General features: G+C 57.0%; 39 protein-coding genes and 1 pseudogene (1 of these 40 running past the window's edge). 20 read left to right on the top strand and 20 right to left on the bottom strand.

Annotation, left to right across the window (positions count from 1 at the left end):
- The 7 genes and pseudogenes from ACR0LF_RS05575 to ACR0LF_RS05545 form a co-directional block, all read right to left on the bottom strand.
- Positions 1-101, bottom strand: the 5' end (the start) of a protein-coding gene (locus ACR0LF_RS05575; protein WP_480580076.1) for a phosphatidylserine decarboxylase. 598 nt of this gene lie to the left of the window's left edge; 101 of the gene's 699 nt are visible here — the first part of the coding sequence; the start codon lies at positions 99-101; its stop codon lies off the left edge, out of view.
- 528 nt (positions 102-629) lie between these two features.
- A pseudogene (locus ACR0LF_RS05570) lies at positions 630-1,412 on the bottom strand (ABC transporter substrate-binding protein).
- 56 nt (positions 1,413-1,468) lie between these two features.
- Entirely contained in the window at positions 1,469-1,843 is a 375-nt protein-coding gene (locus ACR0LF_RS05565) for a M20/M25/M40 family metallo-hydrolase (RefSeq protein WP_480627520.1), read from the bottom strand.
- Positions 1,819-2,364 (bottom strand): peptidase dimerization domain-containing protein, encoded by a 546-nt coding sequence (locus ACR0LF_RS05560; RefSeq protein ID WP_480580070.1) that lies wholly within the window; start codon positions 2,362-2,364, stop codon positions 1,819-1,821. The genes ACR0LF_RS05565 and ACR0LF_RS05560 overlap by 25 nt, the downstream gene beginning before the upstream one ends.
- 24 nt (positions 2,365-2,388) lie before the next feature.
- Positions 2,389-2,775: a hypothetical protein gene (locus tag ACR0LF_RS05555; RefSeq protein ID WP_480580067.1), complete on the bottom strand. Its 387-nt coding sequence runs from the start codon at positions 2,773-2,775 to the stop codon at positions 2,389-2,391.
- Complete coding sequence (locus ACR0LF_RS05550) at positions 2,772-2,918, bottom strand: hypothetical protein (protein ID WP_480580376.1); 147 nt, start codon at positions 2,916-2,918, stop codon at positions 2,772-2,774. Before ACR0LF_RS05550 ends, ACR0LF_RS05555 begins: the two co-directional genes overlap by 4 nt.
- A gap of 26 nt (positions 2,919-2,944) precedes the next feature.
- Entirely contained in the window at positions 2,945-3,664 is a 720-nt protein-coding gene (locus ACR0LF_RS05545; RefSeq protein WP_480856111.1) for a dimethylarginine dimethylaminohydrolase family protein, read from the bottom strand.
- Between the two features lie 217 nt (positions 3,665-3,881).
- Between ACR0LF_RS05545 and ACR0LF_RS05540 the strand changes: the two genes are divergently transcribed.
- Together ACR0LF_RS05540 and ACR0LF_RS05535 are read left to right on the top strand one after the other, a co-directional pair.
- Positions 3,882-4,409: a LysR family transcriptional regulator gene (locus ACR0LF_RS05540; protein ID WP_480856109.1), complete on the top strand. Its 528-nt coding sequence runs from the start codon at positions 3,882-3,884 to the stop codon at positions 4,407-4,409.
- The gene (locus ACR0LF_RS05535) at positions 4,322-4,684 is read left to right on the top strand and encodes a LysR substrate-binding domain-containing protein (protein WP_480580061.1); all 363 of its coding nucleotides are present in this window, start codon (positions 4,322-4,324) and stop codon (positions 4,682-4,684) included. Before ACR0LF_RS05540 ends, ACR0LF_RS05535 begins: the two co-directional genes overlap by 88 nt.
- 212 nt (positions 4,685-4,896) lie before the next feature.
- On the opposite strand, the gene ACR0LF_RS05530 is transcribed toward ACR0LF_RS05535, so the two are convergent.
- The 3 genes from ACR0LF_RS05530 to ACR0LF_RS05520 are packed head-to-tail and all read right to left on the bottom strand — an operon-like array spanning position 4,897 to position 8,324.
- A complete protein-coding gene (locus ACR0LF_RS05530) occupies positions 4,897-6,579 on the bottom strand; it encodes a Dyp-type peroxidase (RefSeq protein WP_480580058.1) in 1,683 nt (560 codons plus the stop codon).
- A 15-nt stretch (positions 6,580-6,594) separates the two neighbouring features.
- Positions 6,595-7,620, bottom strand: coding sequence for a hypothetical protein (locus ACR0LF_RS05525; protein WP_480580055.1), 1,026 nt, complete (start codon positions 7,618-7,620; stop codon positions 6,595-6,597).
- Positions 7,620-8,324 (bottom strand): hypothetical protein, encoded by a 705-nt coding sequence (locus ACR0LF_RS05520; protein ID WP_480580052.1) that lies wholly within the window; start codon positions 8,322-8,324, stop codon positions 7,620-7,622. The genes ACR0LF_RS05525 and ACR0LF_RS05520 overlap by 1 nt, the downstream gene beginning before the upstream one ends.
- Before the next feature lie 618 nt (positions 8,325-8,942).
- Between ACR0LF_RS05520 and ACR0LF_RS05515 the strand changes: the two genes are divergently transcribed.
- Positions 8,943-9,503 carry a hypothetical protein gene (locus ACR0LF_RS05515; RefSeq protein WP_480856105.1) on the top strand — a complete coding sequence of 187 codons (561 nt, stop codon included), beginning with the start codon at positions 8,943-8,945 and terminating at the stop codon, positions 9,501-9,503.
- Positions 9,504-10,603: 1,100 nt separating this feature from the next.
- Here ACR0LF_RS05515 and ACR0LF_RS05510 read toward each other — a convergent pair.
- Together ACR0LF_RS05510 and ACR0LF_RS05505 are read right to left on the bottom strand one after the other, a co-directional pair.
- Positions 10,604-11,098 carry a helix-turn-helix transcriptional regulator gene (locus ACR0LF_RS05510; RefSeq protein ID WP_480856103.1) on the bottom strand — a complete coding sequence of 165 codons (495 nt, stop codon included), beginning with the start codon at positions 11,096-11,098 and terminating at the stop codon, positions 10,604-10,606.
- Between the two features lie 334 nt (positions 11,099-11,432).
- Positions 11,433-12,458, bottom strand: a complete 1,026-nt coding sequence (locus ACR0LF_RS05505; RefSeq protein WP_480580042.1) for a LacI family DNA-binding transcriptional regulator — start codon at positions 12,456-12,458, stop codon at positions 11,433-11,435.
- A 185-nt stretch (positions 12,459-12,643) separates the two neighbouring features.
- Here ACR0LF_RS05505 and ACR0LF_RS05500 point away from each other — a divergent pair, with 185 nt between their 5' ends.
- The 12 genes from ACR0LF_RS05500 to ACR0LF_RS05445 all read left to right on the top strand — a co-directional run bounded on the left by ACR0LF_RS05500 (position 12,644) and on the right by ACR0LF_RS05445 (position 28,554).
- On the top strand, positions 12,644-13,372 hold the full coding sequence (locus tag ACR0LF_RS05500; protein WP_480580039.1) for an SDR family NAD(P)-dependent oxidoreductase: 729 nt from the start codon (positions 12,644-12,646) through the stop codon (positions 13,370-13,372).
- 11 nt (positions 13,373-13,383) lie between these two features.
- The gene (locus tag ACR0LF_RS05495; protein WP_480580036.1) at positions 13,384-14,538 is read left to right on the top strand and encodes a Gfo/Idh/MocA family protein; all 1,155 of its coding nucleotides are present in this window, start codon (positions 13,384-13,386) and stop codon (positions 14,536-14,538) included.
- A gap of 10 nt (positions 14,539-14,548) precedes the next feature.
- Entirely contained in the window at positions 14,549-15,463 is a 915-nt protein-coding gene (locus tag ACR0LF_RS05490; RefSeq protein WP_480580033.1) for a sugar phosphate isomerase/epimerase family protein, read from the top strand.
- A gap of 53 nt (positions 15,464-15,516) precedes the next feature.
- Entirely contained in the window at positions 15,517-16,545 is a 1,029-nt protein-coding gene (locus ACR0LF_RS05485) for an ABC transporter substrate-binding protein (RefSeq protein ID WP_480580031.1), read from the top strand.
- Between the two features lie 76 nt (positions 16,546-16,621).
- Positions 16,622-18,106 (top strand): sugar ABC transporter ATP-binding protein, encoded by a 1,485-nt coding sequence (locus ACR0LF_RS05480; protein ID WP_480580028.1) that lies wholly within the window; start codon positions 16,622-16,624, stop codon positions 18,104-18,106.
- 62 nt (positions 18,107-18,168) lie between these two features.
- Positions 18,169-19,041 (top strand): ABC transporter permease, encoded by an 873-nt coding sequence (locus ACR0LF_RS05475; protein WP_480580025.1) that lies wholly within the window; start codon positions 18,169-18,171, stop codon positions 19,039-19,041.
- A gap of 2 nt (positions 19,042-19,043) precedes the next feature.
- Complete coding sequence (locus ACR0LF_RS05470) at positions 19,044-20,045, top strand: ABC transporter permease (protein WP_480856097.1); 1,002 nt, start codon at positions 19,044-19,046, stop codon at positions 20,043-20,045.
- Between the two features lie 306 nt (positions 20,046-20,351).
- The gene (locus ACR0LF_RS05465; protein ID WP_480580020.1) at positions 20,352-22,748 is read left to right on the top strand and encodes a fatty acid cis/trans isomerase; all 2,397 of its coding nucleotides are present in this window, start codon (positions 20,352-20,354) and stop codon (positions 22,746-22,748) included.
- 557 nt (positions 22,749-23,305) lie between these two features.
- Positions 23,306-24,376, top strand: coding sequence for a hypothetical protein (locus ACR0LF_RS05460; protein ID WP_480580017.1), 1,071 nt, complete (start codon positions 23,306-23,308; stop codon positions 24,374-24,376).
- A gap of 279 nt (positions 24,377-24,655) precedes the next feature.
- Positions 24,656-26,578: a DUF3604 domain-containing protein gene (locus ACR0LF_RS05455; RefSeq protein WP_480580014.1), complete on the top strand. Its 1,923-nt coding sequence runs from the start codon at positions 24,656-24,658 to the stop codon at positions 26,576-26,578.
- A 159-nt stretch (positions 26,579-26,737) separates the two neighbouring features.
- Entirely contained in the window at positions 26,738-27,568 is an 831-nt protein-coding gene (locus tag ACR0LF_RS05450; RefSeq protein WP_480580011.1) for a peptidyl-prolyl cis-trans isomerase, read from the top strand.
- Complete coding sequence (locus tag ACR0LF_RS05445; protein WP_480856094.1) at positions 27,565-28,554, top strand: HupE/UreJ family protein; 990 nt, start codon at positions 27,565-27,567, stop codon at positions 28,552-28,554. The genes ACR0LF_RS05450 and ACR0LF_RS05445 overlap by 4 nt, the downstream gene beginning before the upstream one ends.
- Before the next feature lie 23 nt (positions 28,555-28,577).
- Here ACR0LF_RS05445 and ACR0LF_RS05440 read toward each other — a convergent pair whose 3' ends face one another.
- Positions 28,578-30,449 carry a DUF3604 domain-containing protein gene (locus ACR0LF_RS05440; protein WP_480580370.1) on the bottom strand — a complete coding sequence of 624 codons (1,872 nt, stop codon included), beginning with the start codon at positions 30,447-30,449 and terminating at the stop codon, positions 28,578-28,580.
- A 726-nt stretch (positions 30,450-31,175) separates the two neighbouring features.
- Between ACR0LF_RS05440 and ACR0LF_RS05435 the strand changes: the two genes are divergently transcribed.
- The 3 genes from ACR0LF_RS05435 (at position 31,176) to ACR0LF_RS05425 (ending at position 34,674) form a co-directional block, all read left to right on the top strand.
- Complete coding sequence (locus ACR0LF_RS05435) at positions 31,176-31,358, top strand: hypothetical protein (protein ID WP_480580002.1); 183 nt, start codon at positions 31,176-31,178, stop codon at positions 31,356-31,358.
- Between the two features lie 155 nt (positions 31,359-31,513).
- On the top strand, positions 31,514-33,115 hold the full coding sequence (locus ACR0LF_RS05430; protein ID WP_480579999.1) for an ABC transporter substrate-binding protein: 1,602 nt from the start codon (positions 31,514-31,516) through the stop codon (positions 33,113-33,115).
- Between the two features lie 83 nt (positions 33,116-33,198).
- Entirely contained in the window at positions 33,199-34,674 is a 1,476-nt protein-coding gene (locus ACR0LF_RS05425; RefSeq protein WP_480579995.1) for a M81 family metallopeptidase, read from the top strand.
- A gap of 111 nt (positions 34,675-34,785) precedes the next feature.
- Here the strand turns inward: ACR0LF_RS05425 and ACR0LF_RS05420 are convergent, their stop codons facing one another.
- The 6 genes from ACR0LF_RS05420 to ACR0LF_RS05395 form a co-directional block, all read right to left on the bottom strand.
- Positions 34,786-35,847 (bottom strand): ABC transporter ATP-binding protein, encoded by a 1,062-nt coding sequence (locus ACR0LF_RS05420; protein WP_480579992.1) that lies wholly within the window; start codon positions 35,845-35,847, stop codon positions 34,786-34,788.
- Positions 35,847-37,094, bottom strand: a complete 1,248-nt coding sequence (locus ACR0LF_RS05415) for an MGH1-like glycoside hydrolase domain-containing protein (RefSeq protein ID WP_480579989.1) — start codon at positions 37,092-37,094, stop codon at positions 35,847-35,849. The genes ACR0LF_RS05420 and ACR0LF_RS05415 overlap by 1 nt, the downstream gene beginning before the upstream one ends.
- 5 nt (positions 37,095-37,099) lie before the next feature.
- Entirely contained in the window at positions 37,100-38,308 is a 1,209-nt protein-coding gene (locus ACR0LF_RS05410; protein ID WP_480579986.1) for a carbohydrate ABC transporter permease, read from the bottom strand.
- The gene (locus ACR0LF_RS05405; RefSeq protein ID WP_480579983.1) at positions 38,308-39,540 is read right to left on the bottom strand and encodes a carbohydrate ABC transporter permease; all 1,233 of its coding nucleotides are present in this window, start codon (positions 39,538-39,540) and stop codon (positions 38,308-38,310) included. The genes ACR0LF_RS05410 and ACR0LF_RS05405 overlap by 1 nt, the downstream gene beginning before the upstream one ends.
- 65 nt (positions 39,541-39,605) lie before the next feature.
- Positions 39,606-40,961 carry an ABC transporter substrate-binding protein gene (locus ACR0LF_RS05400; protein ID WP_480579980.1) on the bottom strand — a complete coding sequence of 452 codons (1,356 nt, stop codon included), beginning with the start codon at positions 40,959-40,961 and terminating at the stop codon, positions 39,606-39,608.
- A complete protein-coding gene (locus ACR0LF_RS05395; RefSeq protein ID WP_480579977.1) occupies positions 40,958-42,118 on the bottom strand; it encodes a LacI family DNA-binding transcriptional regulator in 1,161 nt (386 codons plus the stop codon). Before ACR0LF_RS05395 ends, ACR0LF_RS05400 begins: the two co-directional genes overlap by 4 nt.
- A gap of 845 nt (positions 42,119-42,963) precedes the next feature.
- Here ACR0LF_RS05395 and ACR0LF_RS05390 point away from each other — a divergent pair.
- Both ACR0LF_RS05390 and ACR0LF_RS05385 read left to right on the top strand, forming a co-directional pair.
- On the top strand, positions 42,964-56,166 hold the full coding sequence (locus ACR0LF_RS05390; protein WP_480856087.1) for a hypothetical protein: 13,203 nt from the start codon (positions 42,964-42,966) through the stop codon (positions 56,164-56,166).
- Between the two features lie 18 nt (positions 56,167-56,184).
- On the top strand, positions 56,185-56,664 hold the full coding sequence (locus ACR0LF_RS05385; protein WP_480627524.1) for an invasion associated locus B family protein: 480 nt from the start codon (positions 56,185-56,187) through the stop codon (positions 56,662-56,664).
- Positions 56,665-56,833: 169 nt separating this feature from the next.
- On the opposite strand, the gene ACR0LF_RS05380 is transcribed toward ACR0LF_RS05385, so the two are convergent.
- Positions 56,834-57,565 (bottom strand): metallophosphoesterase family protein, encoded by a 732-nt coding sequence (locus ACR0LF_RS05380; protein WP_480579967.1) that lies wholly within the window; start codon positions 57,563-57,565, stop codon positions 56,834-56,836.
- Positions 57,566-57,671 lie beyond the last annotated feature (106 nt).

Here is a 57,671-nt window from a genome sequence, read left to right as displayed (position 1 = left end):
GATGACAGCAGGAAAAGGCCAACCGTCACTGCGGCAAAGATAGAAACGAACTTAATGCCCTCAGGATGCATGGGCTTTATGAATGTTCCAAGCATGTTCATTTCTTGTTTCCCCTACGGCAACCTGCGCATGTGTCATAAGCACCTCCGGGCTGAGTGCAAGTCGGTTTCACGGAAGGTTAAAAAAAGAAGAAGATTTCGCCACCAGCCTCCTCAACCCCTGCGATCTTAATCAAGTCGTTGTCGATACCAGGCATTCGCATTGTGGGTCTCGGCTAAAACGGCCCTTCTGCGGCACTCGGTGTCAGGACGTTCGATCCACCGTTACCTCACTGTAGAGACCGACGGCTTCAATTTTTGGGCGGTGTGGGAGCACATCAAGACTAATTCTAATGATTGTGCGAATTTGCCGATGAAAGCCCGTTTTTAACTTTGACACTAATCCGTTAGAGTCAGAGCCGCCAAATTTCATCACACGAGTTTGGCGGCTTTCATCTTACAGCTACGTTGCGCAGATTGTATTTTGTCGAACCAGGACAAGACCAGATCCGAGTTCGCCTCAACCCACTCGCGCGTATAGGCGTCAGAGTCGGCACCATCGACAGATAGCGCATAAACTATGGCGTTGACCTACTCTGTTGTGAGCTTGACCTTGGACAGCATCGCAGCGGCCAACGGCTGCGATTCTTCCAATTCAGTCGCATAGAAAACGTGCAGATTGGCCGCGTCCCACGCCGTAAGAGCCGAAGATTTTTCAAGCCAGTTCGGGTCATCCGTAGGCTGGAAAATCTCCCACTGAGCACCGTCATAAGCTGGCTCGGTCAGCGGAACCAGATCGTAGAGCGAGAACACATGGTGCGGCGTGTAGCAGTAGAAAACCACATTCCGCCCCTGGGCGATTGCGTTATCGACCTCGGCTAGTGCCAGCGTCTCGTCCATTTCCAACAGGGAAATCGACTCGGAGTAACCGTAGGATTTGGCCCGGATCTTTTCCACATTGGTTGCGGCCCAGCCGATCCCGCCAATCCACATCTCTCCCAGACCGTCGCCATCAGTGTCGAAATTCGCCGCCATTACCGGGTCCGTCAGATCGCTGAGCGCGGAAATCCCGGTTCGATCCTGCGCATCCTTGGTCACACAGATTCTTTGGTCAGACAAAACGGCATTGGGATTGAACTTCACACTGCCTTTTTCGGTCACGAAAGTGTCGTGCAGGTTTTGTTGGTTCGGCAACCAAACCTCAGGATGAACATGCATGGAACCTGAATCCATCGCCTAGAAGATTATGGGGTTAGAGCCGTTTTGCAGTTCGACTGTAAGGCCGAGGTTATCCTCAAGGGCGACTTTGAGGATATGAGCGGTTCCGCGGACAGATGCCCAGTTGGGGACCCCGATCACAACATCCTGCGCCATGGCCGTACTTCCAACCGACGCCGCAACGGTCGCCGAAGCCAGTAGTTTCCAGATTTTCATTCCGTGAACTCCTTTTCGTACAAGGGATTTTTGTGAACCGGGTCAGCACATTGGTCATCAAGAGATGCAACACTGGCTGCGCGTCGGGATAAGTCTAAAACTGCGTGCAACAATACGTTGGCCCCTGCAGTCAAATGATCGGGTTCAGCCCATTCAGCTTCGTTATGGCTGAGAACATCGCGACGCGGCACGAAAACCATCGCGGTCGGAACTTTGCGCGCGAGCTGGCAGGCATCGTGTCCTGCCCCCGAAACCATTTTTCGGTAAGGATAACCCAATTGGCGCGTTGCTTTGTCGATGGCCTCGACACAACCTGCGTCGAACTGGACAGGAGGGTTGTGCCAGATCATGTCCAGTTCGATCTGAGCCACCTTTTCCTTTGACACCACCTTTGAATGGCGGCGTCCATTTCGCTCAGAACACGGTCGTCAGGATGGCGAAAGTTGATTGAAAACTGAACCTCAGCAGAGATCGTGTTGCGGGCGTTGGGTGAGATATGCATCTCGCCCACGGTACCAACCCCGTTCGGACCATGCGCAAGCGCGATGTCCTGAACCGCAGTGATTATGCGCGCCGCTGCAACAACGGCATCGTTTCGACCGGACATCGGGGTAGATCCCGAATGCGCGTCGCGCCCTTTGACGGTCACATCATGCCAGCGTTGGCCCTGACCACCGGTTACAACACCTATGATCTCGTCAAATCGTTCCAGAACCGGACCCTGTTCGATGTGAATTTCCAGAAACGCGCCAATCTGTTGCGCCCCACAGGGCGCGTCGCCTTCATAGCCAATCCGCGCCAGTTCATTGTCCAGCCTAAGCCCGTCAGTGTCCGTGCGGCTCAGGGCAAACTCCAGGTCGAAAAGCCCGGCATAGACCCCTGAACACAACATCGCATGCGCGAACCGCGCGCCTTCCTAGTTGGTCCAGTTGACGATTTCTATCGGGGCCTCGGTTTCTATGTTGAAGTCGTTGAAGGTGCGGACGGTCTCCAGTCCTGCCAATACCCCAAAGACACCATCGAAGCGCCCGCCATGGGGTTGTGTGTCGAGATGGCTTCCGATCGCTATGGGCGGCAAGTCGGGATCGCGGCCAGGTCTGCGCGCAAACATATTGCCCAACCGATCGATATGAACGTCGCATCCGGCCTCGCGGCACATCTGACCAAAGGCGTCGCGCGCGAGCTGATCTTCGTCGGACAGAGCCAACCGCCTGCACCCGCCGCCCGGCAGCGCCCCGATCTGCGCCATGTCCATCAGGCTCTGCCACAGTCGGTTACCGTTGACGCGCAAATCCCGGGTCATGCGGCCTTACAATGGAGGGCCTGGCACAGGCAATGAACGCCGCCACCGCCCAATGTGAACATTGACATATCGGGGTCATAAACCTCGAACCCAAGAGCCCGCATTTTGGTGTTCAGGTCAGTAGCTCCGGCCATTGACAGCACCTTGCCGTCTCCCAGAGCCACCAGATTCACCCCGAGGTTTTTAGCTTCGCGGTATTCGACGTCGACAATTTCGATGCCCCAGCCTTGACGACATCCACCAGCCACGGTTCCATCGCGTCGATGCAGGCCATAGCGAGTTTCTCGCCCAAGGGCACAATCAGGCCATCCATATGTACAAACTCGCGGCTGATCGGGGCGACGACGGCTTCCCGGCCTTCGGCGCGCACGAACTCGGCCACTTGTTCCGAGCCCTCTTGCTCGGATCTTTCGCCACAATAGCCGATCAGAACGCGCCCTGGTTCGATGATGTTGAAATCACCGCCTTCAAAGTGCCCCGCTGTGGCGAATTTCCAGATCGGGATATCATTTTCCTGATAGAATTTGATTGCAGTGGCATAGTCCGCGCGCCGACATTTCAACTGCATATGACAGGTCAAAGCGCCCCAGGGCGTCATGGCAGAACTGTCGCGTGCGAAAAAGTTGCGATGCAAGACCGGGTCACTGTCCAGATAGTGACAGTTCACCCCGTTTTCTTCATAAATCGACACCATTTCAGCATGTTGTGACATCGCTTTTTGCAGATCGAAGACCAGACCGGTCTTGTGCGCATTGGCCAGCGTTCGTCCAATCAGAGGTCCGGCTTCGACCCATTTGAAGTATTCAGGACGGCCCAGCAAAACATCCGTCAGTTTTGCGTAATCATTGTTGATACCCCATTTTGCCACGCTTCCGCCGTGCAAAGCCATGTTGCCAATTCCAATATAAACACCCAATTTCGGGTCGAGCGTGGCATGGCTTCAACGTTTATAAATTACAAAGTATGAGATTTCATTTGCATAAAAATACAAGTATTGATCGCCTATGCTGCCGCCATCTTTTTCCAAAGCTGACATTCACCTGCTTCATGTTTTTGCGGTTGTCGTAGATGCTCGCGGTTTCTCGGCGGCGTAGGTGATATTGAACGTGTCCGCGTCGACAGTTTCGCGACAGATATCTGACCTTGAAACACGCTTGGGCATGCGTTTGTGCGAACGCGGGCGCAAAGGGTTTCGCCTGACGGACAAGGGGGAAATCGTCTACGCCGCCGCCCGCAAGTTGTTTGCGGCCTTGGGCGAGTTTGGGGAAACAGTAGAGGGGACGCAGGGAAAGTTGGTTGGCCGCTTGTCGATTGCTGCCATCGACAACTGGGTTTTCAATGACAACGCGCCGATTACATCCGCCCTGGCCGACTTTTCCCGGATAGCGCCGGATGTTGTGATCGATTTGCATTCCAATGCTCCTGGCGACATAGAAATTGGTGTGCAGGACGGGCAATTCGCTTTGGGTATTGGCGTGTTTCACAACCACAAACCCGGGTTGATTTATGAGCCGCTGAATACTGAGCAGATCGGTCTTTTTGCGGCTTGGGTCACCCCTTGTTTGATGCCCAAACAGACTCTGAGCTTGAACAGCTCCTGCCTCAGGCAAACTTTTGCAACCGTGCCAACCTAGACGAAGGAAGAGTTGCGCCGGTTTCGCGCGGTCTGCGTTCGACCGCTGTGGCTCACCAGATCGAAGGCGTTGCGATGTTGGTGCTGACAGGTAACTTTATCGGCTACCTGCCCGAAGGAATCGCCGATATCTGGGTTCGTCAGGGCAGGATGCAGGCTATTGGGAACGGCCGGTTCGATCAGCAGTCCCAGATCAAAGTGGTACGTAGGAGAGGTGAGGAACCAAAGCTGGTCAACAGGACATTCCTTGATCTCCTAGTGAAGGCCCGCAGATAGAACTTTGTTGCTTAACCGAGCAAAGTTGTACCAGTGGCCAGCTTGATCCGAATTGGTCCAGCAAGCGCGCAGAGTGCCAAAGACGTGGCGTTGAGAAATGGCGTATTGCAGATCAGCACCGATACCGCCGGACATAGGTGATCCAGGCCAGCCAAGCAGAAGGCAGGCGATGATCCTGCTGGTCTTGGCCGTGATCGTACGCGGCCAACGGGTCAGGTTGGATCAACGATGCCCATTGCCATCATCCGCAGCGCGGTCATGGAGGGCACGAAAAAATAGTCGCCACCGCGGCATTCCACAAACGTCTTTAGCTTGCTCATAACATACGGGGGCTTGCCGGATTTCGGGTCGGACGGGATTGTGTGGCGTTTGTGGTGGTCGTGATTGCCCAGAAGGGGGCAGGTATTGTTGCCCTCATGAAAATCGAGCCCGTATTGTATCCACTGCTGCTGCACGAATTCGAACTGCCGGAACAAACTCGCGCCCATGATGATCATGATCACGCCCTGTTCGGTGTTGTCATCCTTGTGTTCGAAGTCATGCGGCCCATAGGGTAGGCCGCGCCGCAGGATGCGGCGGCGTTTGTTGAGCGCGCTGGTGGCATCGGGGTTTTCGAAAGGTTTGCCGGTGGGATGATCAATGCCGCCCTTGTTCAATGGATCAAGATAGTCACGGGTGTTCATGCGGCGCATATGGGCACCGCCGGGGCATTTGAAGCCGGTCATGTCATCGCCATAGCGGAAATCCCGCGCCGCCGGTGAGGCGACATAGGCTAGATTTTTCTTATAACCCTCGATCGGATCGACGCCTTCGCCCCGAAAGCCCATCTTTTCACCGAAGGCGACCCATTCGTCATAGGTTGACACCTTGGAAAGCGGCACGCCATCGGACCAGCGTCCGCACATTTTGGCGCGCAGGGTTTCTTTGGCTTCTGCCATGGAGACGCCCATGACATTGGCATATTGCCCAGCCTCTTCAGTGACAACCGCATCGAATGAGCCGACATTTTCATGTAGTTTACGGAAGGCCAAAAAGGTGCCGTTCTGCATGAACTCGGGCGGCATTGCGGTAGGGGGAAGTTCCTGGCTTTCGTCTGGATGACCAAGGATGAACTCGCCTGTAGCCAGCGGTTCCCAACCGTTGCCCATAAGCTTGCCACGTCCGATGACGGCGGTCTTTTCAATATCAGCGGGCAGCTGGCCTTCGAAAACCGGATTGCCGATGCCGTCGGTGAAACCGAAATGTTCCTTGGGCGTCGGCAGGGTTGCACCGCCGATTTTTTCAAAAACGGCAGAGGCGTCCTGATAGGGTTGATCACCCTTGGCCCCGACACCGGTCAAGTGTTTAACGCCGCATTTTTCAGCGGCCTCTAGCAGCCAATCGGTGCGCTTATTCAGCTCAGGGTGTGGGGTGACAAGATCAGCTTCACTCTTGCTTCGCACGTTCAGTGTGACCAGCGCGTGCACGTCGTCGGCACCAAATCCCAGCGTGCCGGGGGCCCGGCTTTTCTTCCAAATCGGGTCCCAGTGCTTCAGCCAACTCTGGTCTCTGGCGTCCTCGACCTTGGTTTGATCGCGGTCGCCTAGGATAAAGGCGCGCTGGCGCATGCCCTCAATGAACTCGGCCGGCATGGCCTGCATGGTGCGCACGGGCAGTTGCAAGGCCAACATGCCGGGAAAAGTCAGGGCAATGTTGGTGGTGCAGGTCGGTTTCGGGTTGGTTTCATCCCAGCGCACGGCGGTTGTGACCTTTTGGCGAACCTCTTCAAGAAAGGCGCGCCCGGCCTTGGGATTGGGGAAATGAAAGAAAACATAGCGGGCAAAGGGAAAGGAATAGCGGCCATAGGCACGGGTGACGTTCCCCTGAATGTCATTGAGATTAAGGTCGCGTGTCATGTCGGGCTCATGTCTTTATGAAATCACATTGGCTGGATAGGCCGAGGAAATGACGCCCGGCTTTTGTGTTTTGGCCCCGGTGTTCAAAGGCTCGTGCTCTGCAATGAATTCGCCAAACGCGGCGTGCAGCTCAACATCGGATTTGCCCTGATCTTCGATGAAGAAGTCGGTGAACTTCTGTTGCACGTAGAGCGATTTCAGAACCGAAGGCAGATCGTCATACTTGGCAGGGGCGAGGGGCTTTTCGCCGTTGCGTATGGCGTAGCGGATGAAAAGAACCGCAAGAATAAGCGCCAGAGCAATGAAAAAGAGGCCAGTGCCCAGGCTGGAGAGGCCGGTGAAGGGTACGTTTGTCGCGCCGAAGAGCCAGAGCAAAATCGAAAGCAGGCCAATCGCCAGCGGAGCCACCGCCCCAATGATCAGTTTCGTAAGCGGCAGGTTGTGGAATTCAGGCAACTCCAGGTAATAGTCGTGGAATGGCATCGTGGTCTCGACATGGCACTTGTCGAGGTATTCGGCGAACTGCTCGGCCGAATTGACGTCTTCGAAACCGTAGCAGTTGGAATAGACCGCACACAGCTCTTCCTCCATCGTATCCCAGAGCTTGCGGGCGTATGAGGCGCGCACCTCGCGTTGTTGGTCGGCGTTCAGGTTCGAGGGCAAGGGGTCGCCGTCTTCCATGACCGCATCCACATCAGCGCAAAATACCAGGTAGGGCGTTCTTAGCCGATCTACATGCTGTGGGATTATTGGGGGCGGGCTGCGCCTGAGACGGGCGACCAGCGGGTTTTGCGTGTTGCGCCCGTTATAGACCACGTCATTCAAAACGAACATGCGTGCCAGGTGGTTGCGCGTATTGCGGGCGAAAGGGCTGTTGAACTTGGTGTGTTCAGTGGCCGGTGACTGATGCGCGGTCGGCATTTCGGCAAGTGCGATGCGCGCCCGTTGCTCGAATGAGGTTTGCGGGTCGTCCTTGGGCGCGCCGGGTTTGATCGGGGCGAGGGTGGTGAGGAAGATATGGCCGGAGTCGAGATCAGGCATCAGCTTGCTCCCTCTGGTTTTGCGGCGGTTTTTGCGGCGGCCCTCAAGGTGTCAAAGCCGGATTGTGCCTCGTTGACGTATTTCTCACGGTTGACGTCTGCGCGTTCGGTATCAAGGCTGGCCACTGGCCCGAAGCCCGGATCGCCAAGGCCCTTTTGCATGACATAGGTTGCCTCGCGATAGGCGTCGGCGAAGTCTTCGGGAGAGGATTTGCCGTGCATTTCCGCCAGATCGCGCACGCGGTCATAGATCAGCAGGCATGTCTTGATATCGCGTTGAGCGGAGCCAGGTGTAGCATTGTAGTAATAGTCGGTATCGATCTGGTTGTAGGTGATGTAGGTCTTGAAGGGCGTGATCGGGATCGATTTCGGGTACTTCACAGAAGAGAACCAGAACAGGTCGAGACCTGATGGGATACCGTCAGAAAAGGCATCAATATACTGATCCCATGTTCCGTTGAAGTTTGAACAGAACAGCACGTAATCGTCCTTCACCTGCTCTTCACCCTGACCGAGATCGGGCCAATCCTTTGGTTTTATGATCACCCAGCGGGCGAAGTGAATAAGTGACAGCCCCAACAGACCAAGCAGGTTCGATGGAACGCCGCGCGCGGCCATGAACAGCAGGCGATTGATCCAAGTTGTTTTTGGGTTGCTGGGCGTGACCACATTCATCGCATAGGCTTTGCCGGCAATATTCGACATGGCGGTCCCTTTGGTCAGAAAAAATTTTTAAAAAACATCGCATGCATGGTGCATCGCAAATGAAGGTTACCATTGCTGTAGAATGAGTCGAGGAAAAATATCGGTCGCCGAGATTGGCAAACGGGCTTTACGGTGCAACCCATGATCGCACGAAGCTTTGATTGGTAGGCAAAGGATGCCCTAACCCGTAACGCTAGGCTCAAACGCTACATCGTTTTTGAAGTAAACGTCGCAGAGTTTGTCAGGCGTTCAGTCCTAGCATCTGATGGAGAGGAATTAGGATGAAATGAACTGGTTCTGACGTCCTGATTTTGCAATGGATCTATGTCAGACCATCCACGCTCGCGATGCCACAGCCCCCAGACACAACGCGCCAAAGCAGCCATCATAAAAGATCGGCATAACGGTTATCATCGGATCAAGGGGGTGTATCCTTCCATTACAGAATTTTGGGCCAACCCGCTTTCATGTTGGGACCGCCTCAAATCAAACTGGAACCAAAAAGTTCCGTCGCAGTAGCCAGCCTGAATCATGTACCCCCCCCTCCCGATGTAATCCCCTTTTTCAACACAACTAAAAGTGTAAGCTCTTGCAATCCAAACAAGGTTGATCAACCTATTGGCAAATGACATAGGAAAGGTTCAACCAATTGTAAGTCAAGAGAAATCCATTAAAAAGTGCATCGGTCTTTTGGCCCTTGGCTTGCTCACCGCTTGTGCGCAACAACCCCTTCCGATCGACAAGAAACCCGCAGGCCACGCATTCCTGGCAAGCACGCCACATGATCGAATTGCCAAGGGCACGTCAGAGACTGTGATCCGGGCTTACCGCGGCGGCAAGGATGACAAAGGTAAAGCCGTTTCAACCGAAGTTGCCGGTGCCAAGTGCACATTGACCTCAGATCACATCACAGCCGAAGTTGTGACGCCGCAGACAGTCACGCTTCCAAAATACGATCAGGATGCAAAGTTTGACGACCGGGGTGTGCCGCCTTCGATCCTCGTTTCCTGTGTTGACGGGGACTCAAAAGGATCAGCTTTGCTGACAGCGAAGCTTGGGGAGATTGTCTCCGGTTCCGGCAACCTCTTGGTAGATCCCGTGCTCATCACCGGTTCAGCCATTGCAGCAAGCACTGCACATTGGCGTTATGCCGAAAATGTTGAAGTGGCGTTAAAGTAATGTGGCGTGTTTTGGCACCCGCGTTAGTGTTGGCGGCGTGTTCATCGCCGTCACTTCTACCGCTTGAAGAAACGGTCACCTCCACACGGATTTCAAATCATGGCAATGAGTTCAACATGACCACCCTGACCATCAGGAGCTATGCGCCCGATGCTGAGGGGAACCGATCAGAGGTCGGTGGCGCGGTTTGTTCGGCGCGGAATTCACATGTCGTGATAATGAGGGTCGTCACCCCTGGAACTGTCGCGATGCCATCTTACCTGCAGGCTGACCGGTTTTCGGACAAGGGCAAGCCCCGTAACTTAAACTGGAGCTGTACACTCGACGGTAAAGTCGTTCGGTTCACTACTGAACCCTCGTCGTCTGTCGGGGATACAGTGCGGTCTGGTTCGGCATACGTTGATCCCAACACCGGGGCAGTGACCCAGCCGCGCAGCGCAGTACTCACGAGCAGGCTGAGATCCACTTTGCCGTGGACCTATCCAAACGTCGACGTCGAATTCTGACGGCACGCGCAGAGGCCTTGAACCTGGAAAGCAGCAACATGCCTGCTGCTTTCCCTTCCAGGCTTGAGTCGATCCTTGCAGATCATGTGTGCGAACTTGATCCCGTCAGGCGTTGCCGCATCTGATCCTATTGGTAATCGAAAGATCTTTGTCCTGAACGCTGTCGAATGGAGTACTCCGGGCAGTGTCGATAACCTGAGCACTGCCCGAAGCGGCCGAAAAAGCGATTAATGATGCAGACCCAAGGAAAAGTGAGGGCGCGTTGCTTGCCACTTTTCCCTTCCGTTTGGTCACTTGTCCACCATGTGCAAAAACACGAACTCTTTACTCGATCTGCATCAGTTTTTGCCTCACCTGGCTGTCTTTTCCGTTCCCGGCGCGCCGGGTTGTTTACCCAGCGTCACCCACTCACTGCGCTGTGTATTGGCATACGCAGGGGCAGGTAGAAAGAGCGATGGAGGCGGAAATGTGGCTGATTTGGCGGTTTAGACCTTTGGTTTATGCCGAAAATATAAGGGTTTATCTAAACATGAGACTTGGAGCGCCCGGATGTGCATAGGCGCGCCGTGAGATCAGCGCGCCGCCTTTGTCAGGTCAGTGGCCAGCTACCGATCCTCCATCGGTCAGATCCTCAAGCAAGGCGCTGAGCAGCTGCGTTTTGCCTGCATAACCCGACTTCTTATAGATCGAGTTGGTCTGTGCCTTGATGGTTCCCTCTTTGGCACTGCGAATCTCGGCCATTTCCGCTGTGGAGCAGCCTTTGATCAGCAGCCGAGTGACGTCACGCTCGGCCTCCGAGAAAGACCATTTCTCGAAATAGGCACCCAAAAGGTCTTCGAACGCGCTTGAGGCGCGGGCCACCTTGTCTTCGAGGGTCTCCTGATAGCGGCGCATTTTCAGAACTTCGAATCCAAGGATCATGATGGCTCCGAACAAGGAGAGCATAATCAGCACTTCCCAAACGTGAATATCGTCCCATTCATCGATCCAGGCGACGCCCATGGCCTCACCAATGTCTTCGAACAGCATGACACAAGCGCAGAACAGGGAGGCGAAGAAAGAAAAGGTTAGGCGTTTCTTGGATGGCATTTTTAGTCCAGTGTTGTCTGAAAGGGTGGAGATATTGGCCCTTTCATATGACGCGGGTTTCTGCGTCAAGTGCCAAGGTTTTTTGCCTGATGAAGAGGTGTGTCCCTTGGCTCCACATGCATTGAATTTCAGCCAGAACATGACTTTATTAGCGAAAGCGAAGGCCGAGAGGAGGGCCGTCGGGCATCTGTCCTGGCAGACTGCAATACGCCGCCAGTCTTTCAAATTGCCAAAAGTGCTCTCGATCTTGGTGCGACGGTTGTTGCGCCGCTTGTCGGCCCGGACATTCTCGTGACCAAGTTAACAGGCCAGAATTTAAAGCAGATCGCCTGTTTCACGGACGGAGAGACGTGGTACTCGCACGCTCGACCAATTCCACGGGAACCGTTGTTTCAAGTTCGCCTGTGTCATGGTTTTGCGCAAGGCGGCCAAGTAGAAGTTTTGCTGCGCGTTGGCCCAGAAGATGCCTGTCCTGCCGTATCGTCGTCAGCGCCGGAACGTAGAACTCTGACATTTCGATATCGTCGAAGCCCACCACCGACATATCCTCAGGTACCCGTGTGCCGCCGGCCTGCAAGCCAGAAATCAATCCAAAGGCCACCATATCTGCCGAGCAAAAGATGGCCGTCGGTCGATCTGGCATGGCCAGAATACGCGCTGCGGCATCATAGCCGGATTCAAGGGAAAAATCGCCTCGAATAATCCATTCGGGCGGCGCAGGCAGGCCAAGCCGCTTTCGTTCCGCAACCACACCTTCACGCCGAGCAGTCGTAAGAACATTGCCCTCAGGACCGGTAATGTGGGCAATCTTCCGGTGGCCAAGCGCGTGAAGATGGCGGATTGCCAGGCGTGCGCCTTCGACATTGTCACTTTTGATTGCAGGGAAAGACTGGTCTTCTACCCACTCGCACAGGAAGACGATTTTTTCTCCGGCTCCGGCCTGAACGCATTCCTCTAGCACTGTTTCTGATAGCTGTCCGTCCAGTGAAATGGCCCCGTCAATTCGGCCATCCAGAAAATACCCGGCTAAAGTGGAATCGTGGATCGGGTTGCTTTCCGTATCAGTGATGAGAACCGCATAGCCGGTGTTTGAGAAGGCGTCACTGATACCTGCAAGGATGCCCGAATAGAACGGCTTACCAAGGTTCGGAACCAGCACCAACACCGCATTGGCGCGTTGCATCCGCAGGTTTCTGGCCGCTTGGTTGACTCTGTAGCCCGTACTTTGAATGGCCTGCAAAACCGCGTCTCTGGTGGATTTCTTGACCAGATCAGGGTTGGACAGAACCCGGCTGACCGTGGCGGCCGAAACCTTGGCGACGCGGGCGACATCCTGGATTGTAGCGGGTTTTTGAATCATGGGTCCTGGTGGCAACGTGAGATTTCAGTTGACTCGAATCTCTGACACTGACGATTATGTAATCGATTTCATTTCTTGAAAAGGGGAAATTTTTGGAAATGTAATCGATTGCAATGGCGTTTTTGGCGCAATCAGGAGAGTGCATTGATCGCTGCAGGAAACAACATGATGATCGGAGCGGCCCATTGACCAACGCTGTCGCGTTTGACTTCTCCGGTGCACGGGTCACCGTGATCGGCGCAAGCCGTGGCGGCATCGGTGCGGCCATCGCGCGCGCCTTCAAATCCGCCGGGGCCGAAGTCGAAATCACGGGTATTGAGGCAGAGTGTCTGCCAGAGGACGCAGCGCGCTTTCCCTACACGCAGCTTGACGTAACCGAAACCGAGGCCGTTCAGGAGTTTGGTCGGGAACGGGGTGAATTGGATGTTCTGGTCAACTGCGCAGCGATAACGAAGCGTGGTGAGGAATTGGAGCCGGGATTTTTCGGCCACGTTCTGGATGTGAATCTGGTCGGAACTATGCGGTGTGCGCAGGCATTGCATTCCGCTTTACGGTCCCGCCGGGGCCGGGTGATCAATATCGCGTCGATGTACGCCCGTTTCGGATCTCCACGAAATCCGGCGTATGGATCATCCAAGGCGGGCGTTGAACAATTGACCAAGTCTTTGGCGATTGAATGGGCCCCAGACGGCATCCGCGTCAACGCAATCGCTCCGGGTTTCATAAAGACCGAACAATCAGCAAGGGCCCGACAGGACCCCGATTTTGTAGGCGCCGTCGAGGCGCGAACACCAATGAAAAGGTGGGGAGTGCCCGAGGACATCGTCGGGGCCGCGCTGTTATTGGCTTCTGACGCGGCGGCGTTTGTAACCGGCATCTGTATGCCTGTGGACGGAGGGCATTCGGTTGTCTGAAGGAGGTGGCAATGGCTGACGTTTCACAGGTTCGCGCGGCGGTGATCGGAACCGGCTTTATCGGGACGGTTCACGTGCAGGCCCTCCGCCGGTTGGGCGTGCAGGTTGTTGGCGTGCTTGGATCATCAGCCGAACGGGGAACTGCACGAGCAGCTGAAATAGGGGTGGCACAGGCTTATCCGTCCCTTGAGGCCATGCTGGCAGACAGCAATGTGGACGTGGTCCATGTCACGTCACCCAACCACGCCCATTTTCCGCAGGTCATGGCAATCCTTAAAGCAGGAAAACATGTGATCTGCGAAAAACCACTGGCAATGACCAGCAGGCAATCGGCCGAGATGGTAGATATGGCGGTCGCGTCGAGCAAGGTATGCGCGGTTTGCTACAACATCCGCTTTTACCCCCTGAACCAGCAAGCTCACGGAATGGTCGACCAGGGGGAATTGGGTAAAATCCGTTTTGTGACCGGCCATTATCATCAGGACTGGCTGGCAAAACCCACGGATTGGAACTGGCGGCTGCAGGCCGACATGGGCGGTGCTTTACGCTCGGTCGGGGATATTGGCACCCACTGGGTCGATCTGACGAGCTTTATTACCGGGTTGAAAGCCAAATCCGTATTTGCCGATTTGACGACATTCCTGCCCGAGCGGCAGCGCCCGACTGGCCCGGCCGAGACATTCTCGAGCGCCGAAGGGGCGACGGAGGCTGTGACTGTCGATACTGACGATGCCGCGGCGATCTTGATCCGCTACGAGGGCGGCGCAAAGGGCGTGATGACTACGTCTCAGATCAACATCGGGAGCAAGAATTCACTGGTCTGGGACATAGCAGGCAGCACAGCAAGCGCGGCGTGGAACAGCGAAACACCGGATCATTTGTTCGTCGGGCACCGGGATGCCGCCAATCAGATATTGATGCGGGACTTCACGTTGATGAACGCAACCGGCACACGCGCCGCAACCTTGCCGCCCGGCCATGTCGAAGGGTTCGCGGACAGCTTTCTCAATTTCTTCCGCGCCGTCTACACCGATATCTGCGCGGGCGAACGTGGACCGAACAGCACTTGGGCGACGTTTGAAGACGGCCACTATGAAATGCGCTTTTGCGATGCCGTTGTGAAATCGACCCGCGAAAACCGCTGGGTCGACTTGGACGAGGTTTGAGAGGGACGACATGAAACTTGGACTGCTGACTGCGCCATTTGAAGATACAGAGCTGATGGACGTCGCTACGTGGGCGTCCGGTAACGGGTTTTCGGCGTTGGAGATCGCGTGTTGGCCGTCCTCCGGTGGTGAAAAACGGCGCTATGCAGGTACAAGCCACATCAACGTTGACGGGCTGTCAGCTTCGCAGGGCAAGGATATAGTGGACGAGCTGACCGGCAACGGCATCGAGATTTCCGGTCTTGGGTATTATCCCAACCCGCTGCATGCCGACGCTTCGCATCGGGAAGAGGTAATCGAACATCTGAAAAAGGTGATTACAGCCGCAGGCACCATGGGGCTTTCTGTCGTGAACACTTTCGTGGGCGGCGATAGGTCACTGAATGTGGACGAAAACTGGGCGCGGGCGCAGGACATCATCTCGCCCATCGTCGATCACGCTCTCGGGCAGGGTGTACGGCTATGCTTTGAAAACTGTCCGATGATCTTCAGCTATGATGAATGGCCGGGCGGTCATAACATCGCCTATTCGCCAAAGATATGGCGTAGGATTTTCGAAGAATGGGGCGACGATGTCGGTATGAATTTCGACCCGTCCCATCTGATCTGGCAGTTCATTGACCAGACACGGTTCATCAAGGAATTCGGATCGAATATCGCCCATGTTCACGCCAAGGATCTGATGGTGGATCACGATGGGCTCTACGAACACGGGATCATGTCCGCAGGCATGGGGTGGCAGGTGCCCCGGCTTTGCGGTCTAGGCGATGTGGATTGGTCGGATTTCTTCTCGGGCCTCTATCGCGCGGGGTACGACGGACCGATCATTATCGAGCATGAAGACAGGCTGTTTGAGGGAACGGACGAAAAGGTAAAACGCGGGTTTTTGCTGGCACGCGACGTGCTGCAACCGTTCATCAAATAGAAGGGCGAAAAGCCCCGGACATTTCAATGATTGTTCAAACGGGAGGTACTACAATGAAAAAGCTACTAACGGGTGCGGCGGCTATAGCTGTTGCGGCGGCGTTCTCGCCAGCGGCGTTTGCTGCTGATTATACGATTGGTGTGTCCAACACCGTGCAGGGCAATGGATGGCGTGAACAGATGATTTGCGCGATGCGGGCGCAAGCCTTGGTGGAAGAAGACGTGTCTAATCTGATCGTCGCCCACCGCAACACGGATTCCGCCGGGCAACTGGAAGACATCAACAACCTGATCGAAGCGGGCGTGGATGCGATTGTTCTGAACCCGTCAAACCCGGACGCATTGAATTCGGCGCTGGATGCCGCGATGGAGAAGGGCATTGTGGTGGTCGCTGTTGACGCGGGCGTCACAGCGGACGGAGCGTATATCCTGTCCAACAATCAGGAAGAATACGCCTATCTCGGCGCGAAATGGTTGTTCGAACAGTTGGGCGGTTCCGGCGATGTGGTCTATATGCGCGGTATTGCCGGGGTGTCGGCAGATACCGACCGGGATAACGGCTTCAAGCGCGCCTTGGCCGAATATGACGGCATCAACGTGGTGCACGAAGTGTTCACCGGCTGGCAGCAGGATCAGGGCAAGCAGCAGATGTTTGACTATTTGGCCACGGGCATTCCTTTCGATGGCGTTTGGACCAGCGGAATCGACAACGTCATCGTTGATGCATTTGTTGAATCCGGTGCCCCGCTTGTACCTATCGTAGGTGCGGATAATGCCGGGTTCGTGCAGTATCTGACCGAAGTCGACGGGCTACAGGGCGCAGCGGTGACCAACCCTGGTTCGGTTGGCGGAGCCGGGATTGCGCTGGCCGTCGATATTCTGAATGGCAACGCCCCTGGCGAAAAAACCGTTCTGGTTGACCCTGTATTGTGGGAAAACGCGACCGAAGAGGGCGTCGCGACCATCACTGCAGCGCAAAACCCGAACCTTGATCCGGAATGGCCGGTTTCCGTCACTGTTCCCGGCTGGACCGATTACTCAATGGATCAGATCATCGAGTGCAAAGGTCCGGGCGACAGCTGAGATCGACAAAGATCAACAGGTCCTCCCCGGCCATGATTGGGCGGGGGAAGGCTCCACCTTGGAAACGCAGGCATTCATGACCGAAACACATCTTCTCGACGCTTCAGGGATCGCCAAAAGCTTTGGTGCTGTCCGCGCCCTCACGGATGCCGGTCTCTGCGTTTCTCATCGAGAAATTGTGGCGTTGATGGGCGCAAACGGCGCGGGGAAATCCACCTTCGTGAAAATCATCACCGGTGCCTTACAGCCCGATAGCGGGCAAGTGCTGATCCGTGGTCGGCAGGCCAGCGTCGGCAGCCCATCTGAGGCCCGCAAATCAGGGCTGGTGCCTGTCTATCAGGAACCTTCGCTTATTCCCGATCTGGACGTGGCCGACAATCTGCGCCTGACGGATACCCCGGCGCAGTCGTTCCGGCATTGGGTCAACGAGCTGGGGATTGAGGACCTGAACCTTTCCGACATGATCGGAGATTTGCCTTTGGCCACCCTGCGCATTCTGGATCTGGCGCGCGCGCTGGCCTCAAAACCCGACGTCCTTTTGCTGGATGAAATGACGGCTGCATTGCCGACAAACCTTGTCGAGCGGGTGCTAAAGGTCGTGCGCGAGCAGGCGAATGAAGGCATGGGCGTCATCTATGTGTCTCATCGGTTCAGTGAAATCTCCGAACTATGCGACCGGGCCTCGGTTCTGCGGGATGGGATGACTGTTGGTGATCTGGCAATTGAACCCGGTGTGGAAGAGCGCGCGGTGGAGCTTATGCTGGGTCAGAAACTGGACCTGGGCCGCCGCCTGGTTCAAGACAAACGCAGGATTGAACGGGATAACCCGCGCCTGCATGTCAAGGACTTGGCGATTGCACCAAAGGTTTCGAACGTGTCGTTTGAACTTTTTCCAGGGGAAGTTCTGGGCGTCGTGGCGCTCGAGGGGCAGGGACAGGACGAAGTGTTCGATTGTCTGGCTGGTTTCATTCCAGCTTCAGGCGGTTCGATTGAGGTAAACGGAAACAGAACCGCCTTCGGGCACCCTGCGGATGCGATCGCGGCTGGCCTGACCTTTGTCCCCGGTGATCGGGCCGACGCGTTGCTTGCCCAGAGATCGGTCAGAGAGAACATTGCACTGCCGTTTTCGGCCCGCGTACGCGAATGGGGCAACCTGAAGCTTAGGTACGAGCGTGAGCGTGTGGATTACGCAATCGATAAATTGCAGATCGACACGCGGGCACAGGGCGAAGTCCAGCGCCTGTCCGGTGGTAATCAGCAGAAAGTAACGATAGGCAGATGGCTTGCTACAGGCGTCGAAACGCTTTTGCTTTTTGACCCCACGCGTGGGATCGACGTGCGAACAAAGCGTCAGATTTACCCGCTTGTTCGTGATCTGGCCGAAAACGGGGCATCAGTTCTGTTCTATACATCCGAATTGGAGGAGATACCGCTGGCCTGTGATCGCGTTCTGGTCATCTTCAATGGTCGTGTCGTGGATGTAATCGACGCCTCAGACGCGGATGAGCAGACCCTGCTGCGCGCGGCCTATGGGTTGACTGAAAACGAGAGCGCCGCGTGACTGAGTTTGTTCGCAGACACTCCTGGCTCGTTGGGCTCGTTGCGTTGCTTTTGGTTCTGCTGATGATCACGAAGGCCATCCAGCCCTCGTTCGGCGCATCAGGGTTTGAGAGCATAGCCCGCGCCGCGTTGCCCTTTGCCTTTGCGACCGCGGGAATGGCGGTGGTGGTTATCGTCGGCGGTATCGACCTTTCTGTCGCGTCGATGATGGCAGTGTGTGCGGTTTCGGCGGCTGTGTTAATGGAAAAGATGTCCGGCTTACCCGCCATTCTGATTGTGTTGGTTCTGGGATTGGTCATGGGGCTGATCAATGGCGGCCTCATTGTCCTGACGCGCGTTCCCGACATTGTTGTGACTCTGGCGATGCTGTTTGTGTGGGAGGGCGTTGCCCTGCTGATCCTCGAAACTCCGGGCGGGGTCACAACCGATTGGGTGCAACAAAGCATTCGCGGCAGTATTGCGCCCGGCGTTCCCAGTGCGTTGGCGATCCTGATCGGCTGTATTGCACTGATTTGGCTGCCCATCCGGCGGTCCAAACTGGGTATCTCTATCTACGCGACGGGGTCTGACGAACGCGCGGCCTTTCGTTCAGGGGTCGCAGTCGGGCGTGTGAAAGTCGCGGCATATGGAATTTGCGGAGTGTTTTGTGCCTTTGGCGGGCTGAGCCTAGCGGCCCTGACCGGGATTGGGGAACCGGTTCCGGGCCCCTACCTGATGGCTTCGGTGGCCGCCGTGGTTCTGGGTGGCGTTGTACTGGGCGGAGGCAGAGGCGGCCTTTTGGGGCCGATCATCGCCGTATTCGTTCTCAGGATCGTTCGTACGATCCTGACGCTTCTTGCGATCGATCCGAATGTTACGACAATCATTGAAGGTACGATCATGGTCGGTGTTGTTCTGCTCGGTACCGCGGCAACTCTGCGGGGGGCAAGACGATGAGTATGGCCGCGAACGATCCCCCCTTTGTCCGTTTCGGTCGCTATTTGCGGGACAATCCCGTGATCCCGCTTTTGGCCTTTCTGATACTGTTGATTGCGGTTCTGGAAGTCATGAGACCGGGAATTGTCACGCCGTTCCGCGCTGGGCGGGATGGGATCATATCGACGTTCTGGGTTGGAAACCTGATCAAGTTTGCAATTCCGCTGGCGATGCTGGCCGCCTGTCAGGTGCTGACGATGCTGACCGCCGGGATCGATCTGTCGGCTGGTGTCGTCGCGACGGTTGCGGCCTTTGTATGTGCAACCCTGAGTTCGCTTTGGGGTGTGACGCCGGCCGTTCTGATCGCTCTGACCTCCGGGGTGATTGTCGGCATTGTCAATGGTCTTGGGGTTGGGCTGGTGCGCGTCCACCCGTTGATCATGACGCTGGGCACGGGTCTTATCGCCACTGGGTGTCTACAGGTGTATCAACGGATGGTGATCAGCGCCGGTTCCGAGATCCCTGCCTTTCTGTCATGGCTGGGTACCGGGCGCACATTGTCGATGCCCAATGGTCTTTTTCTGTTTGTGCCATTCGCCCTGTTTATCTTCTGGCTGATGCGGTTCACCGGGTTCGGTCGTCTGTTGTTTGCGCTAGGGTCGAACGAAAACGCCGCCAAACTGTCAGGTGTTAAATCTTGGCAAGTGTATATTGCGTTGTACGCGCTGTCGGGGTTGATTGCGGCTGTGGCCGGGCTGCTCTATCTCGGGATGATCCGGCAAACCTCGCTAAGCCTGGCCAACCCACTGTTGCTGCCATCCGTGGCTGCTGCGGTCATCGGCGGAACGTCGATTTTCGGTGGGCGCGGAAGCTTTGCGGGCGCCATCGTTGGGGCTCTGATTATCAGGGTTCTCGATACCATGCTGACGTTGTTGCAGATGCCCGAAGGCGCCAGAACCGCCTTGTTCGGCCTGATCATTCTCGCGGTGACTGCTGTTTACGTCAGGATCACGGGAAACCGATAGGCAAGAGGTCTACTTGGCTGGAATTGTGGTCTCGCCAAGTTGACTTAGGTTGGCCGAGCGACTGTCACGCTGCAAGTTCCACTGTGCAATCGGCCCGGAGATTGGGTGCATCCGCTTTGGCAAGACGACGGGATGTGGCGGATAGGTGGAAGGCGCGATATGCTAAAACACCACGGATAAACATTTTTTCAGGTTAGTTTCGGGTCGCTAACCCATGCCAAGTCAACAGAATTAAGTATGCTGCACGTCGTAACGCCGCAATAGTACACTTGTTTTTTTCAAACTCTAAACGGTTGGAGGATACGAATGCTGAAAGCCAGATTGATTGCAGCCTGGGCCTTGAAGGCAGGTATCACACCCGTATTCTTGTTGTGTCTTCTACAAACCGAAGTGTCGGCGGAGACGGCTGACGTTGCTGTTGAGCAGCAACCAGGCGCACAAGAAGCTGTTCCTGAGAAAAACTGGAACGACGTTCAATCGGTCCTGAACAGGCGTTGTGTCGTATGTCATAGCTGCTATGACGCGCCGTGCCAGTTGAAACTGACGTCGCCCAGCGGCATCTTGCGCGGGGCCAGCAAACAGGCAGTTTATCACACTGAACGGTTGCATGACGCACAACCGACCCGGCTTGGTATCGACGCCCAAACGCTTCCGGAATGGCGAGCTTTGGGTTTTTTCTCTGTTACCTCTGCCATGGGTGAGCAAGCGCTTTCGCCAGGTTTGATTGAAAGCTATCTCAACCTTCGGCATCAGAATCCTTTACCCCAAGGCAAACCGCTTCCCGCTGAACTTGGCCTCGCACTTGATCGTCCATTGATCTGTCCTTCAACGGAAGAATTTGCGTCCTTCAGCAAAAGCCAGCCTCTTTCTGGAATGCCATATGGAACAGCTCCGCTTGAACCCGATGAGTTCAAGACTCTTGTAGATTGGGCCCGTGGCGGAGCCGCTGTTCCGTCTTTGTCACCTGAGATTCCAGAAGAGATCAAAGAACAGATCGCGATGTGGGAGCACTTTCTGAACGCAGATGACCCGCGCATTCAGTTAATGAGCAGATATATTTATGAGCACTTGTTTCTGGCGCGTCTGCATTTTCAGCAAGATAACCCCCGCCGGTTTTTTCAGATCGTAAGATCCGTTTCACCCCCCGGTGAACCTATCGAAACAATAGCCACACGCCGCCCTTTCGACGATCCGGGCCAAAGGCCATTCTATTATCGTCTGGAGCCTGTCAGTGAGGCCATCGTTCAAAAAGAGCACTTGGTATATGAACTGGGGCCAGAGCGTATGGCGCGTTACGAGGAATTGTTCCTTGCCCCGGACTGGACCGTGTCAGAGTTGCCGGCTTACGGTGACGCAGAAGGTGGGAATCCGTTCAGTACGTTTACTGAATTGCCAGCCCGTGCCCGCTATCAGTTTCTTTTGGACGATGCTCTGTTCTTTGTGCGCAGCTTTATTCGCGGCCCTGTATGCCATGGGGAAACAGCCGTCGACGTAATCGAAGACCGGTTCTGGGTCAGTTTCCTCGACCCAGCGTCGGATCTGTCGGTCACAGATCCTAGTTTCCTAAGGGATGGTGCAGAGTATCTTGAGCTGCCGGTCTCGCGTGCCGATGGGGGTGGATTGGCTGACCTGCATGGTTTCTCGCACAGAAACCAAGTTAAGTATCTTGAGTTTCGCGACACCAGATATCAAAGCAGCGCGCTGCATCAGACAGGGTTCGGGTACAACGCGATTTGGGATGGCAACGGCACAAATCCAAACGCGCTGATCACGGTGTTTCGTCATTTTGACAACGCATCGGCCATGACCGGGTTTCACGGTGATATTCCTGAAACGGCCTGGGTCATCGACTATCCGGTTTTCGAGCGTATCTACTACAATCTGGTGGCCGGATATGACGTTTTCGGACGGGTCGAGCATCAGCTCGCTACGCGTTTGTATATGGATGAGCTGCGTATGGAGAGCGAGGACAATTTTCTAAACGTCATGCCAGGAAGCCTGCGACCGCAGTTGCATGACGAATGGTATAGAGGTGTGCTGGCTGAGTTGCATACATATTGGCATGAGCGTCGTGTTGATGACAGTTTTCCGACGGGAATTACTTTTGCGTCGACCAAGCCCAAAGAAGAGTTCCTTACGACATTGCTGAGCCGCGGTGAAGGACTGTGGCCGCTGGAAGACCCAATAAACAGATGCCCTGACACCACGTGTTCGCAAATCGACGACAAGAGTGTTACCTCGAAACTTCGTGATCTTGCAGGCAAAACCGGCGACTGGGTGAAGTTCCTACCCGATCTTTCGATTCTGGCGGTGGAACCAGACAATGGATCGACAGAGCTTTTCACGCTTGTGCACGACAAGGCCCACTACAATATCGCCTTCTTGTTTGACGAGCAGGCGCGCCGAGAGCCAGAAGCAGACGTATTGACGATCCTTCCTGGATTGATCGGAAGCTATCCAAACTTCTTTTTCAAAGTGCAGCAGGAAAACTTGAGCTCCTTTACTAAAGATCTGACGTCGTTGCGAACACAAGCCGATTACATGGAATTCGTGAACCGGTATGGTGTACGACGGACAAGTACCGAGTTCTGGCCGTTGAGTGATCGCATTGCGGAGGCATTTTTCAGTCAGGATCCGGTTCAGGCCGGAATCTTGGATCTGAATAGATACAAAGACCCAAAAGCTGGTGATGCACCGGATTGAATCCCCGCATATGACTGTTCAAGGTGTTAAAGGCCGCTCACGGCGAATTGCTCATTCTTTCCGGCTTAGACATGGCTCTCGTTGGATTACTGTGTCGGGTTGCAAGGATGCTTCAAAGCTGACGAAGGAATTGCGAAACAACCGCCCTAACTCCTGTAAGTATGAGCGGAAACCGATCATAGAACGGTTTGGATCGAATTCCGCTCGGGCTTGGTGATTGCTAAGGTTGCCGTTGGGGGATTTCGGCGCTTGATCTCTATCTTGTACTTTACGCCGCGTCGTTTTCCGCCGATCCAAACCCAATTCTGGTAGATCTGAACTCCCTCTATGAAATTAGTCAGGCAGAACTCCGTGGTCCCGGTCGTTAAGCGATTTTCCCCTTCGATTTGCACCGGTTCAAGATGCTGTCAGATTCTATTGACAGCCGTTAAGCCACCTCAAAAACACTGAACGTTGTAAAGTAAAGGGAAACCGACGACATTTCGTACCAAAAGATATTCTGATATTCTATTATCAATGACGATTTCCACTTGCGAAACGGGGTGAAATTCCCGGCCATGCGAAAGCTTCTTGCCGTATTAACATGCATCCTCGGGCTGCTTGCGCCTCGTGCTTTGTATGCCTGCGCGGTTTGTATTGAGCTGCCAGAGGCGTCCCCTGCTGATCACATACTATCCGCAGAGGTTATCGTCCTAGCAGGGCCCGCACCCGAAAACCCTTTTAGATTTGCGGCGCAAACAGTCCTTAAAGGGAGTACTAAAAAGCTCAAAGCCCTACCGGAAATTCCATTTCTGATTGATAGCCTTACACGAAGGGCATTTCGCTCTGATCCGACGCGTACCGTTCTGCTGACCTATGGGCCAATCTACAAGGATGGCGCTGGGCGTAGTTTTTCGAAGGGATGGAGGCGCTTGTTCACAATGAACCCCGAGAGAAGCGAGTTTCTCGAGAAACTGCGATCCTCCGGTCGGCTTTGGTCCTTCGGAGAAACAAATAGCCCGGAGCGGGTTTTGTTTTTCGCTGAGTATTTGTGGCACCCTGATCACGTGCTGCACAATATGGCCTTGGTAGAAATTGACCGGTCACCTTATGCGCTCGTTCGCCCAATAGGTGGCAGGTTTTCAACTAGCGAAATTATGCGGGAATTGAATGACTTGAACCGCTTCGCATACAGGTCTGCTGCAATTCGGTTGCTCGGGTTGCAAACTGATCCACAAGCGCGTTCGATTGTGCGCGCGCGCTATCTCAAAGCCTTGAAAGTCGGGGGGCTCAACTCATTTGAGTGGGCTCTTGCCGGTATAGAAGCAGAAAGGGCATTGGCGATCAGAGAAATTGGTCTCGCACTGCGAGATCCATTAAGGACAGAAGAAGATAGGGAACCACTGATCCGGGCTTTGGCCGAGGCTGGGTCGTTGCAATCAGAGTTCAGACCTGAGATCGTCCAAATTTTCGCGGAAGCGTTGGAAAAGCACCCTAAGCTAGCCCTTCAGGTCGCTATTGCAACGCGAGATTGGGGCGAAACAGTACTGCACCAGCAGTTTGAAGCTTTGGTCGCCGTCGAGGAAACGGACCCTGCGACACAGTTTATTCTCAACTTGGTTCTGGGCGCTGAAGTTGCGCCCGACTGATTAACCTAAGTTGGCAGAACATGTTTCGCTCGTCCGGGTTTGCCGCTTAAACCGCGCGAAGATTTAATGCTTCTCGCGAGCCCGGAAAAACGCTGCCGACGTCTGCAAGTGAAGAGCTGTGATTGTGAACATCTCCCCTCACTTACAAGCACTGCGAAATTATAAGCTAAGAAAATTTCTCACCGAAATCGACACGATGTGATATAAACAAAATCGAATATTTACGGGCACGAAAAGGCCCGGCGATTTTGTAGCGTTTAGTTGATTTGGGAGGTCACTATGCTTCGGTTTTCCGTCTGTTTGTTCTCAATGGTGTTGGCACCAGCAAGTGTACTTTCTGATGCCGTGCCCAGCGAACAAGCAGCTGAAGGTTTGTTCTCAGACCAACCATATTCGCCTTATGCCCAGCGCTCTTTCCCTGAACGTCCGCTTTGGGGGGACACGCACCTTCACACGGGGCTTTCGCTGGACGCGGGTGCTTTTGGGAATACCTTGCTGCCCGATGAAGCCTGGCGCTTCGCTAAGGGTGAGCAGGTAATTTCTTCCACGGGTCAAGCTGTAAGGCTAGCGCGGCCTCTCGATTGGATGGTTCTCACGGATCACACAGACTTGATGGGGTTTGCCCCGGACCTTCAGGCGGGCAAACCGGGCGTTCTTGCTGATCCAAAGGGATTGGAATGGTACGAAGGTTACAAGGCGGGCGGTGAAGAGGCCGGGAAGACCGCCTTCGATATCATTACGAACTTCTCGCAAATGACTTTGCCAGAGGTTCTTCTCGAGTCCTACAGCCCCGGGGCCGATGCTTTTGCCTTTACCTGGGAACACATCGTTCTGGCAGCCGAGCGGCACAACGACCCCGGCAATTTTACGGCTTTTATCGGCTTCGAATGGACCTCGGTACCAAAGGGTTTCAACTTGCACCGGAACGTCATGCTGCGCGATGGGCCTATCCGCGCCTTGCAGATGGTGCCACCGGTCACGCAACCTCCCTATGGCGATACAGACCCGAAATCGCTCTATGCTTGGCTGGAAGAGTATCAGGAGAAAACAGGGGGGCGCGCCGTTGCTTTTGCCCATAACGGCAACCTCTCGAACGGGTGGATGTTCCCGACCGAAGACACGTATCATGGCGGCAAGGTCGACGAGGAATATGTGGCGGCCCGCGCGAAATGGGAGCCGCACTATGAGGTCACGCAGATCAAAGGCGATGGCGAAGCACACCCATTCCTCAGCCCGGATGATGAATTTGCTGACTATGAAAACTGGGACGTCGGCAACCTCGATATCACCGAGTTGAAGACGGATGACATGCTCGCTGGTGAATACGCGCGCGAGGCGTTGAAGCGTGGTTTGATGCTTGAAGAAAAGTTTGGCGTGAACCCTTACAAATTTGGCATGGGCGGCGCGACAGATAGCCATACGTCTTTGGCCACTGCCGAGGAAGACAACTTCTTTGGAAAGTCTGTCAGTGTTGAACCTTCTGCGTCGCGGATCAAGCATCCGTTCATCGCCAATGATCTTGGCGAAATTCCCGGCGACCTTCTTGTGGCGTCGGGATACACGGCCGTTTGGGCGACAGAGAACACGCGTTCCGCTATCTTCGATGCGTTCAAACGGCGTGAAACTTACGCGACAACCGGACCTCGGATCGGCCTGCGGTTCTTTGGCGGGTGGGATTTCACTGACACGGATGTTGAAACCCGGTTCCTGGCCAATGTTGGCTATACCAAAGGTGTTCCAATGGGGTCAGACCTGCGTCCTCGCGAGGGTGATGGTGCGCCGTCGTTCCTGATCGCCGCGTTGCGCGACCCGGTTGGGGCCAATCTGGATCGTGTGCAAGTGATCAAAGGCTGGCTGGATTCCGAAGGCGCCCTGCAGGAAAAGGTCTATGACGTCGCGTGGTCGGACAATCGTGAGGCTGATCAAAACGGCAAAATCCCCGCGGTTGGAAACACTGTGGACGTGGACACCGCCAGCTGGACCAACACAATCGGAACCGCTGAACTTGTGACCTTTTGGACTGATCCTGATTTCGACCCGAATGCGCGTGCATTCTATTACGTCCGCGCCCTCGAAATACCGACACCGCGTTGGATTCTATACGACAAGTTGAGATATGGCATCGACTTGCCCGAGGATGCGGTGCTCACACATCAGGAACGCGCGTATTCGTCGCCGATTTGGTACACACCAGCCGAGTGACCCGCACTTTGCAAGAAACTGAAGGCTGAGGTAGTGACTGCTACCTCGGTAGCTGCACCAAACTTCCGCAGCGCACGTGCGCCCTTTTCTTGCGTAACCTTATCCGATGATGCCAGCATCTATACGTAGAACCAAAGAGCGTTTTACGCAGGAGATTTCATGCGATTACTGAAAGAACCTCTGTTCCACTTTTTCTTGATTGGAGCAGCTATTTTCATTTGTTTTCATATAGTTGCGCCAGAAAACGAGGTAACCGAAAACCTCGAGACGATCGTAATCGACGAAGATGATGTGGCGCTATTGTCTACTCAGTTTGAAGCAAGGTGGAAACGTCAGCCAAGTGATGATGAGCTTCAAGCTTTGATCGATGCGTCTATTCGTGAAGAGGTCTTGGTCAGAGAGGCCAGAAAGCTTGGCCTTGATCGTGGGGATAGTGTGATCCGGTCTCGGCTGAGTCAAAAGATGGATTTTCTGACTGAAGCCATCGCAACATCCGTTGTCCCAGAAGACGAAGACTTGGAGGCGTTTCTTCAGCAAAACCCTGACCGCTACGCAACGCCTGACAAACTGGCTTTCACTCAGGTTTTTCTCGGTGAAAAGCCAAGTGAGGCGGGAATTGAAAGGGCACTGACCGCCCTGAATGAAAAGCAAGACCTCTCGGATGTGGCGGTCTCGAGTCTGCTGCCCGCCTCAATGCCCTTGACCGCGACCAGAGTAATCGACTCGGTCTTTGGTGCCGGGTTTTCCAAGGGTCTCGCCAAGATCGAGACAGGTCGGTGGGACGGGCCGGTCCAGTCGGGATACGGGGTCCATCTTGTTCGCGTGAACGCAGTTGAGCCCAGTCAAACACCGCCTCTGGCTGAAATTCGCGATGCCGTGCTGCGGGATTGGCGGCGTGTCATGAGCGAAGACCTGTCGCAGGCGCAATATGAAACGCTCGCTGAAGGCTACGATATTGTGGCACCCGATCTCTCGGGCTATTCCAAATGAGAGCTTTGATCTGTCTATTGTTTGCGCTGTTGTTTGCGTGGCCCGCAAGCACCGCCACAGCACATGCGCTTGATCCGGGATACTTGGAACTTCATCAAATCGCGCCCAATACATGGAGCGTTCACTGGCGAAAACCAGATGTGAATGGTCAACCGATGGCGATTGATGCGGTATTGCCAGATAGCTGCGTTCCGGCGCACGGCCCTGATCCAGTTTCCGACGGTCGAGCGTGGGTTTCGTCCTGGGTCGTTGAGTGCCCCGAGGATATCGCAGGTCAATCTGTTGCCATCGTGGGGTTGGAGACCCAAAGGAACGATGTATTGGTACGCTTGCACCCACTAGGCGCTGAGCCCGCGACGCTGCGATTTACTCCGGACGAGACCATTCAAACCATACCCTCAGAACCGTCAACATGGTCCGTTTTTGCCGCTTATTTCCAGCTGGGATTTGAGCACATACTGGAAGGCTGGGATCACCTGCTTTTTGTCTTTGCACTTTTTATTCTGGTCCGCGATCCGTGGAGGTTAGTAGGGGCTGTAACGGCATTCACACTCGCGCATTCGATAACCCTGGGACTGGCGACCTTTGGTGTTCTGAACGTTCCCGGCCCACCGGTTGAGGCCGTTATTGCTCTGTCTATTGTTTTCCTGGCGATGGAGATTGTCAAAGGCGGCGAGGGCCAGTTTCGGCTCTCAAAACAGAAGCCCTGGATCGTTTGTTTCGGGTTTGGGCTTTTGCACGGTCTTGGTTTTGCGGGGGCTTTGTCCGATATTGGACTGCCTTCAAACGATATTCCAGCTGCCTTGCTTGCCTTCAACCTCGGCGTCGAAGCCGGGCAGTTGAGTTTCATCGCCGCGTTGGCGCTTGTTTTGGCAATCTGGCGCAGGATTTCCCTTCCGACAGGTCGAAGCCCGACCGTGCTGACCGCTTATGGCATCGGTTCTATATCAATGTATTGGCTCATCGAGCGCATAAGCGGATTCTGACGGTTACAATCAGAGCCAGCAAATCACTCAACCGGAGTGTACCAAATAGGTGAGGTATATGCGCGATCGACGACCTGCATCTCGGTACCTTCTGGCATATCAACGCCGAAGAACTTGGCGTCGTACGCTGTCCACCGGGGTTTCGGTATCTCAAGAACGCGTACGTAGTACATGGCGCGTTCAGAAGGCGCGAATTCCGGATCAACCCAGTAACCGCCCAAAGCGGCGTCTCCTATCGTGTTGGAATAGGTGGCTTCGGCAACGTTAACTGTGTTGCCAACATCACCGTCACATTGGTTTTCAACAATCGCGCGTCCGTCTGCGCATACAACATCCCAAATTTTTTCCTTGGGTTGACCTTCGTTGTCTACCCAACCCTTCACGATCTGAACCCGGTCCAGATTGGCCCCATCGGGATCGCGAAGCGCTCGGATCAGGAATGATGGCGCTTTGGATCCTTCGGGTTGTGGTCGCAGGTCACCGCCCATCGGCACCCCGCGCGCATACCCCTGAGCGGCGAAGTCCGGCAAAAGCGCCTCTTCTTCCGTGAAGTCCCAGCCACCGAAGACGCGGACACGAATACGCGATCCGGTTGTCCCGAACACTTCCTTACGACTCATCGCGTCGAACAGAGCTTCGCGCGTGTTTTCTTTGGCCCATACGCCAGCGAGCCCTGCCGCCGAAAGTTCTGAGGCATTGATATTGAGCGCCGGGTCTTCTCCCTGGATCAGAACATCTTCAAACCGGTTTGCTGCAGGTTCGACGATATGCGCCTTGCCAAACCAATTGTCCTCGCGACTGGTCGGCAGGGCCGTATGATTGTCCGTGGCACCGATCATGCCAAACTTGAACGGATTGGCCCCTAACCGGGCTTCATAGGAAAGACCCCGGATCAACGCGGGACGTGCGTATTCACGCGGCAGCATGTCAGGTGTCTTTGCTGCCGAGCCGGTAATGTTTCCTTTGTCCAAAAGTTCCTGGCCCGCGAATTCATCTTCCGGTGACAACATGGGATGTGCCTCACCCGTGCCTTTGGCTTGTGTCATCTCATAAAGCGGTTCCCAACGCATCCGGCGTTTGGCATAGTTTTCATCCAGCGGCGCGCCTGACAGTGTCACATCGTCGAACATAAAGCCGTTGGACAGGTTGCCATTATGAGGGATCGCAAGCATCGAGCCTCCGGTGGCATCCTCATAGGCTTGCATGTATTCCCAGAGTTTTTCCGGGTCATCGCTGTCAAAAGTCGACATCGGCAACACATTCATTGCGCGTGTTTTGTCGTCCCGAAAGATCACGACCCTGTGCAGGTTGTTGCCCTGCGGTTGGGACGTCCATTCGAAACCAATGAACGCTGTGAAAACACCGGGATCATTGTAGTGGTCGGCATTGGATGTCGCTGTATCCCATGCAAGTCGCTGCATTTTTATGCTGCCAATTCCATCAACGTTTTGCGCGGCAAGGCGGATCCAGTCGATGAAGGCATCGTAACCGTTTCCTGACTTGACCAACTGGTACCATTCGCGACCCTTTTCGGTTTCCTGAACAATTGGCGAATCCTGCCGGATAAACTCTGCAAGGCCAAAGTTTTCCGCATGATCGGCGAGAACGATGAAATCCAGCGGACGACGCAATTTGACCGGGTATCCAAGATGGCTGACGACCTGCTCTCCGCGGGAAAACCGGTAGGCGGTGTCTGGCCCCAGCGTGGCGCCAGCCATTCCAGCATCGGTGGACCAAGACGAGTGGAGGTGAGTATCGCCAAAGTAAACGTTTTGGGGGAAGGTTTGACCCGAAAAAGGTGAATACGACTCGGCAACAGTTGTATTCGGCCCCTCAGGAGGTCGAATGTCCTGCGAAAAAACTGCAGAGCCAGTCAAAAGTACTACGGCAGTCATTCCACCAAACAGGTTTTTCATTGAAGCCTCTCCCCATATCGACTTGGAAGGCCATTCGCCGGGTTAACCCGCACTGGTTTCCAAGTAATTGAAAACATATCGCAATATTAGCATAAACGGAATGAAACTGGAATTCGCAGTACCCTGTTCGTAGTGTCTCTCAAGCTACTGTCCTTGTTCAGTTTCCGAATTCAGATGTCGGCGCGTTCTGATGTCGATCTTTGAACTGTTCAGATCGACAATTCCACATCGTGAAAACAATTCACGAACCGATCTATAATTTTCCGCTTTTTTCCAAACAACTGGCGACGACGCCGGGACGCGGCCGGACAGGGAGGCTAAGTATGACATCGTCCCAAACAAGAACCTGGATTTGTCGCGGTGGGGTTTGTTTAGAATATACAAACTCAGCGGTGCGTCCGGCCCGCGTTCAGTATCGAAGACAAACAATTGCCCCGCGCGATAGGCCGCTTTCCCATCACATCTGGTCCAGCGCCGCGCAGTAGAGTTCCAACCCCTGAGGGCTTCGACAATCCGACTGTAAACAATCCCGTTTCGCTCATCCAAAAACGCGACATTGACGATGGCCTTGGTCGGATCGTTGGGCGCCCGAAAGAACACTTGATAAGACCCCAGAAATGGGCGCAGTCTCTGCAAGTCCCCGGGAAACACATCTGTCAAAGGATCGCGCCTACGGTCAGCCTCGGTTTTAGCGAGTTGAGTGGCATGGCGGCGCAGGTTCTCCGGATCACCCAGAAGAATGTGTTCCTCGATACCGAAAAACCGACTGATGCGGCGAAGGTTGTTGGGCGACGGAACGCTGCGACCACTGAGGTATTTGGCGAATTGCTGATGATTGATCCCGATATCCCGACACACCGAAGCAACCGAGGGGTGATCCGCGCATAAGTGGCGAAGGTTGATGGCAAAGTCGTTTTGCATCGGTCGGGTCTCAATCTTTGAGCTTAAACTCGCTAAAGAAAGCATAATGTAGCGTTATTGTTAACCCCATTCCGCCGGGCAATCCTTGAGGCAACAGGTCTATTCCCAAGGGAGGTCAATCAATGGATAAGCTTCAGTATCTGCGTCAGATGGAACAGCGACTGCAATTGCGTCAGGTGGATCGTCGCCAGTTCATGCGCGGTGTGTTGGCAACGGGCATGACGGTGAGCGCGGCGACGTTACTTGCTGATCGGGCTGTTGCGGCCACGCCCAAAAAGGGCGGAAGCATGGTGGCCGGGATCGGCCATGGCGGGTCGACCGAGCATCTGGATCCGGGTCAGATTGCGGCCGGCTTCCTGATCCCCCTGAGCCTTGGCACGAACGGTTTCCTCACGGCAATTGACGCCGATAGCAATGTGCAACCGTCCATCGCGCAGTCCTGGGAGGCTTCGCCAGATGCATCTGTCTGGACTTTTGAATTGCGCGACGGCGTGGAGTTTCACAATGGCCGCAGCGTGACGGCCGAAGATGTCATTGCGTCAATCAACTATCACCGTGGTGAAAAGTCGACCTCGACCGGGGCGCCGCTGCTGGCTGGGGTCAAGGCACTGCGCACGGATGGGCCGCGAACCATAGTTTTCGAGCTGGAAGGCGGGAATGCAGATTTCCCTGCCATTCTGAGCGACTATCGTTTCGCCATCCTACCGGCAGAGGGTGACAGTATCGACTGGCAATCCGGCATCGGGTGCGGTGCGTATCAACTGAAGGATTTTCAGCCGGGTATCTCGGCCGATCTGGTGCGTCACGCAAACCACTGGAACCCGGATGTGGCGCATGTGGACGAATGGAAACTGTTGGTGATTTTGGACACCACCGCGCGCATGTCAGCTCTGTCCGCCGGAACGGTCGATATCGTGGATAAGGTTGACCCCAAGACGGCCAGGTTTATTTCCCGCGATCCGAATGTGACGTTGCACTCTGTCGCCGGTACGCAGCACTACTCGTTCCCGATGCTGACCAATGCCGCGCCGTTTGACGACAACAACACCCGGCAGGCGATCAAATGGGGTATCGATCGGCAGGAGTTGGTGGACAAGATCTTGCTTGGTTACGGGCAGGTCGGAAACGACCATCCGATCGGATCGGGCCAGAAGTATTTCAATGCCGAGTTGGAGCAAAAGACCTTCGACCCGGACAAGGCGAAATTCTATCTGAAGCAGGCCGGGCTGGACACGCTAGATGTAGAACTGTCCACTTCCGACGCCGCTTTCCCGGGTGCCGTGGATGCTGCCACGCTGATTTCGAATTCGGCCGGGAAATGTGGGATCAACGTCACCGTAAAGCGCGAACCCAATGATGGTTATTGGTCCGAGGTCTGGAAGAAAAAGCCATGGTGCGCCAGCTATTGGGCCGGTCGCCCGGTCGAGGATCTTATGTTCTCGATGGCGTTCCAGTCCGGGGTCGCTTGGAACGAATCCTTCTGGTCGCATGAAAAGTTCGACAAGATTCTGGTCGAGGCACGGGCTGAGCTGGATACCGATAAGCGCCGTAAGATGTATGGTGAAATGCAGGATATTGTTGCGAACCAGGGTGGCGTCGCGATCCCGATGTTCGCCTCTTACGTCTTTGCCACACGACCAAGTGTCGGCACGCCTGAAAAATTTGGCTCGAACCTGGATCTGGATGGCAGCAGTTTCATGGAACGCTGGTGGAAAGCTGAATAAATCAGCCGAAAGATGTTAGCATTGTTCATGATCAGGGGATGGCCTGCTGGGTCATCCCCCGACCTGTCCGGGATAGTGATTTTATGAAACTCTTCATTGCCACCTTGTCGACCGAAACCAACACTTATTGCACCATGCCGACCGCGATGTCGGGGTTTGAGGAGTATTTTCTCCGCCACGGTACCGCCACGCAGGAGCCGCCAAACCTGATGACCGAGGCGCTGCATGTCTGGCGCGAAAGGGCCGAAGCCCTGGGGTGGGAGGTTATCGAAAGTCTGACAGCCATTGCCGAACCTGCGGGTCCGACCATCCGCAGCTGCTATGATGCGTTGAGTGGCGAGATCCTGTCTGAACTAGCAGCTTGCGATGGCGCAGATATCATTCTTCTGCAATTGCACGGTGCAATGGTGGCCGAGCATATCGAGGATTGCGAAGGCGACATTCTTGCACGCGCCCGTGCCGCTTGTCCTGAGGCGACAATCGGCGTTTCGCTGGACCTGCACAGTCACTTGACGGACAAGATGCTCAAGGCCGCCGATCTGATTGTGCATTTCCGGGAATATCCACATGACGATGCCACAGCCTGCGCGATTGAGTTGTTCGATCTGGCCTACCGCGCTCATAAGGGCGAAATCACGCCTCAAATGGCGTTTTTTGACACCCGCATGGTGAACCTCTACCTGACCAAAGAAGGGGCTATGAAGGATTTCGTGGCTGAGATGGCCGAGGCCGAGGCGCAAGACGGGGTCCTTTCGGTTTCGCTCAGCCATGGGTTTCCCTGGGGTGATGTCGAAGACGTTGGCGCGCGTATGCTGGTCATTACGGATAACGACCCGCATCTGGCAATGCGGTTGGCCGAGAAACTTGGTCGCAGGTTTTTTGACCTGCGCGACAAGGTGACCAAGGCATATTTGCCGATGTCTGATGCTTTGGATCAAGTCGGAACACAGGATGGGCTAAGTGTTCTGGCGGATATGGGCGACAATTCAGGCGGTGGGGCCCCGGGTGATGCCACGCATCTGCTGGTCGTAATGCTGGAACGCGGCATGACCAACTTTGCCAGTGGTTTGTTCTGGGATCCGGGTGTTGTCCGGATCTGTCGGGATGCAGGTGTCGGCAGCACACTGACCTTGCGGCTTGGTGGTAAGACCGCGGCGGTTTCGGGTGATCCGATTGACCTGACCGCGAAGGTCATGAATATCGTTACAGGTCTGGGTCAGCATTTGGGTACTGGTCTGGAGCCTATGGGATGTGTTGTTTGGCTGCGGATGGAGGGCGAGATCGACTTGCTGGTCAACGATCTGCGGGTGCAGGTTTATCACCCAGAAGCGTTCGAACAGATCGGTGTAAATCTGGCTGATAAGTCAGCCGTCGCGGTGAAGTCCCTTTTCCATTTCTATGGTCCATTCAGCCAAATCTCGGACCACATCCTTCAAGTGGCCAGCCCAGGTGGAACCCAGCCGGATTTTCGAAATGTCGATCTGCGCAAACGAAAACTTCCGTTTTGGCCTGTGACAGATCAGCCATTTGCAGATGAATACCTGTCCGACACCGGCTGATGTCCTAACGACCCGCGTGAATTGAGGTTGGATTTATCGGTACGCTAAAAAAGAAACGCCAGCCCGGCCCATCGCCTTCGGAGCGGGCCGGACTTGAGGATTACGCTGCGTTTACCCTTGATGTTCGGTCAAAGACTGTCCTTCAGCATCAAAGAAGTGCACTTTGTCGGGGGGGAAGACCATGCCAATGCTTTCTCCGCTTTTCAGATCAGTGTCCCCATTCAGACGTACGGTGACCCGCTCTTCATTTCCGCAATCGACAATCAGGAACGAGTCGGCCCCCAGATACTCGACGACTTCGATTGTCCCATCCGTCTGACCGGCACCCGGCTCTGCGATTTCAATATGTTCAGGGCGAACGCCGACGTGAATTGCCTCACCGGTCAGGGGGAAGCCGCCAGATCCGCCATTGTCCAGATGATATGAACCGTCCCGTGTCGCACATGGCAGGATATTCATTTTCGGACTTCCGATAAACTGGGCAACAAACAGGTTGGCCGGGCGTTCATAAAGCTCACGTGGTGTGCCCACCTGAGCGATTTTGCCGTATTCCAGTACGACGATCCGATCCGCCAGCGTCATTGCCTCGACCTGATCATGTGTCACGTAGATCATCGTGCGTTTCAGGTTCTGGTGCAGTTTTGCGATTTCATATCGCATTTCTACGCGCAGGGCGGCATCCAGATTCGAAAGCGGCTCATCAAACAGAAAGGCCGTGGGATCGCGTACGATCGAGCGCCCGATGGCAACGCGCTGGCGCTGCCCTCCTGACAGGTCCTTGGGCCGACGTTCCAGAAACGGCTCCAGCTTCAGAACTTCAGCGGCCTTTCCGACCTGCTCCTGAATGTCAGCCTTGGGTACGCCTGCGACCTTGAGCGAGAAGCCCATGTTTTCAGCTACAGTCAAATGCGGATAAAGCGCATAGGATTGGAAAACCATCGTCAGCCCGCGTTTGGATGGCGGGTGATCGGTGACATCATCGTCGTTGATCAGAAGCGCGCCGCGCGAAATGTCTTCCAGCCCGCCAATCATGCGAAGGAGAGTAGACTTCCCGCAGCCCGACGGGCCGACAAAGACGACAAATTCGCCCTCTTTGACCTTGAGATCGACGCCTTTGATGACCTGAGCGCTGCCGAACCACTTTTCGACGCCTTTGAGTTCTATACTGCCCATCAGTTCCTCCCAGCCCAATGCAGCCAGACAGCGGCCGTCCAGGTGAATGCCTTTCCGCCTGCGGGGCTGCCGTTTATCGGGTCGAAATATTCGGCGAAGCCGAAGGTTGAGATTAGATCAGCGGTTTTGCAACGTAGCAACTCGGCCTCTTCCTTGTGACCCATTTCGTCCAGCCCGAACCCTGCCAACATGTTCATGATCGCCCAGCTTGGCCCCCGCCAATATCGGCGAGGATCGAAACCCGACATTGAAGGATCATAGCTTGGGAAAGGGTACGGGACGGTTTTCAGAACGGATCGGGCGCGCCGCAACATGCCCTCAGAGTCCACACCCGCGTACCAGCACAAGTAAGACGCGTTCGAAACGCTGCCTGCCCATTCGCCGGTATGGGCGTCGCGTGAATCAAAGGAGTCCAGATCATCGTTCCAAAGCGATTGCGCTCCGGCTTCCAGTTTTGCGATGTCCTCCTTCAGGCCGTCGGCAGGCAAATCCAATGTCTTGCTGGCGACCAACAGATCCCTCGCCGCGCGCAATGTGGTGAACGACATGGTCGGATCGGCAACCCGGAACGGGTTTTCGTCAAGCAGCTTCTGCTGATCCCATTTCACGTTCCGCCCAATCTGTACCAGCTTGATATAGCGGTCATAGTCGTACTTTGTCGGGCGGTCTTCACTGTTCACATGCGTTGTGTCACGGCGCTGATATTCCCCTACGTCCGAGGCGTCCATCCGCGCCATCGTGTTGTCCCAATCCGGCGCATTGTCACGGCCAGCCTCCCAGGGATGCGTGGTGCAGACCGCACCACGGTCATCCAGACGCCACTTCATGATCCACCGATGCCAGGCCAGCAACGCCGGAAACAGAGCGCGCATGCGGGTCTCACCAGCTTCGGGGTCTTTTTCCCAGATCTTCCGGGCCATGGTTGCAGCAATCGGTGGCTGGATAATGCCAGAGGACGGAATGGGCCCGTCGCAACCCCAGACGTCAGGGCCAGGGAAGTAACCCTCATCCTGTTGGTGGAACAGGATATGGGGTACCATACCGTCATCCCATTGGCCCGAGAACAACGTCTCGATTTCGATCCACGCGCGGTCGATGTCAAACTCGGCAAAGCCAAGCGCGGCGATGGCGCTGTCCCAGTTCCATTGGTATGGGTACAGCCCTTCGGTTGGGATCGTGTAGCCGTCGCGATCATTGGCGATCAGGATATTGCGCGCCTCGCGGTCTGGGTTTGTGAGTTGGTTCATCTCGGTCATCCTTTGACAGACCCCGCTGTGAGGCCTTTGGTCATGAAACGTTCAAGCCCCAGGAACAGCGCCATGATCGGGACGGTGGCGATCACCGCACCGGCCATCAGGTGCTGTCGGGGAATTTCCGAAGAGTTCAGCATCGTTACCCCTCGGGTCAGGGTGAATTTCGACGGGTCGTCCAGCAGCATGAAGGCCAGCAGGAACTCGTTCCAAGCGATCATGAAGACATAGAGCGAGACCGACGCAAGCGCTGGCAGGCTGAGGGGCAGGGTGATCTTCCAGATCACCGCGAGACGCGACAGGCCATCCATCAGACCCGCCTCTTCGACCTCGGTTGGAAGGCCGCGGAAGTAACCCTGAAGCATATACAGCGCGACCGGGATCGTCGTCACCGGATAGATCATCACAATGCCAAGGATCGAGTTGCGCAAGCCGGTCAGCGAGAAAGCGATATAGATCGGCAGCGCCAGAACGATCATTGGCACCATGTAGATCAGTAGGATCGAGCGTGAGAACGCCTTTTGCCCTTTGAACCGAAAGCGTGCCACGGCATAGGCACCGGGAACGCTGAACAGCAGGGTGATAAAGACCGTCAGGACCGAAACATAGAGAGAGGTCCACAGATAGGTGCCGAAATTGAAATCCCGGAACAGTTCCGTGTAGCTGCGGAATAACGCCCAGCCCTGCGAAAGGTCCACCGAGAAATCCAGAGGGTTTTGCAACAACGCCTGTTGCGATTTCAGGCTGGTCATCACCATCACATAGAAGGGTATGACAACAATGGCGGTGAAGAAGATGTAACCGAACCCGGTACAGAACCGGATCACCGCGTCCTCGTATTCGTGGCGGGTGAGTGTACCGAACGGCAGCTCCTTCAGAATTTCCGCCATCGAAAGATGCATTACCACGGCCATGGCGATGACGGTGATCATCGTCGCCTGCAACGTGGTGTCCGAGCCAACCAGAACCGGGCCAAAACCGGTCAGGCAGGACAGGCCCAGCAGCGCCGTCACGCCCTGGCGTGCCGGGGCAAGACGGGCCGGAAATCGGACGTAGGCCAGACCAGCCACCGCCCCCCATATCAGGCTCATCAGGACCTGCGGGCGAAATGCTGCGCCCGTCGCGAAGGACATGGTTACAGCGATGGTTGTAGATATTACAACCAGCCAAAGTGCTCCCAGAACCGGACCGGTGACAAAACCATTGCGCATCACAGACCCTCCTCACGGCTGATGAAGCGGAAGAAGACAAAGCTGAAAGTGATCAGGCACATCAGGATCACAACGGCCACAGCCGCGCCTGCACCGATGTTCGAGATTGCAAAAGCCTGCTCATAGACATTCACGGTCAACGTGCGGGTGCCCGCATTGCCGCCGGTTAGCAGGAAAATGTCGTCGAACTTGTTGAACGTCCATATAAAACGCAGCAGGAACAGCACCGAAAGGATACCCAACAACTGCGGGATGCTCAGCAGCCAGAACTTCTGGAAGGGTGAAGCCCCGTCCATATCCGCCGCCTCGTACATGCTGGAGTCGATGGACTGCATTCGCGCCAGAATGAACAAGAAGGAAAGCGGGAAATAGCGCCAGATCTCGAACACTGTCACCATGATCAGCGCCAGTGGACGTTCGCCGAAGAAATTGATCGGATCGTTGCTCAACCCCATCTGCACCAGCAGCGCGTTTGCTGAGCCCGAGAACGGATCAAACAGCGTGACCCAGGTGAAGGCTACGGCGATTACGGGCGCGACATACGGGAATAAATAAAGGCCCCGGATGAACCCCTGACCTTTGAAGCTTTTGTTCAGCAACAGGGCAGCAAACAGGCCCATGACCAGAGCGCCGATTGTACCGAAGACAGTATAGAACAAGGTGACCCAGAGAACGCCCCAGAATTCCGATCCGTCAAAGACGCGCGCGAAGTTTTCCAGACTGAATTCCAGATTGGTCAGAATGTTCGGACCACTGCCAGTGATATCCGGTTCAGAACCCTCCACCAGATCCTCAAACGCGTCCTTGTCGCCATCCAATGTGACCGGAATGCGAATGCGTTCGCGCTGGCCGCCTTTCAACGTTCCGAAATCGCAGAACAGGTCTTGCCCTTCCAAAATGCAAGGGGCGGTGACATCAACTGCGGTGACTCCATCTGGCAGTACGTCGCTAAGGGTCACGCCCTCGACTGCGATTTCCTGACTGGAGTTGCGCAACCGGTATTCGATCCGAAGATCGTCGCCCGAACCGCGTAGGCTTTCACGTACGACGGGTGCAGGCGGGCGCAGGTCGGACAGCGTGAAGGGTTTGAAGCTGATCCAGATAATCGCCAGCAACGGCAGGATAACAACCAGCGACACGCTGATGATTGTAGGAGCCAGCAGCGCCCAGGCCAATCGCGCCTCGCGTTTGGCTAGGGCCCCTGTTCCGGTCGGTGGGGTGGCCGAAGTCATGGGGTACCTCGAAGGGTTGGGTGCAACGGCGCGAACGCCGCTGTAGATGCCAGAGAGAGGTCGCGTTACTCGACCTTGGCGAGTTCGTCGTTCATGGCTGCAACTGCGGCTGCGGCATCAATTTCACCGTCGATGTACTGACGGACGACGCGGTTGATTGCCTGGCTGTTGATCATCTTCGACGCCAGCGCCAACTGACCCTCGGCGACACCCCAGCGCTGGGCGACGTCCAGACCGCCGACGATTTCATCGATCATCGCCTGCTCATAAAGATCACCCAGTGGCGCTTTGCGGTCGACACCAACGGGGAGCTCTGCCCACGCTTCTGCGAAAGCGGTTGGGTTATCAGCATTGCCGCGCCGGACCGGGAACTTGCCTTCTGGCGCGATGGCCAGAGTTTGGGTGTATCCGTCATCCATGGCGAACTTCACAAAGTCGATTGCCGCATCGGTGTCCGCGTCGCTGGTGATGCCGAAATACCGAACATCGCCCCAGGCCGCTCCATCCGGGTTCGACGGGCCGGACAGTTTGGTCACGATACCGGTCTTGCTGGCCAAGTCGCGCGAGGTCGGATCGTCGTTGATGGTCGGCGGAGCGCTATCGCGCAGACCAGCCAGTTCGTCCAGAATGAAGGGCGACCAGATGATCATCGCTGCTTTGCCGTCAAAATACAGCTCTCGCGATTGCTTCCAATACAGCTCACCTGGGGGCGACGCCTTGGAGATCGCTTTGTAGAAATCCAGAACCTCGGTGGTCTTGGCCTCGTCCAGCGGCTGGAAACCGTCGGAGCCTACGGGGCTGACGCCATTGGCGAGAAAGACATGCTCCAACACCTGGCTCATAAAGTTCTCATCAACCTTGGTGGCCGAGACAAATCCGTACATTTCTGGCGGGTTATGCAGCGCTTCCAGTGCGGCCTGAATGTCGGCAAAGCTGTCCGGGGCTTCCAGACCGGCCTCATCAAACAGGTCCTTGCGATAGACCACCATCTGGGTCCAACCGTCGACCGGAACCGATGCGGTTTCACCATCAAAGGCAGCCATGGAGAGGGGGCCGGGGGCAAAGGTGTCCGCGCCAAGATCCTCGATCACTTCACTTGCGGCCCCGGTGTCCAGAATGCCCGCTTCAGCCCAAGGAAGGGCGTATTGCAGAGGGTGATAGACCACATCCGGCAGGTCACCGGCCGCAAAGGCAGCGGTGGCGCGGGTGCCCAGATCGCTTTCAGTAACCGGGATCACCTCTACCGTTGTGCCTGTTTCAACCTTGAACTGGTCGGCCATCTCTTGCTGTCTGGCCAGACGTTCTGGTTGTTCTTCAGTGGTCCAGAAACGGATCGTGTCGGCCTGCACGGACAACGCTGTCAGAGCGAGAGCCAGCGACGAGCCCAGCATAAGTCTGGCCGCTTTGGGTGTGAGTTTCATTTCAGGGTTCCTCCCAAGGTGTCTTCATTGGATTTCATGATTTTTTTCGCCAACTCCTCCGGAGTCAGAAAGGGTGGGCCGTCAGATGCACGTTCGGTCAGAGACGCCTCACCAAGTTCACGCAAAGTATCAGGGGCTTCGCCTCGGATTTGACGGATCAGCAAAGTCGCAAGACGGGCACCCGCCGCGCGGCTATCAACATTGAACGTCGTGAGGCCCGGACGCGCGTAGTGGCATTCAGGAATGCCGTCGTAGCCGATGATCGAAATGTCCTGACCGATGGTCAGACCCAGATCAGCAGCGACCGAGTAACACCCCAGCGCTGCCAGATCGGTTGCAAACACGATAGCCGTCGGTGGTCGGTCCAGCCGCAGCAGCGCCCGACTTTCCGCCGCTCCTTCTTCGCGTGTCCGTGCGCCATTCCGCACAAGCTCTGGATCGAATGGCAACCCGGCGATATCCAGCCCTTCGACATATCCGTCGCGGCGCAGATGGCTGTAGTTGAACTTCAGATCGCTGCCGACATACCCGATACGGGTATGATTGTGGCCTGCCAGTCGAAGCACTGCCTTGCGGATGGCCGTCTCGCCGGAAATATCGAACCAGGAAGTGTTTGCAGGAGGGGTAGCGCATCCATATCCGGTACGGCCATACAGAATGAACGGCACGTCCAGATGCCGAAGAAAGCGAATGCGCGCGTCGTTGACTGCGGTTCTGGGCAGGATAAATCCGTCGGCTTTATGCTCCTCAACGAGACGGGCCAGAACCTTGAGCGTGTCTTGCTCGGATCTCGCGGTTGATATCGTCATCGTCCAGTCAAAGCCACTCGCGGCCTCGCAAGCTCCGGCGAGGAATTCTTGCAGAAACGGATTGTGGCCATCCGGCTCGTCAGCGTTGAGTACCATGGCTATGGCCCGAACCCGCCCGGTTCGAATTGCCTGCGCATGGCTGAGCGGACGATACCCCAACTTACGCGCCATGGTTTCGACCCGTTTTCGAGTGGTTTCGGCAATATCCGGATACCCGTTCAATGCGCGCGAAACTGTGCTTTTCGACAGGCCAAGCCGCGCTGCGAGATCATCGATCTTCACACGACCAGACGCCTGCTGATTGTCAGGCGCAGATGTATCCAGCCGATTTGTAAGATTCGCTCTCATATCTTCATTTTTTGAGCCCGAAACCGGTTTCGGCAACATAATTGTCAGTTTTTTGAAAGCTGAACATTTGGCACTGGGGCAGTTTTGGGGTCGGAGGAACGGCTTGCGCGGTTCCAGCGCTTATCTTGAATGAATAGGTATTCAGCGGTTTTTCGAATGAACGAAACGCCTCTCAGCCAAGAATAACACTGTTCAACGAATAAAACTTTTTGACATGCAGGGCCAATATGCGGCCCCTTCAGTTACTGTCCTTCTATTGCATCGTTTGAACATGAACTGTCCGAACTGTTTGTTTTTTCGCCGAAGGTACGGTGTCCTCATATGTGCCGAGCCCACCGCGTGGTGAAGCGGTGATACTAATCGTGTCGTCCAGAGGTTTCGACTTGATCGTCTGTATCGTCGCTCTGCCGCCAAAGTTGTGACGAGACGGTCTGATCGTTTAGCAACTCAAGGTAGAAATTGAGAGATAGAAGGGGCTTCGCCTACAAAAAGTTTCCGTTGCGGGCGCGCCATCAAGTATCGTGATGATACTTTAATGTTGCATTTCGGCAATGAATGGTGCCAATCACACGATTGCGTGAACTTAGTCACATTAATCTTATTAAAATTGCACATATGCTGGCCGAAGTGGTGATGGGGAAGCCTCGAATTGTAGGCCGCAGTGCTTCAGGACTGCACCCCTTTTCTATGTGATTTTGAAGAGTCGGTTGCGAGGTTCAGGCGTGAAAACCAAATCAAACCTGTTGTTGTCAGTTTCATTTTGTATCTTGATTTCAACACCTTTGTTTGCTGCTCCTACAGCCACGTCCAAAGTTGGCGACACAGTAACAAACCCTGTGACCGGCTTGGATACCACCGTCAGCGCGCTGATTGTCGACCCGGCTTCGACACCGACAGCCGGGACAACCGCCTTTGTAGAAACTGCTGACGGATATGTGTTCCTCGTCAAAAGCGCGGGCGACACGATTTACAATTCAGACAATCCGCCGCTTGCATTTAGTATTGTTTCGATAAGCGGAACGACAGCCCAAATCAGCAACTCTGGGGCGACTGGAACGTCAAGTCTGTCGACTCAGTTGACGCTGTCACAGTACAATAGCAACTTCAACAGTTCGGGTACTCCGGGCGCGGTCACGCCGCCCGTGAATGTCTCGGGGCCGAACGGTGTGAGCCAGGTTGTTTACGGTCAGGATGGCAGCAACGGACGCGATGGCGCGCTGTTCGTGCCACCAAGTTCAGGCGGCAACGGGGCCACCGGGCCTACGCAAACCAAATCGCTCAGCAGCAATGTCAATGCCACAAGCAATGTCGGATGGGAGGTCGGCAGCGTCGGCGGGGATGGCGGCAATGGTGGAGACTCGTATCTGAGTTTCTGGAGCGGCCGCGATGGCGGTGACGGCGGCAAGGGGGGTACTGTCAACGCGACACAAAACGCCAGCAGCGCGATCCAGACCTCCGGCAGTGGAAATGACGGTATTTTTGCGTTCAGCCGAAGTGGTGAGGCCGGCAATGGCGGCAGCGGCTATGCGGCACCGGGCGGCGGCACCGGAGGGCACTCGGCCGATGGCGGCAACGTGACTGTCACCCAAAGTGGGGCGATTTCGACCAGCGGAGCGTCGGCTGACGGAATCTATGCCTTGAGCGTTTCAAACAATGGCGGCAACGGCGGTTCGCAATGGGGATTGGTCGGATCCTCTGGTAGCGGCGGCTATGGCGGAAGTGGCGGCACTGTTGTTGTCAACACGACGTCAACCGGCAGCATCCTGACCACGGGAGATTACGCTAACGGAATTTATGCCCAGTCCATCGGTGGGTCTGGCGGCTCTGCGGGGACCAGCGGTAACCTTCTGGTCTCGTTGATCGGCGGTGCGGACAACGGCGGCAATGGCGGTCAAGTCTCGGTCTCGCATGGAGGAGCCATCGAAACGCGCGGTAGCTTTGCGCGCGGGATTGTCGCCCAGTCTATCGGCGGTGGTGGCGGTTCGGGCGGAACAGCCGGTGGTCTGGTGTCTCTGTCCCTGGGCGGTGTCGGTTCGAACGGCGGTAGCGGTAAATCTGTAAGTGTGGCCGTGCAGGGCTCGGGCAGCATTCTGACTCAGGGGGTTGGGGCTGACGGTGTAATGGCGCAATCCATTGGCGGCAGCGGTGGCACCGGCGCGAATTCCTACGGTCTGGTTGCAATCGGCGGCACAGGTTCCCGAGGGGGCACAGGTGCGGCGGTCAGCGTCAGCAACTATGGGCGCATCGTGACTCAAGGGGACGGCGCGCGAGGCATCATTGCGCAGTCCATCGGTGGCGGCGGTGGTGACGGCGGTTCGTCCGGTGGGATGGTGTCCGTGGGAGGCAACGGCAGCGGCGGCGGCGGCGGATCGACGGTGACCATTGTAAATGATGGCATCATCACCACTGGCGGTGACGATGCGATGGGCATCCTGGCTCAGTCCATCGGCGGCGGCGGCGGCAATGGCGGCTCGTCCGGAGCGGTCGGGGCTTTTGTAGGGGTGGCCATCGGCGGGGATGGCGGGGCTGGCGGCAAAGGCGGTGACGTCAACGTCACGTTGTCCAACACCGATAGCAGCCAGCCATCTGCGATTCAGACGTCCGGCGACCGGTCGACGGGCGTGTTCGCACAGTCGGTTGGCGGCGGTGGCGGCAATGGCGGCGGGGCTGTTTCGGTTGCCGTGGGTGCATTTGGCGCGGCTTCGGTTTCGGTCGGCGGATCGGCAGGCAGTGGTGGCGACGGTGGCAACGTGACGCTCAGCGGCGGTGGTTCAGCTTCGGTGCAGACCGGAGGGGAAGACTCCACCGGCGTCCTGCTGCAATCGGTTGGAGGCGGCGGCGGTAACGGCGGATATGCTGTCTCGGTCGCGGTATCGGGCGGCCCGGTCTCCGGCTCTCTGGCCGTGGGCGTTGGCGGCGAAGGAAGCAGCGGTGGCAAGGGCGGAAACGTCACGGTTGGCCAGTTCAACAGTAGTGGTGTGGCCACTGCCGCAGGGTTTGATGGCACGGTAGTGACCACCGGAAACCGGTCAACGGGTATGTTATTCCAGTCCGTTGGTGGAGGTGGCGGCAATGGCGGTCTGGCCGTGGCTGCAACGGGCGGTGCTTCGGCCTTGTTTTCTGGCAATGTTTCCGTTGGAATCGGTGGGAAAGCGGGCAGCGCCGGAAACGGTGGTATTGTGCAGGTTTCCACCAATGCGGATGTGACGACAACAGGCACAAACTCAAGCGCGATCATTGCGCAGTCCGTCGGTGGCGGCGGTGGCAATGGTGGCGGCAGCATCGCAGCTGGTATCAGCGCAAGCGGCGGGGCTGCGGTCGGGATCAATGTGGGCGTTGGCGGAGACGGCGGCGGTGCCGGTACCGGAGGCAACGTCACTCTGGTCGCTGGTGGAACCTCAATCGAAACCAGCGGGGCATTTTCCAGCGGCGTGGTTGCGCAATCTGTTGGCGGCGGTGGCGGCAATGGCGGTTATGCTGTCGGTGCCAGCGCCGATATCGGCGGTGCAGCTGCAGGATCTGTCAGCGTCGGACTTGGCGGCAAAGCTGGCGGCGGCGGAACAGGTGGAACTGTTACGGCACAGGTCGGCGCAAATGTAACAACACGAGGGAACGATTCCGGTGCCGTCGTCGTGCAGTCCGTCGGTGGCGGTGGCGGCAACGGTGGTTTCAGCGTCGCGGCTGGATTGGCCGCGGGTGGCGCAGGGGCCGGAACAGTTGATGTGGGCCTTGGCGGTAAGGGCGGTAGCGGCGGCGCAGGTGGCACGGTCACTGGCGTTCGCGTCAATGGCGATGTCCGGACCGAAGGGCTGCGCTCCTCCGGTGTGGTGATCCAGTCGATTGGCGGCGGTGGTGGTAATGGTGGCTTCAACGTTACCGCAGGCGTTGCGGCTGCAGGCGCCGGAGCCGGTTCGATCGGTGTCGGTCTAGGGGGCGACGGGGCTTCGGGAGGCGACGGTGGCATTGTAGATGGCCAGGTTGCCGGCAACGTCACAACCCTATCCGATAATTCAAGCGGCGTTGTGTTCCAATCCATCGGCGGCGGTGGCGGTAATGGCGGTTTCAACGTCACAGCCGGGATCGCAGGGGCCGGTGCCGGTGGCGGGGCCGTTACGGTGGGTCTCGGCGGCGGTGGCAATGGCGGCGGGATCGGAAAATCGGTCACTGGTCGTGTGACCGGCACTGTCAGCACAGGCGGAGCGGATTCTACGGCAGTTCTGGCACAATCCGTTGGCGGCGGCGGTGGCAACGGTGGGTTCAACGTCAGTGCCTCAGTGGCGGGCGCTGGTGTTGCCAGTGGTGCGGTCTCGGTCGGCTTGGGCGGTGACGGTGGCACCGGGGCTACCGGCGGTTCGGTGAATCTGACAACAACCAATTCCATTGTAACGGCCGGGGATCGGTCCTCGGGCGTAGTGGCGCAATCCATCGGTGGCGGCGGTGGCAATGGCGGCTTTAACATTTCCGGTACCGGAGCAGGAGCGGGTACGGCCAGCGGTGCAGTCAGCGTCGGGCTGGGTGGCACCGGCGCGGGTGGCGGCAACGGCGGTACGGTTACTCTGACCTCGAACGGCACGATCCTGACCCAGGGCAACTCGGCCACGGCGTTTCTGGCGCAATCCATCGGTGGTGGCGGTGGCAATGGCGGCTTCAACGTCAGTGCGGCGGTCCAGGGGTCTGGCGTTGCAGGCGGTGGCGTATCCGTCGGTCTGGGTGGAGACGGCGCAGGCGGCGGAAACGGCAACACTGTTATCGCGACATCCAATAACGCGGTTGAAACCCGCGGCGACAGTTCCTCGGGTGTGGTTGCTCAGTCGATTGGCGGCGGCGGCGGTAATGGCGGATTCAACGTAGCCCCGGTTCTGTCGGGGGCGGGTACGGCCAGCGGCGCGGTCAGCGTCGGACTTGGCGGCAAAGGTGACACAGGTGGCAATGGCGGCACTGTCACGTTGACGTCGAACGGGACCATTCTGACCGATGGCTTTGCATCCAGCGGGTTTGTCGCGCAGTCGCTTGGCGGCGGCGGCGGAAACGGTGGCTTTAACGTCTCACCTACGGTCTCGGGTGCTGGCACGGGGGCTGGTTCGGTTTCCGTTGGCCTTGGCGGCTCGGGAGCCGGAGGCGGCAATGGTAGCCGGGTCACGGCGAACACAACGGCGGATGTCGTAACCAAAGGTGGTGCCTCGGTTGGTATTCTGGCGCAATCCGTCGGTGGCGGTGGTGGCAATGGCGGCTTTAACGTGTCGCCAGCACTTGCAGGCGCAGGCACCGGGTCTGGTGCGATCAGCGTAGGTTTGGGTGGGTCCGGTGGCAGCGGCGGCACTGGTGGTGTCGTTGGCCTGACAGTTGCCAACAATGTCCGAACCGAAGGCGCACAATCCAGCGCGGTTGTCGCCCAATCTATCGGTGGAGGCGGCGGCAATGGCGGCTTCAACGTTTCAGCTTCGGTCGGCGGTGCAGGCACCGGGTCAGGCGCAGTTGCCGTAGGTCTAGGTGGTCGCGGCACCGGCGGTGGCGATGCCTCTGCGGTTACAGCAAACGTAACCGGCAATTTGGTAACCCTTGGGAACACCTCTACCGGTCTTCTGGCGCAGTCCGTTGGCGGCGGTGGCGGCAATGGCGGCATGAACATCTCGGTCGCGGTTGCTGCGGCAGGTACAGGATCGGGTGGAGCTTCAGTCGGTCTTGGCGGCGCGTCCGGCACCGGCGGAAATGGCGGTACGGCCACGGCCACTCTGAACGGCAACGTCTCGACCCAGGGCGACGAGTCCGGCGGTGTCATCGTGCAGAGCCTCGGCGGCGGTGGCGGCAATGGCGGCATGAATGTTTCGGCCACGGTCACAGTTGCTGGAAAGGGCAGCGGCGGCGCTTCTGTCGGGCTCGGCGGCAGCGGCGGCAGCGGCGGTGACGCCAATACGGCCACCGGGACAGTTGTCGGAAACGTCACGACTGCGGGCGACAATTCGGGCGGTGTTCTGGTTCAATCGGCTGCAGGCGGTGGCGGTAACGGAGGGCTGAATGTCTCGGCTGCCGTCAACATCTCGGGCACTGGTGGCGGCGCGGTTGGTGTCGGCATCGGTGGATCCGGCGGCAGTGGCGGTAATGCAAGCGCAGCCACGGGCTCGGTTACTGGCGATGTCACCACTACCGGCGAGAATGCGGCCGGGGTACTGGTGCAGTCCGTCGGAGGCGGCGGCGGCAACGGCGGTGTCAACATCTCGGGCGCGCTCAGCATTGCGCGTACGGGATCGGGTGCTGCGGGGATTGGCGTTGGTGGTTTCGGCGGCAGCGGTGGAACCAGCGGCGTGGTCGGCAATACGTTTGCGGGTAATGTCAGCACCTCGGGCACACGTTCGGCAGGCGTTGTCGCGCAAAGCCTTGGCGGCGGTGGCGGTAACGGAGCCACCAACATCTCGGGCGCGATTTCCGTGGCCAGCAACTATTCCGGCGCGCTGGGGATCGGTGTTGGTGGCTTTGGCGGCAGCGGAGGCGCGGCAGAGAATGTGACCCAGCAGGTCACGGGTACCGTTAATACGACAGGCGACGACTCGGTCGGCATTCTGACGCAGAGCCTCGGCGGCGGTGGCGGCAACGGTGGCACGAATATTTCAGCGGCCCTGTCCTTGTCACGTTCGGCCAACGCAGCGGTTGGCATCGGTGTCGGCGGATTTGGTGGCGGTGGTGCGGATGCAGGCGCGCTGGTTCAATCGACCGTCACGGGCGGTGTCCGGACCGGCGGCGACCGCAGTACGGCTGTTTTGACGCAGAATCTCGGCGGCGGCGGCGGCAATGGCGGCACGAATATCTCAGGCACGCTGGGCATCAGTCAGCAAAACGGCGGCGCAATCAGCTTGGGCGTTGGTGGTTTCGGCGGCGGCGCCGGAAACGCGGGAAATGTGATCAGCACCCTGCGGTCCAGCACAAGCGGCAGCGCGACCAGCTCGATTGTCACAACAGGTGTGGACAGTATTGGTGTGATGGCCCAATCCGTTGGCGGCGGCGGTGGTAATGGCGGTCTTAATGTTGCCGGTGCGGTGAATTTGACCGGCAAATCCGGTGCGGCCGTGGGCCTTGGTCTTGGCGGCTTTGGCGGTGGCGGCGGAGATGCCGGAACGGTGACGCTGGACGTTCAAAGCGACGTTGTAACGGCAGGTGACGGGTCGCACGGTCTGTTCGCCCAAAGCCTTGGCGGCGGTGGCGGCACCGGAGGCGTAAACATTTCGGGCGCATTGTCTTTGACCAAACCTTCGGGCTCGAACACGATTTTCTCGGTTGCGGCGGGTGTTGGCGGTTTTGGCGGATCGGGCGGCAATGCCAGCGCGGTTGATCTGGACTACACCGGGAACCTGCAAGCGGTGCCGATGGTGCAGCAATCTAACGGTACGTTTGTGGTCGACCAAAGCAAAGGTGCCAGCGGTATAATCGCACAGTCGCTGGGTGGCGGCGGTGGCAATGGCGGCACCAATGTATCCGGTGGCCTTGCAATCAGCGGCAAACCCGGTGCGGGTCAGACGGATCAGAGTAAATCCTATGCTGTGGTCGTAGGCGTCGGCGGCTTTGGTGGCGTCGGCGGCGATGCCGGAAACGTTGATGTGAACATCGGCGCAGGCAGTACGATACGAGCGCATGGTACCGGACAATCAGGTCTGCTGGCGCAATCCGTTGGCGGTGGCGGTGGCAATGGCGGGATGAACGTATCCGGCGGGATCGTTTCCGACAGCTCTCTGATCGTGGGCGTTGGCGGCTTCGCAGGCAATGGCGGTAAAGCGGGCGACGTTTCTGTAACGTCACAGGCCAATATTACCGTGACGACAAACCCGGACGACATCTCGATCCCGAACACAACGACTTTCGAAGACAAGCTGCGTAATTTTCTGGGCAACACGATTGTGGACGACACGCAGGAGCTGGCCTCGAATTTCGGGCTGGAACGTCTTTTCATCGATATGGGTGTCTTTAACGAAGACAAACAGGACACAGATGGTTCTGCCGGTTTGCTGGCGCAATCCATCGGCGGCGGTGGCGGCAATGGCGGCCTGAACGTGTCGGGCGGTATTGCGCTGAGCAAGGACGGCAAGATTCCGTCCGTTACATTCGGCGTCGGTGGTTTTGGCGGTAACGGCAACGTTTCCGGCAACGTGACCGTGGATCACGCCGGGGCTGTTTCGGTCGCGGGCAACTGGAAGCACGGTGTGCTGGCGCAGTCCATCGCAGGCGGAGGCGGCAACGGGGCCCTGAACGTGACCGGCCAGTTGAACTATGGGGATTCCAACAATTCGGATGGCAAAACCGACCTCAGCATTGTCGGAGGCCTGGGCGGCCATGGCGGTACTGGCGCCGATGCAGGCAATGTTTCAGTTACGCAAACCGGCGATATCGCGACGAATGGGTATCACGCACGCGGGCTCTTTGCTCAAAGCATCGGTGGCGGCGGTGGTACCGGTGGGATCAACGCGACTTTTGTCGGCACCAAGGACAGCTCACCCATCGCGATGGGCATCGGTGGCTTTGGCGGCGGAGGCGGTGACGCGGGCAGTGTCACTGTGGCACGCGGCACTGCTGTTGCGGCAGCGGGCACCATCACGACGGATGGTGTCGGTTCGCACGGGATCGAGGCGTCCAGCATCGGCGGCGGTGGTGGTGATGCCGGAATCAACGCGGTTGTGGGCATAAGTAAAACCACAGGTAGCAAGAGCAATGGTGGCACGGGCGATTCCAGTGGTCGAAAAACGCCCACGAACACGGGCGTCGATGCCTCTGTGATCGCCAACTACAATGCGGTTCTGGACCAGTTGGAAGGCAAGGTGAACCCGGCGGATTCCTCGGGCAACAAGACCGGCGTGTCGGCCGTGGTGGCCATCGGCGGTTCTGCCGGGACTGCTGGGGATGGCGGCACGGTGGATGTCGACCATTATGGCAATGTGCTCACCAAGCAGGACAGCAGCCATGGCATTTTCGGCCAATCCATCGGTGGCGGTGGCGGTAACGCAGCCCTGAACTTGGGTATGACCTACGAGTTGGCCTCGGACGCGACCAACAAGGGCTTTGGATTGGCCATTGGTGGCGGTGTAGGCAATGGCGGCAACGGTGGAGCGGTGGATCTGCGCCACACCGGTAACATCACCACGCAAGGGGCAAACTCGCACGGCTTGTTCGCACAGTCAGTTGGCGGCGGCGGCGGCAATGCTGGATACAACTCGGCCTCGACCTCGGTGGATGGCGGCAACGTGAACATTCAGATCGGTCGGGTCGGTGGCACCGGAGGGCGCGGTGGAAATGTCTACGCCAGCTCGAACGGGATCATCAGCACCTCGGGCAACAGCTCTTACGGTTTCTTCGCGCAGTCGATCGGTAACGGTGGCGGCAACTCGACCTCTACTTCGGTCAGCATTGGCACACCTAAAACCGGCGATAGCAAAGGCAACAAGGCCAGCTTGTCGGTCGGGCTGGAAGGCGGCACAGGGGGCGAAGCAGGTGACGTAACAGCCGTGGTCGCGGGCACGGTGGTCACGCGGGGTACGGATGCGCATGGTGTATTTGCCCAGGCCGTTGGCGGCGGCGGCGGTAATGGCGGCAAGGCCAGCAACTCGGCGGGCAAAGGTACGTCGATTGCATTGTCCATTGGGGGCAGCGGCGGCTCCGGAGGCCTTGGCGGCAAGGTTGATGTCACCAATACGGCGCGGGTCGCAACCTTTGGCAATCGGTCCAATGGGCTGCTGGCGCAATCCATCGGAGGTGCAGGTGGCACCGGCGGTATGGTGCAGGCGGGTCAATCGAACCTCGACACCATCAAGGCAGTGGTCAACCCGTCGACGGTGGGTACCACGGCGTCGATCAATGTTGGTGGCACCGGCGGGGACGGCATGACTTCGGATACCGTGACCGTGGACAGTGACGGGATCATCACGACCGAAGGGTCAATGTCACATGGTATCTTTGCTCAGTCCGTCGGTGGCGGTGGTGGCATGGGTGGTGTGGTGGAAAACCGGATCATCAGCTTGCGCAAGGACATCGGGAACACGGCAACCCTGTCCGTCGGTGGTAATGGCGGTACAGGGGCAACCTCTGCCGCAGTGTCGGTTACCAACCGCGACCTCATCCAGACCAACGGTGACAAATCCTCCGGTATCTACGCACAGTCCGTCGGCGGAGGCGGTGGTGACGCGCAACAGGTGCGCAACATCATTCTGGGCCGGTCCTCGGATGGGGCAACGACAAACGCCATTCTGATCGGAGGCACCGGTGGTACCGGCGGTGCAGGCAGCACTGTGACTGTTGTGAACACGGCCGATGGCAGAATCCGAACCTCAGGCAAGGAAAGCCACGGCATCTTCGCGCAATCCGTGGGCGGCGGTGGCGGCACGGGCGGCTCGACCATCTCGGTCGACGGGCGCTATGGCGGCGCAGAGGCCAGCACGCGGCGGGCCTTGCAGTTCGGTCTGGGCGGATCGGGCGGCACGGGCGGCATCGGCAGCACCGTTTCGGTCACCAACGCCGGGACCATCGTGACCACGGGCGAGGCTGCGCATGGCATCTTCGCGCAATCAATCGGCGGCGGCGGCGGCAATGGCGGCAGCTCAATCACCGGAACGCTGCGGCTGAAAACCGGGGACAACAGCTCTCCTACCGCACAGCTGAACATCGGAGGTTCGGGCGGCAGCGGTAACGTTGCTGGCAACGTGGTCGCCACCAACAGCGGTGACATTCAGGTGGATGGCGCAAGCGCCTATGGCATCTTCGCGCAATCAGTCGGCGGCGGGGGCGGAAATGGCGGGCTGGCCGTTGCGATGGATGTGAACGACCTCAAGAACACCATGACCGGCAAGTCCTATTCCAAGATCGCGATAGGCGGATCGGGCGGATCAGGTGCCGACGGCGGAGACGTTACAGTCAACCATACTGGCACAATCGTCGTGAATGCCGAAAACGGATACGGCATCTATGCGCAATCCGTTGGTGGCGGAGGCGGCAACGCGGGTTATTCAGTTTCGTCCCCGTTGATCTCGGCACTGGACTACACGATTTCACAGGTGCTGGGCGCTCGCACAGGAACGACCGGGTCGGTCGGCACTGTGACCGTCAATTCAACCGGCAACATTCTGGTCAATGGTGCTGGTAGTGAAGCGGTGTTCGCCCAATCGGTGAATGGCGGCGGAGGCAATGTCGATACATCTGTTGATTTCACCGCGACGACTTCTGGCGCAACCGGCAGTGTTGTCAGCAGCGATATCGCGTTGGGTGGTGATGATGTATCCGGCACAGCTGGCAATCAGGTTGCGCAATCGCATACCGGCAACATTGCGACGACCAAAGACAGGTCGACGGCTTTGATGGTGCAGAGCGTGGGCGGCGGCGGCGGCACCTCGACGAATACGGTGGATGTCGAAGAGGGCGACGGCATCGATATCTCCGCGCGCCTGGGTGCGATCAACACCAATGACGCCAGCGGTGGGAATGTGAACGGAAGCCGAAAAGGAGACGTTGGCACGGATGGAGCATTCTCCTCGGCTGGTGCGACGCAGTCCATTGGCGGCGGGGGCGGCAAGCTTGTGCTGAACAGCAACGGCACAGGCGTCGCTGGTACGGAAAAAGCAGCCTCGGTGATCCTGGGCTCGGATCCGAGCTTCAACAACGATGGTGGCAACATCGCCCTTTCGCTGGATGGTAACGTGTTCACCAGCGGCGACCGGTCCTATGGCCAAAGCGTTCAGAGCATCGGCGCAGGTGGCGGTGAGGTTGTCATCGCGGGCCTCGGAAAAGCGGATGTAACGCTGGGCGCGCAAGATGGATCGACCGGCGATGGCGGTGATGTCAACTTCACGAATGTCGGAGACATGACCACCAGCGGCAAGGGTTCGCACGGCTTCGTTGTTCAAAGCATCGGCGGTGGCGGTGGCCTGGTTTCGACCGATATGGACGCAAGCCGTATTACCGTTGATTTGTCGACCAATAATGGCGGTGACGGTGGCGATATTAACTTCGCTCAAACCGGGAATATCGTGACGAGCGGCGAAAACGCGATTGGCGTTGTGGCGCAATCACTGGGCGGCGGTGGCGGCATGGTCGACTCGGTCTTTCGCGGAACTGCGGGTGGTGCCGGGTCCGGTGGTGCCATCGACATGACCCTGACCGGCAATGTCCTGTCGGTCGGCCAGGGTGGTATCGGTGTTCTGGCTCAATCCGAAGGGCGCGATGGTGCCGGAGCGATTTCGCTTGGGCTGGATGGCGTGGTGCTGGGTGGCACTGGTCAGACGGACTCGGTCGCATCCATCGTTATGGAAGGTGGAACCAACAACGTGCTGAACCTGTCCGCCAACAGCCTGCTGATTGCCGGAAACAATCAGCTCGTGAATGGCGGAGGCGGCAACGAACAGATCTCGCTGGCGGGTGCGGCACTGGGCAACCTGAACCTGGGTGCGGGCACAAACAGCCTGACGGTTGAGAACGGAGCTTCGTTCTACGCGCTGGATACGGTCAATCTGGGTACTGCCGGACATATGCAGGTGAATGGCGATTTTGTTCTGGGGGCTACTTTAGGGCTGAACACGGCTCTGACGTCGACAGTAAAGGCCAGCGACTTTACCTTTGCCGGTAACGTCAGTCAGACCACCAACCTGACCGGAAGCCTGTCTTTTGGATCAACTGCCACGTCGACCTTTGACGTGTATTTCCTGACCACAGGCGCTTCGGGTGGTCGCAGCGACCTGGTCAATGTCACTGGCAACGCAACGATGGGCGGCACACTGACCCCGATGCTGAACAGGCTGGAACGGGCCTTGCCGCTTGTGATCATCAACCCGAATGGCACCGCATCCGATGCAGGGACGTCCATTCAGGACACGGTGGTATTGGACTATTCCATCGGCCTGAACGGTTCGACATCTGACGGCAGCTCGATTGATTTGGTAATTACTCCGGACTATTCGACCCCGGGAATGAACTCCAATCAGGCCGCCATCGGTGACTACATCAATCGGGTTCTGAACGGGCAGGGGTCTGTCGCACAGGGCGAATTCCTTGCGCTGGTCGGGAATATGCAGTCCGAGGCCAATGTCATCGCTGCCATCGACAGCCTGTCGACGTCGAACTACGCAGCCGATGCGGTGGATGCCTATCACGGAACCCGGGTCTTTGCCGACACGCTGCAGAATTGCGAACGGTTCACCGATTACCAGGCGGGCGACGATCCACGCAACTGCGTCTGGTTCACCGGCGGACGGTCTTTCTTTGATCGTGAACAGACCGGAATCTACGACGAGCTGGACATCAACAGCACCAACCTGTCCGCCGGTGTCCGTTTGCCGGTCGGGGACGAGCTGTATGCCGGGTTCGCTGTGGGTCACGACCGGATGAGTCTGCGGGATGGGTCAAATTACAACGCAACCGGCGATCGGTTTAATTTGGGTGCCTCGCTGACCAAGTATGTCGGTCCGTGGGAGTTTGCGGGCATGCTGTCTGCAGGTTGGTCGGATTATGACACGGTGCGTTCCGGCGGGGTCAGCGGCGTGCTGCCCAACGGTACTCCTGTAAACACTGTGGGCGTGAGTTCGATTACCCATAAGATGAACCACCAGAATCTGCGTCTGAGCTTTGCCTATGACCACAGGTTTGCCGGCGGCAATTCTTATCTGCGCCCCGAACTCGCCGTGGATGCCACACGTCTGGCGACCAACAGCAATGGTCAGGCCACCCTGTCCGGGATTGTTTTGCAAGACAGCAGCGAGATGATCTATTCGCTGGTGCCTTCGTTGGAGATCGGGACGGAACAGACTTTTGGCGCGTCGCGGAAACTGCGCGCCAGCTTGCGGGCCGGTGCCATCCTCTCGTCAGACGACACTGTATCGGTAACAGCCGGGTTCGCGGATGCCAGTGCCGCTGACGGAGGGTTTGCGAACACCAGCTATATCGGCGACGCGCACGGTTTGATCTCCGCGCAGCTGGGGTTGTTTGCGCTGGATGACAGCAGCTTTATCAACCTGAATGTTGATCATATGTTCGGAGACTCGACCGAGGCCCTGCAGGTAGGTCTTAGCCTTGGCGTACAATTTTAATCAATGAGGGACAGCAGAATGAGAACGTGGATATGCGCCTTGGGGGTGTCTTTGGGGATGGTACAGCCATTGGCTGCCCAGGATACCACCGCGCCGCTGTGGTCGGTCAATTGCAGCAATCAGGTCAATGGAACAGAACTGATATGTGAAATGACGCAAAGCATTGTTCTGACGGAGAGCAATCAGCGGCTTACAGCAATCTCCTTTGTGAAATCCGCTGGCAAGGACGAAACCGAGACGGTGCTGACCCTGCCCTTTGGTCTGTTGTTTTCCGAAGGGTTGACAGCAACGGTCGACGGCACCGAGGTCGCCAAGTTGGAGTTTTTGACCTGCGAAGCGCAGGGCTGCTTTGCCCGTTCTCCGGTGTCATCAGAATGGATGTCGGCAATGCGCGCCGGGGACCAGTTGAAGATCGAAGCTAAAAACAGGGTTGGTGAACCGATATCCTTTGCCTTCGACCTGACCGGGTTCAGCAAAGTCTCGGATCTGTTGCCTTAAGGCCTGTGCAATCGCGCGCGGCGTCGGGTTCTATTCGACCGGCAGCACCACCATTTCGCAGGCAATGTCTGGCGCAGCGCCGACTGCGCTGGCTTTGCTTGGGTGATCCTGAATTCGGACGGGCCGGATCCGCAACTGGGCGAATTGTCTGGCCGATAAGTTAACTGGTTCACCGCGGCTTCAGTGGCCTTCTTCCGTCTGCTTCGAGTACCCAACAGTCCTTTCCTTCGAACACGGCGGCGGTCAGGCTGTGGCCGTAGGCCGCACCGGTGTCCAGATTGATGCGGTTACCGTGATGTTCCGGGGTCGCAACATGGCTGTGCCCATGTACGACCAGCCAGGGATGGGGTGCTTTGTGGTCCAGAAACTCCTCTCGAATCCAGATCAGATCGTCGGGGTCTTGCTGCTCCAGAGCAATCCCGGGGCGAACACCTGCATGCACGAACAACAGTTCGTCTTGGCGGTGGAACGGCACAAGCCCGTTCAGGAAATCGATATGGGCCTGCGGCACCGCCGCTTTCGCCCGTGCGTGCACCTGATAGATTCTGTCGCCCTCGACCACGTCGACGCTGTAAGATTTCAGTGTCTCAACACCTCCGATCCGGGGATGCAGCCAGTGATATCCGACCAGCAGCCGGGCATCATTGCGCGGGTAATCCTCAAGAAACATCGCGCACATCTGATCGTGGTTGCCGCGCAGAAACACCCAGTTCCGCCCCTCGGCTTTACCTTGCGACAGCAGGTCCAGAACTGCGCGGCTGTCGGCTCCGCGATCCGTATAGTCGCCGATGAAGATGATACGGGCATCCGGTCCGCCATCTTTTTCGATGCGGGACAGCGCCCCTTCCAGCATCCCAAGCTGGCCGTGAACATCCCCGATGGCGTAGATAGGTTCAGACATACGTTTCCTTCCGGATCACTCATTCCATTTGAGTTTAAATTCTTCGCGGAAGGCGAAGCGTTCCAGATGCGCTTCGATCACCTTCTGCCAGCGGTTCAGGTCGCCG

The organism is Ruegeria sp. E8 (assembly GCF_056533985.1).
This window is presented reverse-complemented; position numbering and strand designations above follow the sequence as displayed.

Coding starts and splice junctions, on each gene's coding strand:
- ACR0LF_RS05405 (WP_480579983.1), bottom strand. CDS start 39,540: ATGACTTCGGCCACCCCACCGACCGGAACAGGGGCCCTAGCCAAACGC.
- ACR0LF_RS05520 (WP_480580052.1), bottom strand. CDS start 8,324: ATGTCGAATATTGCCGGCAAAGCCTATGCGATGAATGTGGTCACGCCC.
- ACR0LF_RS05510 (WP_480856103.1), bottom strand. CDS start 11,098: ATGCCATCCAAGAAACGCCTAACCTTTTCTTTCTTCGCCTCCCTGTTC.
- ACR0LF_RS05400 (WP_480579980.1), bottom strand. CDS start 40,961: ATGAAACTCACACCCAAAGCGGCCAGACTTATGCTGGGCTCGTCGCTG.
- ACR0LF_RS05425 (WP_480579995.1), top strand. CDS start 33,199: ATGAAACTCTTCATTGCCACCTTGTCGACCGAAACCAACACTTATTGC.
- ACR0LF_RS05395 (WP_480579977.1), bottom strand. CDS start 42,118: ATGAGAGCGAATCTTACAAATCGGCTGGATACATCTGCGCCTGACAAT.
- ACR0LF_RS05385 (WP_480627524.1), top strand. CDS start 56,185: ATGAGAACGTGGATATGCGCCTTGGGGGTGTCTTTGGGGATGGTACAG.
- ACR0LF_RS05440 (WP_480580370.1), bottom strand. CDS start 30,449: ATGACTGCCGTAGTACTTTTGACTGGCTCTGCAGTTTTTTCGCAGGAC.
- ACR0LF_RS05545 (WP_480856111.1), bottom strand. CDS start 3,664: ATGGCTTTGCACGGCGGAAGCGTGGCAAAATGGGGTATCAACAATGAT.
- ACR0LF_RS05460 (WP_480580017.1), top strand. CDS start 23,306: ATGCGAAAGCTTCTTGCCGTATTAACATGCATCCTCGGGCTGCTTGCG.
- ACR0LF_RS05415 (WP_480579989.1), bottom strand. CDS start 37,094: ATGAACCAACTCACAAACCCAGACCGCGAGGCGCGCAATATCCTGATC.
- ACR0LF_RS05555 (WP_480580067.1), bottom strand. CDS start 2,775: ATGACCCGGGATTTGCGCGTCAACGGTAACCGACTGTGGCAGAGCCTG.
- ACR0LF_RS05495 (WP_480580036.1), top strand. CDS start 13,384: ATGGCTGACGTTTCACAGGTTCGCGCGGCGGTGATCGGAACCGGCTTT.
- ACR0LF_RS05380 (WP_480579967.1), bottom strand. CDS start 57,565: ATGTCTGAACCTATCTACGCCATCGGGGATGTTCACGGCCAGCTTGGG.
- ACR0LF_RS05485 (WP_480580031.1), top strand. CDS start 15,517: ATGAAAAAGCTACTAACGGGTGCGGCGGCTATAGCTGTTGCGGCGGCG.
- ACR0LF_RS05445 (WP_480856094.1), top strand. CDS start 27,565: ATGAGAGCTTTGATCTGTCTATTGTTTGCGCTGTTGTTTGCGTGGCCC.
- ACR0LF_RS05490 (WP_480580033.1), top strand. CDS start 14,549: ATGAAACTTGGACTGCTGACTGCGCCATTTGAAGATACAGAGCTGATG.
- ACR0LF_RS05525 (WP_480580055.1), bottom strand. CDS start 7,620: ATGCCTGATCTCGACTCCGGCCATATCTTCCTCACCACCCTCGCCCCG.
- ACR0LF_RS05430 (WP_480579999.1), top strand. CDS start 31,514: ATGGATAAGCTTCAGTATCTGCGTCAGATGGAACAGCGACTGCAATTG.
- ACR0LF_RS05450 (WP_480580011.1), top strand. CDS start 26,738: ATGCGATTACTGAAAGAACCTCTGTTCCACTTTTTCTTGATTGGAGCA.
- ACR0LF_RS05420 (WP_480579992.1), bottom strand. CDS start 35,847: ATGGGCAGTATAGAACTCAAAGGCGTCGAAAAGTGGTTCGGCAGCGCT.
- ACR0LF_RS05410 (WP_480579986.1), bottom strand. CDS start 38,308: ATGCGCAATGGTTTTGTCACCGGTCCGGTTCTGGGAGCACTTTGGCTG.
- ACR0LF_RS05505 (WP_480580042.1), bottom strand. CDS start 12,458: ATGATTCAAAAACCCGCTACAATCCAGGATGTCGCCCGCGTCGCCAAG.
- ACR0LF_RS05455 (WP_480580014.1), top strand. CDS start 24,656: ATGCTTCGGTTTTCCGTCTGTTTGTTCTCAATGGTGTTGGCACCAGCA.
- ACR0LF_RS05560 (WP_480580070.1), bottom strand. CDS start 2,364: ATGTTGTGTTCAGGGGTCTATGCCGGGCTTTTCGACCTGGAGTTTGCC.
- ACR0LF_RS05530 (WP_480580058.1), bottom strand. CDS start 6,579: ATGACACGCGACCTTAATCTCAATGACATTCAGGGGAACGTCACCCGT.
- ACR0LF_RS05465 (WP_480580020.1), top strand. CDS start 20,352: ATGCTGAAAGCCAGATTGATTGCAGCCTGGGCCTTGAAGGCAGGTATC.
- ACR0LF_RS05435 (WP_480580002.1), top strand. CDS start 31,176: ATGGCGGCGCAGGTTCTCCGGATCACCCAGAAGAATGTGTTCCTCGAT.
- ACR0LF_RS05480 (WP_480580028.1), top strand. CDS start 16,622: ATGACCGAAACACATCTTCTCGACGCTTCAGGGATCGCCAAAAGCTTT.
- ACR0LF_RS05470 (WP_480856097.1), top strand. CDS start 19,044: ATGGCCGCGAACGATCCCCCCTTTGTCCGTTTCGGTCGCTATTTGCGG.
- ACR0LF_RS05475 (WP_480580025.1), top strand. CDS start 18,169: ATGATCACGAAGGCCATCCAGCCCTCGTTCGGCGCATCAGGGTTTGAG.